We start from the raw sequence: 57671 nt of genomic DNA on the forward strand, positions 1-57671 counted from the left end.
GATGGATCTGTTCTCCCGTCGGATTATCAGCTACCGGATCGATGATCACATGGAAGCCGGGCTGTCGTTAAATGCCCTCCGGGAGGCGATCGCCCAACGTCGCCCGGAGGAAGGATTTGTACACCATTCCGACCGCGGCTCTCAATATACTTCAAATGCGTACGTGAAGACGCTTGAGGAAGCCGGAGCCGTGATCAGTATGGGCCGGAAGGGCGACCCGTATGACAATGCCTGTATGGAAAGCTTTTTTGCGTCGCTTAAGAAAGAGTTTTTACACAAACGGACCTTTGCCACAAAAGAGGAAGCCTATGCGGCGGTTGACTTCTACATCCGCTTTTATAACCAGCATCGTATGCACTCCTCTCTGAATTACGTTAGTCCAATGGAGGCTGAAATGGCGTATACAAAGGCACATTCAGCGTACGCCAAAACCAAAGAAGCACACTCGGTATCGTAAGATCAGGGAGAAAGCGAAGAGCCCGGAGAGAGCCCCGTTTTTTGAGAAAATTAAGCAGCAGATTGCAATTATAAATGTGCCAATCTGTGGCATATAGTGTCCACTTTATTGACAGGAGTCCAGCGCGTTCCACCGCGTTTGGATTTGCTCCACTTTTGCACGTGGCCGCTCCATTTTCAGGAGAGCGCGCTCCACACGCGCGGGCGGCGGTAAAGTTGAAGAAACCGGCGGCAGCCGGTTTCTTTCCTTCAAATTTGAGTTGGGCAAAGCCGGCTGTGGGCCGGCTTTGATCCACTTAGGGAAGTGCGCGCTCCACTTTTGCTCGATGCCGCTTCATTTTCGGGGGTGCGCGCTCCATCGCGTTTGGATTTGCTCCACTTTTCCACGTGGCCGCTCCATTTTCAGGGAAGCGCGCTCCATAGACGCGGGCGGGCAGTCCAGAGATAGAAAAAGCCGGCGCTCGGCCGGCTTTTTCGGGGCGGGGGTCAGGCACCTGATATGATGCGGATGAGGTCGTATTGGTAGAAGCGGCGGTTTCGTTTTCGGTCGTCGCCAAAGACCATGTTCAAGTTTTCTAGTTCGCGCAGACTCTTCCGGATGGTAGAAGGCGCAAGGTTGGTGCTGCGCTCGATTTGCTGGACATTGGCAATCGGTTGATCAAACAACGCTTCCCATACCTTTTTGGTAGACGGTTGATCAAGTTTACGGCGTCCTTCTTCATAAAGCTGTTCTGCTTCATCTAGCTTTCTGAACTGTTTGTCTGCCATACGGTCAACAGCATCTAGAAAGAATAGTACCCAACTTTGCCAGTCAGGTGCGGTTTTCCCGATCGAACGTACACCGTTAAGCAGGGCATAATATTTATACCGTTCCCGCTCAAGTTCTTCACTAAGAAAGAAAAAAGGTGAATGGATGATTCCAGTTTGCAGAAGGTAAAGAACGATCAAGATCCGGCCAAGCCGCCCGTTACCATCTAAAAACGGGTGAATGGATTCAAATTGAGCATGAATCACTGCCGTTTTTATAACCGGATGCAACGGGGTGGTTTCCTCTTCTTTATAAGGGTGACCATTCATGTATTGCTCTAAGTTCGACATGTAATCGTTCATGAGCTGTGGCTCAGGGGGGATGTAGGATGCATCTTTCATGTTCTGGGTAGGGCCGATAAAGTTTTGAATTTTGCGGTACTCCCCTGCGCTGCCGCCGGAACCCCGGGCCTCTTCCATTAAGGTGCGGTGCATGTCACGGATCAGGCGCTGCGTTAACGGATAACCGTGCTGCACGGCTTCCACGCCGATCTGCAAAGCTTTCTGGTAGTTCCGGACTTCAACCCGCTCCCAGTCATTTTGTGCTTCAATATTATCCTCAAGCATCTCGCTGAAAGTTACCTGCGTTCCTTCAATTCTTGTAGACTGAACGGATTCCTGCAATGTTAACAGCTGAAGAAACGCTTCATTTACAGGAGAATACTTTATTTTTTGCTTTAATTTTTCAAGTTTTGCTGAAGCATCTACGACTTTTTTGTAAAAGGTGAGTTCCGTTTCTGTATCGAAAGTGATCGGAAGCATCGGTAAATTGTATGGTTGTTTCATCACGCACCTCCACTTACGATGATTTTTATCGTTAATTTACTTTATCATACATGAAAAAGTGTGGTTGTGATATTAATTTCGATATTTTTGTTATGATGTGGAGATTGGTTGAGGGTCCCGCTTTTGCCGGGGCCAGCCCCATTTTGGGCAAAGCCGGCTCGGGCCGGCTTTGATCCACTTAGGGAAGTGCGCGCTCCACTTTTGCACGTGGCCGCTCCATTTTCGGGGGTGCGCGTTCCACACGCGCGCGGAGGTAAAGCGGTAAAGTTGAAGAAACCGGCGGCGGCCGGTTTCTTTCCTCCAAATTTGAGTTGGGCAAAGCCGGCTGCGGGGCCGGCTTTGATCCACTTAGGGAAGTGCGCGCTCCACTTTTGCTCGATGCCGCTCCATTTTCAGGCAAGCGCGCTCCATCGCGTTTGGATTTGCTCCACTTTTGCACGCTACCGCTCCATTCTCGGGGGAACGCACTCCACACGCGCGCGGAGGTAAAGCGGTAAAGTTGAAGAAACCGGCGGCGGCCGGTTTCTTTCCTCCAAATTTGAGTTGGGCAAAGCCGGCTGCGGGGCCGGCTTTGATCCACTTAGGGAAGTGCGCGCTCCACTTTTGCTCGATGCCGCTCCATTTTCGGGGGTGCGCGCTCCATCGCGTTTGCATTTGCTCCACTTTTGCACGTTGTCGCTCCATTTTTGGGGAAGCGCGTTCCACCGCGTTTGGATTTGCTCCACTTTTGCACGTGGCCGCTCCATTTTCGGGGGAACGCACTCCACACGCGCGGGCGGGCAGTCCAGAAATAGAAAAAGCCGGCGCAGGGCCGGCTTTTTTACTTGATTGGGTTTGATGGGATGCCTGACGCCGCTTTCGCGCTGTGACGCATCACCGGGGCGGGGGTCAGGCACGAGAAATTCTAGTTAAAGAAGTCTACGGTGCCGCGGGTGATCGCTTCGGCGGCGCGGCGCTGGGTGCTCGCGCTGTTGAGCTGCTGGGCTTCGCTGTAGTTGGTGACGAAGCCGAGTTCAACGAGTACTGACGGCATCCGCGATTCGCGGGTGACGTGGAAGTTTGCCTGCTTGGCACCGCGGTCGCGCGTATTTAATTCGCGGACGAGTTCGCTGTTAATTTTTTCAGCGAGCTCACGGCTTTCAGCAGCTGAATAATTGGAGCTCCAGTACGTTTCTGTGCCGTGGGCAGCGCTTGAGCCGGCGGCGTTGGCGTGAATGCTGATGAAGGCATCGGCGCCGGCGTTATTCGCCATGTTCGTGCGGCCGCTTAATGAGATAAACCGGTCGGTGGAGCGTGTTTGAATGACGTGCGCACCTTGGGCTTCAAGCATTGGCGCTAAGTAGTTTCCGGTATTTAAAACGACATTCTTTTCAACGACCCCGTATGCTGAAGCGCCTGGGTCATGGCCGCCGTGGCCCGGGTCAACGACAATGGTTTTACCTGCAAGCGAACCGCCTGGTGAACGGAGATAGCTGTTGGACACGTAAGCAAACTCGCCATTGTGCAGGATAAGCGCCCAGCCGCCGTTCACGGTTTCGAGCACATCAACTTCAGTTCCGCTCGCGATTCGGTCGATCGGCGAACCGTCGGTATTCGGCCCCGGGCGTACGTTGAGTCCGCTTGACGCGGTGACAACCCGCGTCTCTCCCGTCATGCCTTCAACTTCCGGACTTCCGTCATTTGAAACGCGCTCTTCCGGATGGAGCACGCGGTCGAGGAAGAGGACCATCTCGTAACGGGTGATGGACTGGTCCGGACGGAAACTGCCGTCAGGATAACCATTGGCAATGCCTGCAGTGGTGATAACTTCGGTACCTGTGGCATGGAGCTTACCAGGGTAAATGTCCCAGAAGTTGGCTTCGCCGTCACGGTTGGTGAATGTAAAGGCACGGGTCAGGAACGTGGCCATTTCACCCCGGGTCACGTCGCGGTGCGGGCGGAACGTGTTGTCTTCGTAGCCGCGGGTGATTTCATCGTGCACGGCGCCTGCAACCATTTGTACGAAGTAGTCGCTGTCGGAAACGTCGCTGAAGTCAGGGGACGTGTAGCCGCTGAATCCGGTAATGCGCCCGATCATGGTGACGGCTTCGGCGCGGCTGACATTCTTATCCGGTCGGAAGGTACCGTCTTCGTAGCCCGCAAGCACGTCTTCGTCAACGAGCCGGTTAACAGCCGCCTCCTGCGATGGCTGAATGTCTGAGAAATGGGGACTTGCGGCGTCCGCTGTACCGCTCTTTTGAAATGGCTCTGCAAAGGGCGCGGCCACGAGGGCTAGAAGAGCAAGCACGAGCGTCAGTCTTTTGATCATGTTGCGAAACCTCCTGAGTATATGTTTTGGCATCATGTGCCTGTCTCATAGATTCTTTGACAGTTTATCACATTATTTTGCTCCTTTTATGGTGCTTAGGTCATATTTCGGCATTACGTTTCTTTTTCAGTTATGTAACAAATATGAAGGTTTATGACGAAGCGATGTCGCCTTGTAGGCGCGGGCCATTTCTAGGGGTTCGCGCTCCATTTTTGCGGGATGTTGCTCCACGCACCAGGGTTGGGAGCGGATGGTGAAACGCTGTTCGCCGGGAGTAAACATGTGCGGGGCAGCGGCTTTACGTTGTGATCCCCTACCTTATTATTGTGAGGGGGCTTTACGCAAAAGAACCCCGGGCGCCTGCGGGGTCCTGTCTAGTTGTGATCCTTGTTCGTGTTTTCGTTGCGAAGGGTTTGTTCGATTTTTTCGTAAAGTTCGGCGCTTTTCTTGCGGTCTTTCGGGCTGGACCAGAAGCGGGCGCGGTCTTTGGCGAGGACTTTGAGGAGATGGCGTTTGTCTTCGCTTGTGAGCAGCATGTTGGGTCCCTCCTGTTGTTTGGTAGTGAACGATGTTTTTTGTTAATGAACATCATCGTGGTGAGCTGTTGTTCAGTTGTGCCGGCGTGCCTAAAATGACGTTTAGGTGATGCAGATGAAACAGCGGACGTTCGGACAGACGGTGTATGAGTTGCGGCTCCGGCATGATTTTTCGCTCCGGGAGCTTAGCAAGGCCTCGGGTGTGAGCTATTCTCATATTCATCAGATTGAAAAAGGTTTGGCGGCGCCGTCGCGGGATACGGTGATGGCGATTGCTGATGCGATGACAGAGGCCGTGCCGGATGATTTGCTTATGCTTGCAGGGTATGTACCCCGTGGGGCGGTTGCGGAAACGCCGGAGGATGCGCCGGTGTTTCAAGGTTCGCTGTTTGCTGAACGGACGGCGGCGTGTCTGCAGGAGAGCGGGGCTTCGTTGGGGGCGTTGGCGGCGGCTACGAATGTTGAGGAATGTATTTGGGAAAGGTGGCTGCGCCCGGCGAGCTATTGGGTGCCGTCGCAGGAACCGGCGCCGGCGCTGATGACGTTGTATAAGGCGGCGCGTTTTTTAGGAGTATCGCCGGATTATCTGGCGGGCTACACGGAAGAACAGAACAGCTATCATCCGTTGGCACCGCGGCCGAAAAATTTGCGTGATGTGTTGTTCAGTGATGATTTCGTGTTTGATCATATGCCGCTGGATGAGGATGATAAGGAGCGGCTGGCGCGGATGGTATATGTGATTTTTGATGAATCTTGATGGGGATGTTGTTTGCGGAGCTGGATCAGCCCGCTTTCGCATGGTGCCGCTCCATTTTCGGGGGCGCGCGCTCCAATAGTTGTTTGCAGAAACCGGCACGCCGCCGGTTTCTTTCCTTATGAAGACTATGATGATGTAAAAAGCCGGCGGCTGCCGGCTTTTTTCTACTAAGTTATGGGATCTTTGCGTGAGCAGGTTACTTTCGTGCATTAACGCGTTCCCGGGCCGGGGGTCAAGCGCCAAAAAATCCCGGGCCGGGGGTCAAGCGCCGGCGTATGTTTTGACGCCGATGTAGCGTTCGCTCCAGTAGCTGTTGTCCATGCTATTAGTTGTGACTCCGCTGGAGGAGCCGGCGTGGACGAATTCGCCGCCGCCGATATAGACACCGGCGTGAGACGGGCCGGGGGCGTATGTTTCAAAGAAAACGATATCGCCGACAGAAGGCTCATCTACTGCGGTGCCGGCGTCATAAATCGCCGCGACGGTGCGTGGCAGCTCAATCCCGATATCTTGAAAAATATGAACGAGAAAACCGCTGCAGTCAAAAGTGTCCGGTCCGTTTCCGCCCCATTCATACGGGGTCCCGATATGTTCAGCAGCGTTGGCAACGAGGTTCGTCATGTCTGCGCCGGTGCCGGCAGATGGCGACGGCTCCGGTTCACTTGTGGTATCCTCCGGGACTTCGCCGTTGATGACTTCTGAAAGGGCTGCCAGTGTGTTCGGACCGGCGATACCGTCTGCTGTTAAGTTATGTTCGCGCTGAAAACGCTCGACGGCGCCGGCGGTAACACTCCCGTAAAAGCCGGTTGGCTCCATGCCGAGATGGCCGAGATTGTGCAGGTGCTCTTGCAGCAGCGTAACGTTTCCGTTTTGTGTACCTGTGGTTAACAATGTGTCTGCGGCAAACAACACATCTTCGTTTGTTTCTTCAGCTTCATCCGGCGCATCCGGTGTTTTTAAGGCGCTTAAAACTGCTTCACCAACCCTGCCGTGGGTTTCGAGACCGCGGCTTGCTTGAAAATCGCGGACGGCGGTTTCAGTGACTGGACCATAAATGCCGGTGATTTCGAAATTATAGTAGCCTTCACTTTTAAGTTGCTGCTGAATCAGGCTTACTGCATTGCCACGATCTCCGGGACTAAGTGTGCGGCTCGCTCCCCCGTCGTTTGGTGAGAGCATGGCGCCGGCTAAGTCTTCGATCGTTTCAAACGTACCGCTGCGCAAGGAACGGGCGCTCGTCTCCGGCTCACTTGTTTCAACGACAATACCATCTGCCTGGCGCACAGTGCGCAGAGCGGCATACGTTTCTGGTCCTGCGATGCCGTCCACAGTTAAGTTGTGCTCGGTTTGAAACGCACGGACGGCACGGCTTGTCCCGCGGCCGTAGTAGCCGTCGGGCTCACCTGAAAAGTGGCCGGTATCCTGAAGCTCGTTTTGCAGCTGTTTCACTTTACGACCATCATCGCCGGCGCGGAGCACACGCGTTGATTCGGTGAGTGAAACTTCGGTGTTTGCTGCCGTTTCGGCGGCGGCTTCAATCGCGCTGTCGTCGTCCTGGGCTGTGAGCAGCGTACCGAGCGTTTCAGGTCCGGCAATGCCGTCGACAGTTAAGTTATGATCCCGCTGAAACTCGCGGACGGCGCGGGTCGTGATGGTGCCGTAGTAGCCAGTGGCGGTGTGATATGTAAAATAGCCTTCGTCTTTTAAGTGGTGCTGCAAGGTTTCGACGTCGCTTGATTCGGTGCCTTCGGTCAAGACTTGATTTTCGAATGCGGCATCAGCGAGGGCCGGGGTGGCGGCAAATGCAGCTGCTGCAGCGGCACCGGCGGTTGTGATGCGCAGCGTCGTGCGTTCGGCAGTCGTCACAGGCATCTACTCCTTCACGTTACATTTTTCTGACATTTTCTATTGTACCGAATACAGTTCATGGTGACCAGCCGTTGTAAGCGGTGCAGGTCGTTTCACTTAAATAGTCTTACATATGAAAAATAAGCTTTCGGTTTTTTACCGAAAGCTGCGTCTATTGTCATGTGATTTACGTATGATTCTCCGGTAAGTCCATTTCTATTAAGCCTGGAAATTGTAAAGCAATCATATTTGCAACGGCCATAAGATCCGGGGTGTAGAGGGTCCCATCAGACTCTGCTGCTGCGTGGATCACAAGCAGGGGGTGGTAGTCTTCGGGGTAAGGTGATCGGTAGGCGATCAAGTAATCAGTGGCAAATAGATGCTGCATTTTAACGATGAGCTGATAATCGTTGCAACGGACTAGTGCGTCAATACGTCTACCTTCACTATTGCGCCACTCGGTTTTTGTTTCAACGTAGGCCATGAGCTCACGAAAACATCGGTTCCATGCCTCAGGTTCGATATCTTCGGGCATGACTTTTACATCTAGGGCGTCAAAAGGGATCATGTGAGCACCGCCTTCATCTTGATAGCTTGTTTTATTATGTTTTCTACCTTGTTTTCTATTTTATAACAATTTACAAAAAAATTAAACACTTTTTATGCATTTGAAGGTTTAATTTTTATCTTTTTCGGATAGGGGGGTCGAGATATATTTAAATGAATTTCAGCATTCATCGTAAGAGGATAAAAACCGGATCATGAACGTGCCCTTCACGCCAGACGGACGCTTTCCCGAGGGCTTGGCTTCAGCTAACTTTTTCGAATGAATACCATTCGAAAAAGTGGATCTTCAGCCTGCGCTTGATCCTCTGGGAGTCGCCGTCTTTCGTTTCGGTCACTTGTCAATTTAACGATCAACAAGCATTTCCAATGGATATGGTTCGATTGATCACTCATAAAGCGTCATAATGAAATGGCTTCATGTAGCAATTGCTTGATCAAAAAGGTCTCTACAATCCATGACCAGCAAATGACGCAAGGCTGACAAGCATCGGCGGCGACGCCACCTGGAACAGCGCGAGCCGAAAATCCCGCACGCAGTGACTTTCTGCTGAGGAAGTTGAGGCCATGAGGGGGGCTAAGAAGACACGGTGACTTTGAGCGTGAGCGCAGATCAAACCGATGTGGCACTTGTACCGTTGGTGAAAGCGAGTATATTTCCCATGCCTATCATTTAAAGTATATCTCATGGCACAGCCCTTTTATTTACAACAAAAAAGCCGAGGAGCTTAAAGGCTCCCCAGCTGTTGTTGTGCGATTATTCGTCTTCTTCTTCGTCCTCTTCTTCGATGTCAAGGTCAAGATCTTCGTCTTCGTCGTCTTCTTCAGCGTCGAGATCTTCATCTTCTTCCTCGTCTTCTTCGATGTCGAGGTCTTCTTCGCCGTCTTCATCCTCAAGATCGTTGTCTTCGTCTTCGATCTCAAGTTCTTCGTCAGCTGGTGCGTCTTCTTCCATGTCGCCTTCCATTTCTTCTGCATCGTCGCCGCAAGCTGCTAGCAGGCTGATGGAAAGTAGACCTGTCAATGTACCGAACAATAGTTTCTTATTCATGAATGGTTCCCCCTCAAATTGAGTATATCTTTATGATTTCAATTGAGCATTTTGCTGCTCAACTGATGCTAATCATAGCAGGGGAGTCCGGTGGCGTCTATACTGTGCGGTGCTTTTTGAAGGTCTTTAACAATTTCTCACAATGACAGAAATCGCTGAATTATCAGTTTATCAGCTGTTGCAAGGTGCGCTGTGAATACTTTAATATTCACTGACTGCATAACTGTTGTGCCCCGTGCGGCTACGCCCACTTTCTGCTTCAATCCAGGTTATTAATTCTCCCGGAGGTTTCGGAGGCAGGTAATAATAGCCTTGCGCCGCCGGGCAGCCTTCACGCTCTAAAAAGCTGAGCTGGGTCTGGTTCTCCAAACCTCCACAGACGACGTGGAAGCCGAGCCGGTAAGCAAGGTGAAGGATAAGTTTAATAATTTCTGCATGTTCATCTGTCCCGTTACTGTCCTGCAAAAAGCTCCGGTCAATTTTTAATGTATCCACCGGGTAATCTTTTAACCGGCTGAGTGAAGAATAGCCGCTGCCAAAGTCATCAAGTGCGAGCCGCACCCCGAGTTTCTGCAATTCACGAAGACGCCCGGCGGCCCACGGGATATCCTCTACTGTATCGTGTTCATTGATTTCAAGGCTTAACACTTCTGGAGGAAGATTATAATGGTTCAGCACCTCCTGCACATAATCAATAAAACTTGAGGCTTCAAACGTCTGCTTTGCAATATTGACTGAAACGGTCCACGCGTAGCCTTGATTCCGCCAAGTACGCAGCTGCCGGCATGCAGCTTTCACGGTAAGTTCGTCAAGCTGGGCTATGTGACCGTTCGTTTCAGCAAGCTTAATAAAGTCGCTTGCCGAAAGCAGGCCGCGCTCCGGGTGGTGCCAGCGGACGAAGGCTTCAAGAGAGGTTGGATCACCGGATTGCACATCAAACTGCGGCTGATAATGGAGAAACAGTTCTTCTCTTTCAATCGCTTTGATTAAGTCGGTTTCAAGTTCTAGCGCATCCACCGTCGTTTTCGCGTCCTCTGGTGTATAAACGTGAAAGTTGTTGCGGCCTTCGTCTTTTGTTTGATACATTGCCTGATCGGCATTTTGCATTAAACTTTGAAAATCGCGGCCATGGTCCGGGAAGAAGCTGATCCCGATCGACACTGTGATGGACACTTCCCTGCCGGCGAGCGTAATCGGCGTCTGAAAAGCTTCGAAAATATCATCAACCACCGCTTTCACTTCACGTTTGTCGTCGAAGTGCTCAAGCAGCACTGTAAACTCGTCTCCGCCAAATCTGCTGATGAGGCCATTCTGCGGGGCAACCACGCTTTGCAGCCGTCGGGCCACTTCTGTTAAAAGGGTATCGCCTGCTTGATGACCAAAGGAATCGTTTACTTTTTTGAAACGATCTAAATCGAGAAACAGCAATGCAAGTGATGAGCGGCCCTGTTCCGCTTCCTTTAATGACGCTTCAACTTTTTCCTCAAACATCATTCGGTTAGGCATTTTTGTTAAGTCGTCGTGATACGCCATGTAGCGCACCCGGCGTTCAGCTTCTTTACGTTCCGTAATATCACGGATTAACCCGATATAATAAGAGTCTTCTTTATTTGTGCCCGGGATATAAGTAATGGTTAGATAAGACCAGAAAAGCTCGCCATTTTTACGGCGGTTAATCACTTCACCCGTCCATGTGCCTTCGTTCTCAAGGCTTTTCCACATATCTTCATAAACGGACTGCTTCGTTTGATTCGAAGCGATATGATTCGGATTTTTACCGTGCATCTCCGCAAAGGTGTAGCCGGTGATTTTTTCATACGACGGGTTAATCATCACAATACGCAAGGCTTGATCGGTCACAATCAATCCGTCGTTCATATGTGTAAACAACTGCCAGACATGTTCCGGTTTTGATGCAAACTGGCGGAACAAACGCTGCATTGTTGTATCTTTGTTTGATTGAGCCGGCACGGCAATCCCTCCTTGTGTCCAGAGACACTTCGTTACATACCCTACATCGCTGGAATCTTTCTAATAATATACTACTAAATATTTCTACGATTGGATAGGTATATGTTGCAATTTGCCATGTGAAAAATTTCAAATTTTAAGATGTTAGATATAGATGAGGAGGGAGGGGAGGTTCATCTTTGATGGGGCTTTGGAAATTGGCTCCCCATGTCTCACGATGCGCTGGGCTGCATGCGTGAGCGTCTACATATAAAAGGAGGATGTTTCCTTTCATCACAAGAGTTTAAAAAAGCACAGGAAATATACGAGACTCCTGCAGGAAAAACAACGTTTGAAGACCCCGCAATGAGCGTTTTTTGCTCATGAGGAGACTGAATCGTTGCCTGCGGAAAACGAGTATATTTCCCATGCTATCATTTCAAATATACCTTATTGGGACAGTTCCTTTTAGGCGTTATTGTTATCCTGCAGGGCGAACATGAGCTCAGCTTCGGCGACGATTTCACCGTCGACGTAAGCGGTGCCCTTCCCTTTCCCGATTTTGCCGCGAAGGCGGGTGAGTTCCACTTCAAGGGTGAGGACATCCCCCGGGCGGACCTGGCCTTTGAAGCGGCAGCTCTCGATACCGGCAAAAAAGGCGAGTTTGCCGGCGTGTTCATCTTTACTTAAGATCGCCACTGCTCCGGTTTGGGCCATGGCTTCAACAATGAGCACACCCGGCATCACTGGATATTCCGGAAAGTGGCCGTTGAAAAACTCTTCATTGTTACTCACATTTTTAACAGCTTGTGCCCGCGCTCCTTCTTCAAGGTCGGCGACACGGTCGATGAGTAAAAATGGGTAGCGGTGCGGGATAATCGCTTTAATTTGATCCGTATTCAACATCCGTGGTCTTCCCTTCTTCGTTAATCGTTCGCCTGGATAAAGTCGAGCAGCTGCTGCCACGTGCTTGGCTGCAGCACATCATAGCCTTCAGCATCACCAAACCATGAATAACCGGCGATTAAACCAATCACCAAACTTACAGCAAATAAAATGGTTACAATGATTAAGCGCAGCCAGATCGGGAGAATCCGCCGGCGTCCACGCTTTTGCTTCGCTTTTTTCTTCGGCTCTTCATCCGCTTCAGCTGCTGCATCTTCCTGGTAACGCCGGCCGGTACGCGGCGAAGCCTCATCCGCTTCAGCCGGTGGATGCTGTTCATTTGTATCTTTCATGCCAAGCTCTCCTTCAATCCTGGTTAACGCACATTGTTAATCAACTGCATCATTTGATCCGAGTTCTGCATCGCGCGGGCATTCATGGAATAAAGCCGCTGCGCGTTCATTAACTCCGTCATTTCACTGCCCATATCCACGTTTGAACCTTCAAGCCCCTGCTGCATCACAAGGTCGTCTGTGGCAGCAACAGGTTCTTCTAGAATCTCTTCACCTTCAAGCCCAAGCTCCTCTAAATCCGGGAGCTGAAAATTATTATTTCCGATCGCCTCAAGCACCTGCGGGCGGTTTGCATACGTTAATTCGAGCTCCGCAATATCTTCGGTCTCCTCATCATCGTCGTCATAAACTGCCTGCAGCGTACCATCCGGCGCCAGATTTACCGTTTGCGTATCACCTGGGACAACAATCCGGTCCCCATCTGCATCAAGCACAAAATCACCGGTGCTCGTTACAATATTCCAGCCGTCATCCAGTTGATCTTCAGACAGATGAAACGAACCGTCACGCGTATACGCAATTTCTGTTTCTCCGGCTTCAACTTCTGTTTCAACTTCGAACAGATAGCCGGGCTGGGTAATCGCAAAGTCCAGGTTACGCCCGGTACTCTGCAGCTCACCTTGATCCATCCGCAAAGCTGTCTGCGCCACCGCAGCCCCGGAGCCACGGCGTAGCCCCTCTGGCGTGAGACGGCCGCCGTCTTCGGCCGGACCGTACTGCTGATTATCAATTTGTTGAAACAACAAATCAGAAAAGGAGCTCTCACGGCGGCGGAATCCGGTCTGATCCATATTTGCCATATTGTTAGAGACGGTATCGATTTTTTCCTGCAGCTGTCCCATCATCGTCGATGGAGGTACCATTGAGCTGTACATCTTGTTTCACGCCTTTCGCGGTCCTGCCTCTACCGGATGCGGCTCGTCAGTTAACGTCCTTGTGCCGGCGGCAGGTCTCATAGTTTCAGCCAGAAGGTTATTGAAGGCGTCCGACGTCGTTGACGGCGCGTTCCATACTTTGGTCATAGGCTTGGAGGACGGTTTGGTTGGCTTCGAAAATGCGCATGGATTCCATCATGTCGCTCATCGTGCGCATGAGGTCGACGTTGGATTCTTCGACGAAGCCTTGGTTAATGTCATAGTTAATATCGTCGTCGCCGATGGCTGTCGGCAGGGCGTCTTCGTCTTCAGGTACAGCGAGCAGACCGTCTCCTTCTTTAACGAGGTCTTCCGGCGCTGCGGCAAAGGAGATGTCGATGGTTGCGAGTTCTTCACCGTCATCATCAAATACGTTGCCGCCGGCATCTACGGTGAATTCTTCATTGTTTACAAAGATTTCGTCACCCGCATCATCGAGGACGTAGTTGCCTTGTGCGGTGGTGAGAAAGCCTTCACCATCAACGGCGAAGCTGCCGTTTCTCGTGTAACGGAGGTCACCGTCTTCATTCGCTACGTTGAAAAAGAGGGCGCCCGAATTGCCTTCCTCGTTGACTGGAACGTCACCTTGTACAATCGCCATATCGGTGTTGTTCTCGGTTTGACGCGTATCTCCTTGGGCAAAGTTCGGTGTGCGCTCCTGCATATAGGTGCCGGTATTCATGGAGCCGATCAGCTCGTTGCGCCCGCCGGGGGCGGCGCCTACGTTTTCTGCCTGCATGAGCATTTCCGGAAACGACCGGATGGAAGCATTATCTCCTTTATAGCCCGGGGTTTGTGCGTTGGCGAGGTTGTTGTTCAACATTTCGGAGTGCCGCTGCTGGGTGATCATCCCGGCACCGGCGCCGTAAAATCCTCGTAGCATGCGCGTTCTCCTCCTTAAATTTTCACCTTTTTACTTGACATTTTATCCAAGTTTTCAAGAATGATGCCGGTACCGTTGGCGACACAATGCATCGGTTCTTCAGCGATAAAGACCGGGACTTTCAACTCTTCTGAAAGCAGGTCATCCATGCCGTGCAGCAGTGCACCGCCGCCGGTCACAATAACGCCGCGGTCGATAATGTCTGCGGAAAGTTCAGGCGGTGTACGCTCAAGGACACCTTTGGCCGCATGCACAATATGGCCGACGGATTCTGTTAAGGTATGATAAATCTCACTCGATGTAATGGTAATGGTGCGCGGCAGGCCGCTTACCATATCGCGGCCACGAATCTCCATTTCATTGCTGGAGCCTTCTGGAGAAACGGTAGCTACTTCTTTTTTAATATCTTCTGCCGTCCGTTCACCGATCAACAGCTTGTACTCTTTTTTAATGTAACTTAAAATATCAAGGTCGAACTGATCCCCTGCGGTTTTAATGGAAGTTGCTGTTACAACATCACCCATGGAAAGCACCGCTACGTCGGTTGTGCCGCCGCCGATATCGACGACCATATTGCCGCTCGGCTGAAAAATATCCATGCCGGCGCCAACTGCTGCAACTTTCGGCTCTTCTTCGAGGAAAATATTTTTGCCGCCGCTTTTTTCAGCTGCTTCACGGATTGCTTTTTGTTCGACGGATGTAATGTTTGTCGGACAGCAGATGAGAATGCGCGGCTTTGAGAACATGCCTTTGACGTTGACTTTTGATAAAAAGTGTTTCAGCATAGCTTCAGTTAAATCAAAATCTGCGATCACGCCGTCTTTCATGGGACGGAGTGCTACAATGTTGCCCGGGGTACGCCCGACCATGCGGAAAGCTTCTTCACCAACGGCGAGCGCTTTGCCGGATTGGCTGTCGACGGCTACCACCGATGGTTCATTTAATACAATTCCGCGCCCTTTAACGTGAATCAATACGTTTGCTGTCCCTAAATCAATTCCGATATCTCTGCCAAACATCCAGGGTCCTCCTCTTATAATCTCGCCAGCTCCGCCCATACCATTTATGTTAGGTAAACTTTTAACGTACTACGCGCGATATTACTTATTGTCATCTAATTGTATATTTTATCACAATTTATGATGAACAAAAATAACAAATGTATGGGATATGGGGCGAGAGAACTGCGCAGCCGGTCGGAGGAGGCGGGGGCGCTGCGTGAAAAAACCCAGGCAGGTCCGCCCGGGCTGCTTCGTTATACAGTTTCTTTTGTATCCCCTGCCGGCGTCTTATTGTACTTCACTTTTGTTGCTTCACCGCCGCGCAGGTGCCGGATGGATTTATGATATTCAAGGATCATTTTCACTTCGCCGGCTAGTTCCGGATGAATGTCCGGAAGCCGTTCGGTTAAATCTTTATGCACCGTACTTTTTGAGACACCGAACTCTTTGGCAATGGTCCGGACCGTTTTCCGGGTTTCTACGAGGTACCTGCCGATCTTGATGGTTCGCTCTTTGATGTAGTCATGCACACCCCTCGCCTCCTCAGCTGCTGATCTGGCTTTGCCACATTTTATGAGCTGAAAAAGGCCGGTATACCAAGATTTCTGAATTTATCGACAGGACAGGCTGAAAATATGTGTGTGAGGGCGCGCCCCAGTTTTGGGTGACCGCGCTCCAGCGGGCGTTCTTCTGCTTCATTTTTCCATATCGGCGCTCCACTTTCGCGCTACCCTGGCCCACGCGCTGGGGATCAAGAGGACGAGGAAACCAGGCGCTGCCGGTTTCTTCCTCTTTTCTTTTGGGCAAAGAAGAACCATTATAGCTTAAGGCAATTCATGCGCGATGGGACTCTCTTTTTAAGATGCCCGTATTACGGTCGTCATAACGGTTTAACAACACCATATCGTCGTTAAAAAATGAGTTTACAACATTCACCTATGTAGATAAATCTTGATAGCGGACTCTATAATGTTTCATGACGATGTCATCATTTAAGGATGACAAGCATCGGCGGCGACGCCTACTCAGAACAACGAGTGAGAAAATCCCGCAGGCAGCGGTTTTCTGACGAGGAATTTGAGGAGGTACAAGAGGCTAAGAAGACACGGTGAGGTCAAGCGTTAGCGCAGATCAAACCGATGTCGCACTTGTGCCCTCCGGGTGCAAGCGTCCGCCGAAATGCAAAGTCAGCCTTCGCTTTTCCTAAAACTTTATCAAACAGTAAAAAGCCAGCTCGCGGCCGACTTTTTTTTCCTGTTTAATAGGGATTTGCATCAATTACGGCGGCTACTGCAGTGCTTTTGTGCTGCCTTCGGTGCGGACGGCATCAAGAATGTCGCCCAGGGTGGTTTTGCCGCGGGCTTCAAGATAGCGTAAGAGTTCGACAAATAAATGCGCCGTTGTTAGCGCGTCACCCAGGGCGCTGTGGCGGTCATAAATGTTGGTGCCAAAGTTAAGTGCATAGTGCTGTAAATCGCGCATATCCCAGGAAGGGGCGATGCAGCCGATTAAATCCAACGTATCGATCGCAAGCGGTTCGCGGAAGCTGTGTTTATGCCGCTGCAATTCTTTTTTTAAAACAAGCATATCAAAAGCCATATAATGCGCGGCCCAAGCGGTATTGTCATTGTCAGCGGCAAACGCGTGAAATTGATCAATCGCTTCAAGCGCATCCGGCGCGCCGGCGACATCTTTTTCGGTGATGCCGGTTAATTCAGTGATTCGTGCCGGAATATCGCGGCCAGGGTCGACAAAAGTTTGAAATGTTCGATCGGTGACGTTGAACCCTTCAATATGAACAGCGCCTATCTCAATTAAACGATCGTGACCACCTACAGCAAACCCGGTCGCTTCGGTATCAAATACTGTAAAACGCAGATCGGCAAGCGGCGTGTTTAATGGCTGATCGCGGTATGTTTCATACGGCAGCTGCCGCTTCTTCCAAAACATCATAACAGCAACGCTCCTTTACAAATGCCTTATCTTCAGCTGCTGGCCGTTTTGTTTTCAAGAGCGCTGCAACGCTCTTTATGCGCGCACATATCATACGCTAAGTTTATTATCACACAACAAAGAATTTTCCGAATTTTTATTCTTTATTTATTATAACGGCCGCCGGCGCATTTGTCACTTGAAAAGCCGGCGGACGTTCTTTAACCGCTGATACCAAAGGCGGTCAGCATCTCATTTTGCAGGCTGCGGATCGATTTCAGCGCAATCATTAACTCTTCTTTCTCCCGCGTCTTCATTTCGGAAAAATGAACTTCGCTCGTTGTTGCCTCGCCCCGTTGATAACGGCTCCATGATTGGGAGATCCGTACCCATAGCGCAGTTTCATAAGCAAATAACAGCTCATCTGCAAAATCTGCCGTGACAACTCCAGCCGCCTGCAATGCTGCAATCCGCTCACGGGGTGTGCCTTCCACAATGTTGTGGCGCACACTTAACAACTGCAGGCTGTGATACAGCGGAAACAGCGCCTGCTTTTTAATATCAATACTTTCCCGCTTTTTGCGAAACAGCGCCCGGATCGGGTGATCAAGCGTCGGCACAGGCGTCTGCTTTTCTAGATCCGCCGCCCGGTACAAAAAGATGCGCGCCTGCTCGAGCTGATCTTCCACCGTCTGCACAAACTGATCATGCAGCGCTTCATCTCCGTACATAAATCGAAATGATAAAAAGTTGTGTGCAAGCAGAATATTGTCGTTTGTTGCCCTGAGCGCCCAGCCGCGCAGCCGTTCCTCCCAGCGCGACAACGAGCCCCGCCAAGCCGGAAAGCTCGCCATCATATCTCCATCGCACCGCTTGTACCCGGCTTTCTCCAGCATGTCCACGATGGCTCCTCCCAGTTCGGCAAAATACGCCTCGCCTGCTTCATCCACCGGTTCATAGACAAGGAAATGGTCCTGGTCACTTAACATAAACTGTTCGGCTCTCGCACCGCTGCCCATCACGTAAAATCCGAAAGCTGCAGGCGGATCGCCGTGCCCGGCGTCATGAAGACGATCAAGCGCCAAGGTGACCGCCCGGCGGACGAGCCGGTCAAAGAGGTTCGTCACGACTTCAAGCAGGTGCAAGGTCGGAATGTCATCAGCGATGAGTTTTGTGAGCACGCCGTAAATCGCATGCTTTACTTCGGGCAGGCTCTCGGTGTCGGCGGTTTCAATTTCCTGCAGAATATCAAAGGTGCCCCGGTTTTTCTTGCGGAGCAGATCACTTAGTGTGAGCATACCTGCCGGCGCGCCGTCATCTGTAACAGGCAGGTGCTTGACGCCTTTTGTTAAAAAGGTTGAAAGCGCCTCGTAATAGTAGGTCGCCCGGTGCACCGTATGTGGTTCAGGCGTCATCACATCCCCTGCCGTTAAAGCAGTACTTGCGGTGGAAACCACGCGGGCAACGAGGTCTTTTTCTGTAATAATACCGGTAATCTGGCCCGCTTCGTTAATGACGAGCATCGAGCTTGCACCAGCATCGACCATGTCAGCGGCTGCCTCTTGTACAGGTGTTTCCTCTGTACACATCACCGGCGGCGCGTTCATTAAATCCTGCACCCGTCGGATGAATGCATCACTTTCACCCCACTGATTTGCAAGCTTAACCTGCTCGGCAAGGGAGGCATAAATTTCGCGCAGACGCACAGCAACCTGCCGCAGCATATAAGCACGTACCGTATCATCGACCCAGCGGGCTTCTAGTACTTCAAATGGGATATGAAGACAGACGACCGGTTTGACGGCTTTCACTTCCACCGTATGCGTTGTTTCGTGCATGTTCGGCTCACCGAGAAAGTCTGCGAGGCTTGAAAACCCGATCATTTCCCCGGATTCAAGCACTTCGAGCACTTCTTCGCCGCCGGAAGTTTCTCCAACCTGTACACAGACTTCGGCCACGCCTTGAAGTAAAAGAAGCAGGCCGTCGCGCTCTGCCTGGGCGTACAGCATTTTTGCATTTGATTTGTAATGGGTGAGCGTGCACAAATCATACAAACGCCGAAATTCAGCGGCAGAAGCGCCGCTGAACATCGGGTGGTTTTGGATCATTTCTTCATAAGCACTATTTATCGGAGCCATCGTTCATCCAAACCTCACCATCTTTATACGTCATCTGCTCCGGATAACGGAGATCGTGAACTTCTTCCTGCAGCTTCTGCGATGGTGGCGGTGTCATGAGTGATACGACGATGACAAGGATCACGTTAACAATCACACCGAACACACCAGCACCGGTATCGGCAATACCAAAGAGCTGTACGCCGCTCATCGCAAGGAAGATATAGCTTAGTGTCGCAATAAGTCCACCTAGCATACCTGCAATCGCACCTTGAGCGTTCATCCGTTTCCACCATACCCCGAGGAAGAGTACCGGGAAGAACGTTCCTCCAGCTAAGGCGAAGGCCCAGGCGATAATTTGGGTAATCACCCCTGGCGGATCAAGGGCAATAACACCTGCGGCGATCGTTGCAGCAAAGATGGCAATTCGGCCGGCTAAAAGTCGTTTCGCATCGCTTGCATCCGGACGGAGAAGTCGATAGTAAATATCGTGTGCAAAGGATGATGATATCGTAATTAATAGACCCCCGGCTGTTGAAAGCGCAGCAGCCATCGCACCAGCAGCAACGAGACCGACAACGAACAAGCCGAGATTGGCAATCTCCGGTGTCGCCATGACGACAATGTCTTCATCGATATATAACTCTTCCCAGCTGACCGTACCGTCTCCGGCGGTATCGGCAAACTCGAGCAGCCCGGTGTTAATCCACGGCTCGGTCCAGGCTGGTAATTCATCGAGCGGCTGTCCAACCACTTCGTTCATAATGACAAAGCGGGCAAACGCTGCATAAGCAGGGGCTGACAGGTATAACAACGCGATGAAAAGAAGCGCCCAAGCACCGCTCCAGCGGGCGGCTTTCATCGTCGTTACCGTGTAGAAGCGGACGATAACGTGCGGCAAGGATGCGGTACCGACCATTAAGGTAAATAAGAGTGCTAAAAACTGTGCTTGTGATCCTTGGTCAAACGGCGCGAAATATTCGGACAAACCAAGCTCGCGGTCAATCGCACCGAGTTCATTCACGACATTCCCGTATGTGAGCCACGGCAGCGGGTTGCCGAAAAACTGCAGCGACATAAATACGATTGGAATAATATAAGCCGTAATTAAAATGAGATATTGCGCCACCTGTGTCCAGGTAACACCTTTCATACCGCCGAGCGTGGCATAAATAGCGATAATAAATACACCAATCATAACGCCCCATGCGGATGGGATGTTTAACAAGCGGCCAATAACAACCCCAGAACCGGAGAGCTGGCCGATAATATAAGTAAAGCTGATAATAATTGTTGCAATCGCACCGATCAGGCGCGCCTTGTTGCTGTCAAAACGGTCACCGATGAATTCCGGTACAGTGAAACGACCATATTTACGCAGCTGCGGTGCAAGTAAAAAGGTTAAAAGGAGATAACCGCCGGTCCACCCCATAATGTAGGCAAGACCGTCGTAACCGAGCATCATAACAGTCCCGGCCATACCGATAAACGAGGCGGCACTCATCCAGTCGCCGCCGATCGCCATACCGTTCCAGAATGGCGGGATCCCCCGGCTTGCTACGTAAAAGTCAGATGTTTTTTTCGCACGGTTGTAAATAGAAATCCAAATGTAGAGCGCGAACGTGAGTAAAATGAGTAAAAGAGACACTAACGATTGTTGGTCCATTTGTGTAACCTCCCTATCGCAAATCGGAATCGAAATCTTTTAGCATATTCGTTAGTCAAAGTTAGTGATCGGATGCTCCACCGCTGATTTGTTCGTTCTGCTTCTCATCAATGCCAAACTTCTTATCAACGCGGTCACTAATGATAGCGTTTGCAAATAACAAAATAACAAAGGTTACAACAGAGCCTTGTGCGCCCATGTAATAGTGCGCCGGCATGCCCATAATTGTTACGCCGCTTTGATGGATCGGCTCAGCAAAGATTGCCACACCAAACGAAACCGCAAACCCAATCAACAAACAAACAGCAACAATCGTCGTTCGAATCTTAAAATACTTGTCTGCAACTGCTTTTTCGACTTTTCTCACAAACATTCCCCTCCTTAAACATGATGCAGTTTATATTTTAGGCCTTTAATTGATGAAAGAAGGCCAAAATACCACGCGACCCTTAAAGAATTTTAAACCTTTTCATGATTCTGAAATTTTTTCTGCGAAAATCGCCGGATGCTTATACAGCTCCGGCAGCTTCTTCTGCGTCTTTACCTTTCGTTACTGCACGGCATTTTTGACAAATAATCATCGGCGTATTTTTCTTCGCGATATAATAATTCGTTAAAATGACCGCCGGAATAAACAAGATGATCGCCGTGTACCACATGTAGGCAGCAGCCAGCATAACAACGACCGGTAAAAAAGACATCATAATTACGTACCGCCCGCGAAAAAGGGTAAGTATATGCGAGCTCTCACATGATGGACAGTAGATTCCGTAATCGGGTGGGGATTTCTTTGCCATCTTCATCGACTCCTTCATTGATTAGCGCAAATTAAAAATAAACTCTACCGTATCCCAAAATGGCATCGGCACCATCGCAATCTGAACGAGGAGCATCCCGAATAATAAACCGAACGGCACGAGCAGAAAAACCGGCTTTTTATATTTAATTGTAACAACAATCATCACTAACGTAATCACCCAAAACGTGATTAACATCCACATATATGTGCCTCCTCGTTGTGCAGTCATGCAGTTCAGCTTTTGTTGGTGCATCACTTGAGTTGAGCTCGTCTTTTCATCCATTATATGTACAAGTTGCTGTATCAATTATTTCAAAATTTTGAACAGACCGTCAAGTCTTTTCCGTAATTTTTGAAAACGAATATAAAAAATGGAACAGCCCCTGTACTTGTCCACCGCGATTTAGCGGTAAACAGCCGGACTGTTCCATTTCATTTTATCCTTCTTCGTCTTCTTCGTCTTCGTCGTCCTCAAGCCGCTCGCTGTCTTCTTCAGGGAAAGGAGGAAGCTCGTTTTCGTCAACTTCAGTTGATGGCTCGTCTGACTCTGCGTATTTCGCCTGTACCGCAATGTCCTCTACGCTTTCACCAAAAATATCCTCTGGGTTGTGCGGTGTGCCGCCGGCGCGAATTTCAAAATGAGCGTGAACCCCGGCGTCGCTGTTAAATAAGTTGCGGCCGGCACTGCCGATTACTGCACTTTTTTCAACAACATCACCCTCTTCAACTTGTGGGTCTTCTAAACTGTTATACAAGGTCGTTACTTCATCTTCATGTTCAATCTCAATTACATGGCCTAACAGCGGATCCTGTTCGCTCCGGATGACCTCACCGCTTGCAGCTGCTGTCACATCGAAGGCTTCTCCATCTTCCTTCGCCAGATCAATTCCGGTGTTACGATAGTACATTTGGTTGTAGTAAACGAGTGACTGCTCTTGTTCTTCAGCGGAAGCGTCGTCTTGATAGAAAGTACCAATGATGTCCACGTTACTGTCGCTGATGACCGGCATTTCAAATGCTTCAGTTTCAGAGCCTACTGGCACAGCTTCTTCTTCTTCATCCATGCCACCATCGCCGTCATCGTCCGCATCTTCTTGTTCACCTTGATCATCGAACGGTTCTGCTACTTCATCCGGTCCGCCACCTTGTACAAGGAAAAACGAACCTAACAGTACAGCACATAAGGAGAGGTAGGCCGCCGGCCAGAACCAAGTCTGTTTTGACCATTGTTTTAACTGACCGCGTACACTTAATTTTTCTCCCTGCTGCTTCTGCTTTTCTTCATCTCGCATATGATCACCACCTCACGAACCATTCTGATCCGCAAGATGGAAACTTATACCTTTTATTTTGAAAATTTGTCCATAGATACTTAGTGCACTACTTATTTTATCTAAAAACCCCCACTTCAAAACAGCTTGCAAGAGCGTTAAGTGGGGGGATCGTTCAAATTTCTTCGATTACGACATCAGCATAGTAATGGTGAATAATATCTTCAAAGCTGTAGCCGTTTTCGGCCATCCCGTTCGCACCGTATTGACTCATGCCAACACCGTGTCCCCAGCCGCGGGTTTCTACTGTAATTGTATCACCGGTTCGGTGCCAGTTGAAATCGCTCGAGTCGAGTGCGAGCGCTTCACGAATTTCACGACCGTGAAACACATCTCCGTTGATATCTGCCTTAATTACACGCCCACCGTCTGACCTTTGTTGGATGGCCCCGATATCTTCAGGCGGAAGCTCAACACCTAGGGCAGTCTCGACAGCTTCTACATCGAAAGTCGTCTGATTCGCATAGCGTGGTGATTCTTCGTCCCACGGACTCTCTACACTTTGTAAATACGGAAGGTCTTCTTCCCAATAGTCACTTGCGTTTTCTGTGGATCCGTTGCTTGTGGAGAAGAATGCAGCTGTAATCGGTGATCCATCATGGGTAATGATTTTACCGGAGGTTTCCTGGACCGCTTCATCGATCCGCGGCATTTTCCAGTGGAAATCACTCCCCCATTCAGCTTCAAGCTCATCACGGCTTTGATACACTTGATGCATCTCGTTATCCGTCACATCAGCTCCGTCGGGTACATTGATTGTGTCTTCAGCTTTCAACTGACGCATAATGTATGTCCGGGCGGTCAAAGCTTGAGCCTTCAAAGCTTCCTTTTCAAAGTCAGCGGGCATTTCTGAAGCAACAACGCCGGCAACATACGTTTCAAGGGCGACTTCTTCTACATGACCGCTGTCTGTGCGATACACTGATATGGCCGTTTCTTCAGCTGCTTCTTCAGCGGCAGGCTTTGTGGCAGCAGCCGGTGTAGAAGACTCCGCCGGCTGGGTTCCCGGCGTTCCCGCCCAGATCGTTACGAGCAGTGATGGTAAAAATAAAAGCACTGCGGCAGACACGAGCCCGAGCAGCAAGCTTTTTTTGAGCATGCAAAATTCCCCCTTCGCAGCCTGTAATGGCGGGACGCCGGCCGAACAGCGTCGCAGGGTGTACTGCCTCTGCGCGCCGGCCGGGGTTGCAGGGGTGGTCGTTCGTGATGCCGTCCCATGTGCATGTCTATGCCGGCAGGCGCAAGGTTATGCCGAGCACTTTGTTTTATAAGCTGGCGAGATTTGGGCTGTCAAATCTGACAATCCTAAAAATCCCCGCTGCAAGAGCGAGGGGTTTCAGCGTATAGACAAACTTTCAAGAAAAGCGAAGGCTGAGCGGATGCTTGCCTCGGACCTCAAATTGCTCGGCAGAAGATCATTGTTCTGTGTAGGTGTCGCCGCCGATGCTTGTCAGCGTTGCGTCATTTGCTGGTCATCAATTGTAAAGGTCCTTTTGATCAAGCGATGTCTACATTCGTCAATTTCATCATGACGTTTTATGCGCAATAAAAAGAAGATGATCCATTAATATAAAAGTGACCGAAACGAAAGACGGCGACTCCCAGAGGATCAAGCGCAGGCTGAAGATCCACTTGTTCGAATGGTTTCTATTCGAACAAGTTAGCTGAAGCCAAGCCCTTGGGAAAGCGTCCATCTGGCGTGAAGGTTACGTTCATGATTCGGTTTTTATCCTCTTAATAAGGCAACCCCCGGAGCCCGGAGCAGTAAGCTGTGCGTGAATCTTGGGTTTTGTACTTTGTCGATAGCCTAAAAACCCCCCGCTGCAAGAGCGAGGGGTTTTTGTCGTGATTTAGTTTGCCGCTTCGTGGTCGTGTGTATCTTCGCCTGAGGCTGCTTCAATACGCTCGACGTCGGCACCAAGCGCCTGCAGCTTCTCATGAAAGTCCACATAACCACGGTCAATATGGCGCAGTTCTGTCACGGTTGTTTCACCTTCAGCCACAAGACCAGCAATGACCAGCGCTGCTCCGGCACGGAGGTCGGTTGCAGCAACTTCAGCCCCTTGCAGGCGGCTCGGGCCGGAAATCACAGCCGAACGGTCTTCAATCTTAATTGAAGCATTCAGGCGCTGAAATTCTTCAACGTGCATGAAGCGATTTTCAAACACGGTTTCGGTCAGCATACCTGTGCCGGTCGCCTGCGTTAAGAGCGCCATCATTTGTGCCTGCATATCGGTTGGAAAGCCTGGGTGCGGCATCGTTTTGATATCAACCGGACGTAAAATATCCGGTCCGATGACGCGCATCCCTTCTTCTTCCTCTTCGATCACAACACCCATCTCACGCATCTTCGCAACGAGCGGGCGGAGGTGTTCCGACCAAGCGCCATCAACGTACACATCGCCGGCAGTCATTGCTGCAGCCACCATAAACGTGCCAGCTTCAATCCGGTCCGGAATGATCGTGTGTTCAGCAGCGTGCAAGCGCTCCACGCCTTCAATCCGGATCGTACCTGTACCAGCGCCGCGTACCTTTGCTCCCATCGCATTCAAGTAGTTCGCAAGACAAACAATTTCCGGCTCTTCAGCGACGTTTTCCAGCGTCGTTGTGCCTTCAGCGAGCGCGGCAGCCATCATAATATTTTCAGTCGCACCGACACTTGGGAAATCGAGATAAATTTTGGCGCCCTGGAGACGGCCGTTCACTTTTGCCTCAATATACCCTTGACCAACTTCAACTTCAGCACCCATCGCTTCAAAGCCTTTTAAGTGCTGATCAATCGGACGGGAGCCGATCGCACAGCCGCCTGGCAGCGCAATGTGTGCACGACCAATCCGAGCAAGAAGCGGCCCCATAACGAGAAAGGACGCCCGCATTTTCCGTACATATTCGAATGGTGCATCAGGGCGCAGTGTATTTTCAGCGTTCGCTTGAAACACACCATCTTGATAAGAAACATCCATATTCATATGCGCTAAAACATTCTGCATTGTATAAACGTCAGCGAGCGGCGGTACATCATAAAGTGTGCTCGTTCCTTCATCAGCGAGCAAAGATGCCGCCATCACCGGAAGAACCGCGTTTTTCGCGCCTTCCGCTTTCACCGTGCCTTGTAAACGTTGTCCTCCTCGAACCAATATCTTTTCCAACGTATTCCCCTCCGCGTGGTCGTTCTTGCCTGCCGTGCCCCAAAGTGCCGGCACGAAACGGGCAGGAATTCCGACGTACTTTATTCGTATTCACTTTGTACAATAGGTGTGCCGTGTCATCCGCAAGATGCGGGCCTATATTCGTCAATCCGTGTCAAATTGTACGATTTTCTTCATACATCCATTTGTCTGTAAGCCAGCTGTTCCGGTGTATGTACGCTTTTTGATACCGCCTGTCCATACCGTTTCAGCGGCTTCGCTGAACTCTTCCCGATTCTTCATCCGTATAAACTCATCTGCACTTAGCATGAAACAGGAATTCCTGAGTCATGCACATTCTTTTTCATTGACCTTGGTTTGCATTAAAATAAATACTGAAGCATAAGCGACCAATTCACATAATCAAGCAGAAATTGACTGACGGCATAAGTCAGGGCGACAACCACCAGAACGTATAACACCCTTCCTTGAGGGCTGGCAGGATCCCGAACAAACAATTCAAACTTAAATGACTGCAGGCTCCACCATACAAGGACAAGCACAAACAGCGTCACAAAAATGTGCACAACCGCCTGCTGTCCAACTTCACCAACCATCATGACAAATCCTCCAGTAAACTTAAGCCGTCTTCCATCATAATGACATACGTCACCATTTGAAAGGGTCCAACTTCTCAATTATGCGATTATAACGCATACAACCTCTTCCATGATACACCAAAAATCGAATTTTTGCGAGACTTTAAAGAAAATTGATTCTGAAAGCAGGGGAACCCAATGGAGAAACTTACGAATGAACGTGCCGTACGAAAAGCTTTGGAGCCATTCTGGGCTTCCTACAAATATGAGGTGATGGCGCGGGGATACCGACATTACAAACAGCTATCTGTACGTTTGAATGAAACGCCGCTTTCGGTTCGGTTATTTTATAATGACCTTCGAACTATTCTCGGGCAGCCTTACAGTACAAAAGGGATGCATACAACGTGGGAACATATTTGGGGATACTTTAAAAAAGAAACATCCCATGATGAAAAGGCGTATTTCTTTCAATTACTTGAGCGCGGTCTGCAGGAATCTCCACCAAGATTTTATGTGTGGCCGCCTGCCCTATGCGACCTACGGCACTTTACTTACAACACCTTGCTCGTACGCTACCCGCGCCCGTATTTAGAAGCAACGCGCCTGTTTGCGCCAACTGAAAAGTGGAACGAATGGGAGTGGAAAGGCAAATTGCTCGCGCTGACGCCAACCGGCGTTTATTCCCTGGGAAATGAATCTTGAGAGGGGCGTGCCCCATCCCGCTTAAATTTGCTCCATTCTTCCTGAATCGAGTTCCATACGTGTTATAAGCTAACCTCCCCGTACCTCGTTCAAGGGGGGATGCAGATTGTCGACAAAGTACAAAACCAAACATTCCAGCTTACTGCTCTGAGCCGCGGGCTGCCGCACAAGAGAATAAAAACCGAATCATGAACGTAACCTTCACGCCAGACGGACGCTTTCCCGAGGGGTTGGCTGAAGATCCTCTGGGAGTCGCCGTCTTTCGTTTCGGTCACTTTTACATTTGTATATGGCTAGCTTGATCACTCATAAAGCGTCATGATGAAATGGCTTCATGTAGCTATTGCTTGATCAAAAAGATTTCTAACATTCATGACCATTAAATGACGCAAAGCTGACGAGCATCGGTGGCGACGCCTACTCAGAACAACGAATGAGAAAATCCCGCAGGCAGCGATTTGTCTGCCGAGGAAGTTGAGGAGATACAAGAGACTAAGAAGACACGGTGAGATCAAGCGGTAGCGCAGATCAAACCGATGTCGCACTTGTGCCCTCCGGGTGCAAGCATCCGCCGAAAAGCGACGTCAGGCCCTGCTTTTCTAAAAAGTTTGTCTACATGCTAAAAACCCCCTGCACGAGGTGCAGGGGGTTGGCGTCGTTTTGTTTATTTGTCTCCCTCGGCCACTTCGAGGCGGGTGAGGGCCCGCTTCAAGGCAAGCTGGGCGCGCTTGAAGTCGACCTCTTCCTGACTTGCTGCAACGCGGCGTTCTGCGCGCTCTTTGGCAGCGCGGGCGCGGGCGACATCAATGTCGCTCGGCATTTCCGCTGCTTCGGCAAGGATGGTTACGCGGTCAGATCGCACTTCAATAAAGCCGCCGCTCACTGCAACCAGCTTCACGTTGCTGCCATCTTTCAGGCGAACAGAGCCGACCGACAGCGGAGCCACCATTGGGATGTGGCGCGGCAGAATCCCGAGCTCGCCGCTTTGGGCGCGGGCGCTGACCATGTTCACGTCCCCATTATAGACGTGGCCGTCAGGAGTGACGACGTCGACGATCATAGTCTCCATGATCATTCCTCCTTACCGGACCGTTTAGGTATTCGCGGACTCCGCTTTTTCAAGCACATCCTCGATTGGGCCGACAAGGCGGAACATATCTTCCGGCACATCGTCATGCTCACCGTCGAGGATTTGTTTAAACCCTTTGATTGTTTCTTTCAGTGGTACATATGAGCCCTGTTGTCCTGTGAACTGTTCAGCCACGTGGAAGTTCTGGCTCAAGAAGAACTGCAGACGACGCGCGCGGTGTACAACGAGCTTATCATCTTCGGACAATTCGTCCATACCGAGGATCGCAATGATATCCTGCAGCTCATTGTACTTTTGCAGCGTCTGCTGCACACGGCGGGCTACATCATAATGCTCATCACCAACAACGTCCGGCTCAAGCGCACGGGATGTGGAAGCGAGTGGATCCACCGCGGGGTAAATTCCCATTTCAGTTAATTTACGTTCAAGGTTTGTTGTTGAGTCCAAGTGAGCGAAAGCTGTCGCCGGTGCCGGGGTCCGTATAGTCATCGGCAGGAACATAGATCGCCTGAATGGATGTAACGGAACCTGTTTTTGTGGATGTGATCCGCTCCTGAAGCTGACCCATCTCGGTTGCAAGCGTCGGCTGGTAACCTACCGCAGAAGGCATACGACCGAGCAGGGCGGAAACTTCCTGACCTGCCTGCGTGAAACGGAAGATGTTGTCTACGAACAAAAGAACGTCAGCGCTGTCTTCATCACGGAAGTGTTCAGCCATTGTAAGACCCGTCAAGGCAACGCGCATACGCGCTCCAGGCGGTTCGTTCATCTGACCGAATACCATCGCTGTTTTGTTAATAACGCCGGATTCGCTCATTTCAAAGTACAAGTCGTTTCCTTCACGGGTACGCTCACCAACGCCTGCAAATACAGAGATACCTCCGTGTTCCTGCGCAACGTTGTTAATAAGCTCCTGAATTAAAACGGTTTTACCTACACCTGCACCACCAAAGAGGCCAACCTTACCACCTTTTACGTACGGGGCGAGCAGGTCAACAACTTTAATGCCGGTTTCAAGAATTTCTGTCTGCGTAGACAATTCATCAAACTGCGGCGGTGTCCGGTGGATCGGTTCATGATGAACATCATTTGCAATTGGGTCATCAAGGTCAATGGTTTCACCAAGGACGTTAAATACACGGCCGAGGGTCGCCTCTCCGACAGGTACAGAAATCGGCGCTCCTGTATTCGCAGCTTCAGCGCCGCGGATGAGTCCATCGGTAGAACCCATGGCAACGGTACGTACGACGTTATCGCCAAGGTGCAGAGCTACTTCAAGTGTAACCTGAACCGAGACGCCGTCAGTCTCCGACGCTTGTTGATCAATGGTTAGGGCGTTGTTAACTTCCGGTAGCTCGCCTTCATCAAAGCGAACGTCAACAACTGGTCCCATAACCTGTGTGACGCGTCCTTTACTCATCGTGTTCCCTCCTAACTAGCTGATGCGGACCCGTAATTGCGGGTCACTATTCCAGTGCCGAAGCGCCGCCGACAATTTCGTTGATTTCTTGAGTGATTGCTGCCTGGCGGGCACGGTTGTATTTTAAAGTTAAGTCATCAATCATTTGGTTCGCGTTATCGGTTGCCGCACTCATCGCCGTCATCCGGGCACCGAACTCACTGGCTTTTGCGTCGAGCAGTGCACCGTAAATTAAACTCTCGGCATACTGCGGCAAAAGCTGTTCAAGAATCGCTTCTTCCGACGGTTCATATTCGTACGACTGATTGATCGATTCTTCGGCAAGGTCTGTTAACGGAAGCAGCTTCTGCTCCGTTACGTCCTGCCTGATCGGGCTCATAAAGTGGTTGTACCATAAGTACAGTTCGTCCACTTCTTCGCTTTCAAACATCTGTACCGATTCACGCGTTACTTCTTTAATTTCACTAAACGATGGGCTGTCTGCAATGCCTGTTACCTGCTTACGGACTTCTAACCCTTTTCGTTTTAAAAGGTCACTTCCGATCCGCCCCAACACAAACAGCTCATACTCATCTGAGCTATTGTGCCGTGCGTTAATCGTATCAATCAGCGACCGGATAAGACCGGCGTTATACGCACCAGCGAGACCGCGGTCGGACGTGATAATCACGTAACCGGTCTTTTTTACTTCCCGCTCCTCAAGCATCGGGTGGGATGCATCCGAATGGCTCGAGGCAATACTCGCTACGACGTCGCGGATTTTCTGCGTATACGGCTCGTACGACTGGGCGTTTGTCTGGGCCCGGTTTAACTTGGCAGCAGAGACCATTTGCATTGCCTTTGTAATCTGCCGCGTTTTTTTCGTCGAGCCGATCCGGTTTTTAATTTCGCGCAAGGAAGCCACGTTCGTTTCACCACCTTTTCCACCAGCGGCTGCTCCGCCTTAAGCTGAAGCAGGGGCCCCTGCTCTTTCAGCCTTTAGGCGGAACGTTCCGTTGAGATGCCGTTATTCGTTACTGGAGACGTGAAATGTCTTTTTAAATTCTGCAATTGCGCCCTTAAATTCGTCTTTATCCGGCAGGTTGCCTGTTTCGCGGATGCCGTTTAAGAGTGCTTTATGTTCGCTGTCGAGATGACCGAACATTTCGCTTTCGAAGCGTTGAACGTCAGCGATTGGAACATCATCAAGGAAACCTTCAGTCAGTGCGAAGATGATCGCCACCTGCTTTTCAACCGGAAGCGGCTTGTTTAAGCCCTGCTTCAAGACTTCGACGGTACGCTCACCGCGGGCTAGCTTCGCCTGGGTGGATGCATCAAGGTCGGAGCCGAACTGAGCAAATGCTTCAAGTTCACGGAAGGCTGCCAAGTCAAGGCGCAGCGTACCTGCAACCTTTTTCATCGCTTTAATTTGTGCGGAACCGCCGACACGGGATACCGAAATACCGGCGTTAACGGCAGGACGGACACCTGAGTGGAACAAGTCCGACTGCAAAAAGATCTGACCGTCGGTAATCGAGATGACGTTGGTCGGAATATAAGCGGAAACGTCGCCTGCCTGTGTTTCAATAAACGGCAGTGCGGTTAATGAACCAGCACCAAGGTCGTCGTTTAACTTTGCTGCACGCTCAAGAAGACGAGAATGCAGGAAGAAAACGTCGCCTGGGAATGCTTCACGACCCGGCGGACGGCGCAGGAGCAAAGAAAGCTCACGGTAAGCTGCCGCCTGCTTTGTTAAGTCATCATACACAACGAGGACGTGCTTGCCGTTGTACATGAACTCTTCACCCATGGACACTCCGGCATACGGTGCGAGATAAAGCAATGGTGCCGGGTCAGATGCACCAGCAGAAACGACGATCGTGTAATCGAGCGCGCCTTTTTGACGAAGCGTTTCAACAAGGCCGGAAACTGTGGATTCTTTCTGACCGATTGCAACGTAAATACAAAGCACGTCTTCGTCTTTTTGGTTAATGATCGTATCAACTGCGATGGATGTTTTACCTGTCTGGCGGTCACCAATGACAAGCTCACGCTGGCCGCGGCCGACTGGAATCATTGAGTCAACAGACTTAATCCCGGTTTGAAGCGGCTCGTGTACAGATTTACGATCCATGACACCAGGAGCTTCGCTTTCAATCGGGCGGGATTTTGTCGTACCAATCTCACCTTTTCCGTCAAGTGGCTGACCGAGCGGGTTTACGACGCGGCCGAGTAGTTCCTCACCGACTGGTACTTCCATGATCCGTCCGGTACGGCGAACTTCATCGCCTTCGCGGATGTCAGTATATTCACCAAGAATGACAATACCAACGTTGTTTTCTTCAAGGTTCTGCGCCATACCCATAACACCATTGGAAAACTCGAGGAGCTCTCCTGCCATGGCGTTTTCGAGGCCGTGCGCGCGGGCGATACCGTCACCGATTGTCGTTACGGTACCGACTTCTGTCGCTTCAACTTCAGATTGAAAACCTTCAATCTGTTGTTTGATTAACGAACTAATCTCATCAGGTTTGATGCTCACTTACGTTCACCCCTTACTTCTATCGTTTCCCGGACGTTAGCTGATTTTCCAGGCGCTTTAAGTGACCCTGTACACTGCCGTCAAAGATTTGATTTCCAATACGGACATATATGCCGCCGATCAAATCCTCGTCCACCCGGTTGTCGACAATAAGTTCCGATTTACCGAGACGGCCGGCAAACTGTGTAGATACTTTTGCAAGTTCCGCTTCAGCGAGCGTTTTTGCGCTGTAAACCGTGGCACGGGCAACACCGCGTGCTTTGTCGGCTTTTTCTTGAAACAATTCGATCATCGGCTCGACAACATCGATCCGGTTGCGCTCAAGCAGAAGCAGCAGCGTGCGTTGGACCGTTTCACCGGCGGCAGCAAAGCTGTTCTGCAAGAGCTCCTCTTTTGCCGACTGCGATACTTTCGGATGCTTAAGGATCCGCTTAAGCTCCGGTGTCTGTTGAAAGACGCTAAGCACTTGGCCGAGCTCTTCATTCAGCTGGGCAAGCTCGTTTTTCTCCTGCGCCAACTCAAAAAGAGCAACAGCGTAACGATTCGCTACCGCATAGTTGCTCATAGCTCTTCGCCTACCTCTTTAAGATAATTTTCAATGAGCTGCTCCTGCTCTTGTTCATCAAGCTGCTGGTCGATCACTTTGGAAGCGATCAATACAGAAAGGGTTGCAACTTGGTCGCGTACTTCGTTTATTGCTTGATCTTTTTCGCGCTTAATCTCCAAACGAGCGTCTTCTTTTAGACGGTTGGCTTCTTCATGCGCCTGTTTCACAATATCTTCTCGCTGATTTTCACCGGATTTGCGGGAGTTCTCCACAATTTCCCGGGCTTCAGCACGTGCATTTTCTACTTCCTGGCGCTGCTGCTCCAGGTACGTTTCAGCTTCTTGACGGTTCTTTTCAGCGGTTTCGATTTCGTTTGCAATATGTTCTTCACGTTCTTTCATCATGTTGAAGACCGGTCCCCACGCATACTTGCGCAGGAGCGCGAGCAGGATGGCAAACGTTAATATCGCAAATATTGTATCGCCCCACGTAATTACTTCAGGCACAGAACTCACTCCTTTCACAGGTCATACAAAAGGAATGGCGAAGCTGCAAATGAAAGCGGACTCCGCCATTGTAGGGTTGGGTTTGCTTTAGAATATGGACAAGAATGCAATAACAACGGCGATGATTGGGATCGCCTCAACAAGGGCAACACCGATAAACATAACAGTTTGAAGGCTGCTGCGCAGCTCCGGCTGACGTGCGATACCTTCGATTGTGCTCTTAACAATGATTGCGTTACCAATACCTGCACCAAGTGCAGCAAGACCTACTGCAATAGCTGCAGCTAAAGCTCCGAGTTCCATAGTGAAAATCCTCCCTTTAAATAGTAAAGATGTATTAATGATGGTGCTTATATTGAAGTCTTATCCAAAGATAAGATCGACTTCACAAAAATTCATAGTTTAATGGTCGTCCGACACTTTGTGGGCCATATAAACCATCGTCAACATTAAGAAAATGAAGGCCTGAATGGTGGCAAGGAAAATACTAAATGCCTGCCAGGCAACCATCGGCGCGGTTGCAAACAATGTAGAAAGCCCCCAGGCACCTCCGGCACCCGCTAGAAGCGCGAGCAAAATCTCCTTGGCGTAAAGGTTACCGAACAAACGCATGCCGAGCGTCAACGTGTTTGCAAATTCCTCAATAATGTTGAGCGGCAGAAGGAACGCCTTCGGACGTAGAAAACCTTTTCCGTATTCTTTCGGACCTTTCATTGTCATGCCGTAGTAGTGTGTAAGTACAATAACCATTACAGCAAATGTCATCGTAATGATCGGGTCAGCTGTTGGTGATTTCCACCACACATCATGTGCCGGCTCAGACACGATCATAAACGGAATACCAATTAAGTTTGCCACAAGGATAAATAAGAAAATCGTTATCCCGAGGCCGAAAAAGCGCTCACCGGTTTTCCAGTCCATCGTGCTGTTGATAATTCCTTTAATAAAATCAACAAGCCATTCGAAGACGTTCTGCATCCCGGTCGGCTTCATCGAAATTTTTCTTGCGCTGAAATAGCACAATGAAAAGACAATCACAGCTGAAATTGTGAGCATCATAATGTTCGACAAGTTCACATGAAGCCATGAAATCCCGAACAATTCATAGTATATCGGATCTCCGTGGTCCACTGCATCTCACCTCGCTTTTTAAAATGTAACCGGCATTCTTGCTACAAACGGCGCACTTCAAGAAGCGACCGAAAGAAAATGAGTACATACGGGGTCATTAACCCGCCGACCACACCGGCCGGGTGAAACTCGTCCGGAAACTGGATGATCACAACCGCTGCTAGCGCACCGACGGCAAGCCGTGACAGTGTTCCAAGCGTCATAAACCGGCCTCCGCTGGCAGCTGCTTCACCAAGTTTGCGAATCTTTTGGTACATACTCCAGACGTTGTACAAACTGAAAGCACCGCCGAGAAGCAGCCCGGCGAATACCGGCGTATACGGGGTAAACCCCCAGCCGAGCGCGTACAGTGCCATCGCATACATCGTCCACTGCGCGATGCGCCGAATTTCCACTCCGTAGTCTGTCATCGATCTTCATCGTCTCCTAAGTAATGGGACAGCACTTGAAACAAACCGAACACGCCAGCAGCAACACCGCCGACAACGCCGATGAGCAGAAAAAGCGGCGACAACCCTGTCACCTCGTCCAGCCAGCGTCCACCGAAAATTCCGACTAAAAGTGGCCCAACGAGATAAGACAATACAAGGGATGTCAACGCCATCCGCTGGAAAAGGTGGGAATTTTGTCGACCGCCTTTACCCATGCGCGCCCCCTTTCCCTTCGCCGGACAACACTGTAAAACATCTTCCGACAAGAAGGGATCAGCTCCTAACTTTTGGAGCTGACGGATATTTATGTAGAGAATGATTATATCCTTTGCAATCGTACTACTAAATGTGAACACTGTCAACGGTTTCATAAGTAGAAAATCCTGCTGTGTCAAGGCTTCTGCACGGATGATGCAATGTGTCAATTACGTGACAATTTTTGAGATGCTCATTTTGGGAAGGTTTGTTCGAGTGTAATTAGAGATGGAGTTGGGTCATTACATTTTACACGAATGACTTTCATCATTCGTCATAAGAGGAGAAAATTGAACAATGAACGTAACCTTTACTTCAGACGGGCGCTTTCCCGAGGGCTTGGCTTCAGCTAACTTGTTCGAACGAAAACCATTCGAACATGTGAATCTTCAGCCTGCGCTTGACCCTCCGGGAGTCGCCGTCTTTCGTTTCGTTCACTTTTACATTTACGGATCAGAATCATATCCAATGTATTGTATTATTTGGAGCTGTCTCAAAAGGTTATAAACATACGATTTAAGAAAAAACACAAGAAATATATGAGACTCCTGCAGGAAATCAGGCAGCTGAAGATTCCGTAATGAGCGGTTTTTTCACGCGCAAGCTGGATCATTGCCCGGCGGCAAAGCAGACACGACGAAATCAAGCGTAAGCGCAGGTTAAGTCGATGCCGCACTCGTGCCATTGGTAAAAGTGAGTATATTTCCGATGCCTATCACTTAAAGTGTACCTTATGAGACTGCCCCGGAGCTGCGATCAGTAAACTGTGTGTGAATTTAAGTTTTTACTTTATCGACAAGATATCATTTCACTATTTCTTATTCAATCACAATGTACGTTTCGATCGTGTCTTCTCGGTCTTTGTAAGCAGCTTTAGCCAGGGCTTTGTATACGCCGGGCGCTTCCGGCAGTGCGCCGCGGGGTATTATACCTTCATTTAACCCTTCTTCAGCATCTTTTAATTGAAACGTTTCACCAACTGGCGTATACGTATCCGGTTCATAAATCGAAATTTCCACCTCTTCAGCACCACCGGGCACATACAGCTCGAATCCGTAATCAGGTGACGTCTTTAACTGTTCCACGTGAAACATGGTCAGCCGCGGATAGTCCGGCTCTCCACCAAACAGCAGGAAGGGAATCTCCACGCGCTCCCGGCCCCCTGTGACTGTTAATGTGCCATCCAAGTGTTCAACGTCAATAATATGTGGTTGAATATCAACGGCGATATCGACTTCTTTTGTCTCACCTGGAGCAAGCACCTGCGGCGGCGGGACGTGCCATGTTAAGCCGGTACCGGGTAATGACGGCGGCTCAAATGCATAAGTTCGTTTGACGGTGTCGTGGTTTTCAATCGTCACCGTTTCAGAAAGCTTTTTGGCGCCTGCACGTTCGTTAAAAACGCCGAAGGATAAACTTCCGGGATAAATCAAGGTGGTGGCTTCAACGGCTTTTGCAATGTCAACCCGGCCGGCACCTTGTACGAAGTTTGGATAATGGCTTTCCTCTTCAGAAAGTGGTTCAGCTGTGTTCATAAGTGCTGCTTTCACTTGATCGGGCGTCCAGTCCGGGCGGGCCTGTTTCAAGAGTGCCGCGGCACCTGCTACATGCGGAGCCGCCATACTTGTACCGTTTAATGCGAGATAACCGTCCGGTACGGTACTGTCAATATCTACGCCTGGCGCCACCACATCCGGCTTAATTTCAAAAGACTGCGCGACCGGGCCGCGGGATGAAAACCCGGCCATATGATCGGTCGCTTCCACATATGACGTATCAAGAATGAAACGCTCACCTGCCGCCCCTGCTTCTGCAAGTGCTTCAGTCAATTCCGCCCCATCTTCTTTCGTAATTGTAACAACCGGCAGCGCCTCCGCCGGTTCTACAGCCGCTGCAAACTCTCCCGGCATATTATTGGCGAGCACCACCGCAGCCGCCCCTGCCTCGCGCGCTGCCTGCACCTTATCTTTAAGCGCAACCCCGCCCCGTTCGATCAGCACCGCTTTGCCACGCACCCCGTCCATATCCCCGGGAAGGCCGAGGGCGCCGTCTACAAGTTCAAGCGGACGCTGGAACCGCCAAGGCATCGCACCTTGTACCGGCTGAATTTCAATGGTTTCCTCACGTTTTGGCAGCTTGAGCTCCGGCTGTTTGAGCGGAGGGACGGAAGCACCAACAGATATGGTTTTTTCTGATGTTCCCGGTGAGCCGACACTCCACATGTCCGGACCGCTGTTGCCACTTGAAGTGACGGTGATTACACCGTTTTCAGCAGCTTGATCAAGCGCCCGGCTCGTTGGCCAGTCCGGGCCATTCACAGGGCTCCCGAGCGAAAGGTTTAACACGTCCACCTCATCTTCCACGGCTTGCTCAATGGCTGCGAGAATCGTTTCTGTTGATCCTTGACCGCCTGGACCGAGGGCGCGGTACATGTAAAGGTCTGCATCCGGCGCTACACCGCGGACGGTGCCATTAGCGGCAATGATGCCGGCAACGTGCGTGCCGTGGAATGTCTCCGCACCTTTTTTCCCTTTTGTCTCCATCGGGTCATCATCACCATCGACAAGATCAGCGCCGCCTTTATAATTTTTCATCAAATCCGGATGATTGTAATCAATACCTGTATCAATAATACCGACTTTAATGCCTTCCCCGGTTAAGCCGATCCCATTTTCATCTAAAATACTGCGTACATCTTCTGCCCCGATAAACGGCACACTGTCTTTGAGCTCATGTTCGTACGGCCGGTCTTCGCTCACCCTTGTTACAGACGCTAAGGCTTCTAGCTCTGAAGCTTTTGAAGCAGAAATCTGCACAGCAGCGCCGTTAAACGCATGCTCATACACCGTTTCAACAGAAGCTTGAGGCACAGCTTGGGAAAGCTCTTCTGCAAAGACCGCTGAACTTGTGCCTTCAGCAAGTTCAGCAATCATCGTCACATCTGCTGCATCTGAAGGCATCGACGACGCACCGGTTTGGCCGAGGGCGAGCGTAAGCATTAAGAAGGCAACGCGCAAACGCCCCGGCCGGCGCGGGGTATGCCCTTTATGAAAGAGATGCAAAAGCAACCGAACCATACGAACAACTCCTTTTGCTCGTAGGGTGCACACGGTGCGATAGAATATACGCATTTTGCTAACACACGCAGCGGAGCGAAACATAAAAAACCAGCCGCTCGGGCTGGTCACACTGTCAACAAAGTAGAAAACATAACATTTACGTACAGATTACTGCTCCGAACTCCGCAGACTCCCGTATTAAGAAGTTAAAAACGGAACAATGACGGAACAATGACGGAACAATGAACGTAACCTTCACTTCAGACGAACGCTTTCCCGAGGGCTTGGCTTCAGCTAACTTGTTCGAATCAAAACCATTCGAACAAGTGGATCTTCAGCCTGCGCTTGAACCTCTGGGAGTCGCCGTCTTTCGTTTCGGTCACTTTCCAATGTAAATGGTTCGTTTTATCGTTCGTAAAGCGTCATTATGAAATTGGCTCATGTAGATATTGCTTGATCAAAAGGATCTTTACATTTGATGACCTTTAAAACTACACAAGGCTGACGAGCACCGGCGGCGACGCCACCAGTAACAGCGCGAGCGAAAATCCCGCAGGCAGCGACCTTCTGCCGAGAAAGTTGAGTCGGTGACGGGGGCTAAGAAGACACGGTGAGATCAAGCGACAGCGTAGATCAAACCGATGTCGCACTTGTGCCCTCCGGGTGCAAACGTCCGCCGAAAAGCGACGTCAGCCTTCGTTAATCTAAAAAGTTTGTCTACACGCTGAAACTAGCAGCTCAGGCTGGTTTTTACGGCAATTTATGTTGTACTAAGCGGGCGGAAGACGTCGGGCTTATTGCTGCGCTGGCCGAAGAAGTGCTCGATCGCCTCAACGATGCGGCGGGAGGCTTCACCATCGCCATATGGATTGGATGCCTGCGCCATTGCTTCATAAGCTGCTGCGTCAGTAAGGAGCTTATGCGCTTGGTTGTAAACATCCGCCTCATTCGTGCCGGCAAGCTTTAATGTGCCGGCTTCAATGCCTTCCGGGCGCTCCGTCGTATCGCGTAGGACGAGCACCGGCGTACCGAGCGACGGCGCTTCTTCTTGAATACCGCCGGAATCTGTTAAGATCAGCTCAGCGTGCGCGGCAAAGTTGTGGAAGTCTTTTGCACCGAGCGGATCAACAAGATAAATCCGTTCATGTCCGCCAAGAATGCGGTGGGCCGCTTCCTGTACTTTCGGATTTAAATGCACAGGATAAACAACAGCAGCATCCGGGTGTTCATCAGCCAGCCTTCGGATCGCGCGGAAAATGTTTTCCATCGGATCGCCTAAGTTTTCCCGGCGGTGAGCAGTTACAACAATCAGCCGCTTGCCGGCGGTTTTTGCGAGCACCTCATGGGTATAGTCATCACGTACCGTCGTCTTGAGCGCATCGATGGCGGTGTTGCCCGTCACGTAAACGTGCTCCCCGGATTTAGCCTCCTGCAGCAAGTTTTGTTCAGAAGCTTCCGTCGGTGTGAAGTGCAAGTCTGCGATCACACCGGTAAGCTGGCGGTTGAGCTCTTCAGGAAACGGAGAATACTTGTTGTATGTACGAAGTCCCGCTTCCACGTGACCGACGGCGACTTGATTGTAATAAGCGGCAAGCCCGGCGACAAAGCTCGTCGTCGTATCGCCGTGCACGAGTACGATGTCCGGAGCAGTTTCTTTCATTACCTCATCGAGCCCTTCAAGTGCCCGGGTTGTGATCGTGGCGAGCGTCTGCTTTTCCTTCATAATATTTAAGTCAAAATCCGGTGTTACACCAAACATATCAAGCACTTGATCGAGCATTTCCCGGTGCTGACCTGTCACAGCAACAACCGGTTCGATTGTTTCTGAATACTTTTCAAGCTCAAGGCAGAGCGGCGCCATCTTAATCGCTTCCGGCCGCGTGCCAAACACCGTCAGTACCTTCGTTTTCGCCATCATACTCCCTCGTTTCCTGTAAATTCACTTAGCTGTCATGATACCATATCCTGCTAGCGTTGTTGAATATCAGTTGAGCTGTGTCTGCTGTGAGAGCCCTACAGCACGACAGATACACAAAGCCCCTGTCTGAGCAAGTTTCAGGCAGGGGTGCAGTGCGTTATTTTGTGCCGAAAAGACGGTCGCCCGCGTCGCCGAGACCCGGTACAATGTAGCCTTTTTCGTCTAGTTTTTCATCAAGGGAAGCAAGATAGATGTCAACGTCAGGGTGCGCTTCCTGCACAACTTCAACGCCTTCCGGAGCACCGATTAAGCACATGAGCTTAATGTTGTTTGCGCCGCGCTTTTTGATGGAAGTGATCGCTTCCGCTGCCGAACCACCGGTCGCAAGCATCGGATCAATCACGATAAATTCACGATCCTGCACATCGCTTGGGAGCTTCACGTAATATTCTACCGGCTCAAGCGTTGCTGGGTCACGGTACAAGCCGACGTGACCAACTTTTGCAGCCGGCATGAGCTGCAAAATGCCGTCAACCATGCCAAGGCCGGCACGTAGAATCGGCACAAGGCCGAGTTTTTTACCTGCGATCGCTTTTGAAGTGGACTCGCCTACAGGTGTATTAATGGTCACGTCCTGCAGCGTCAGGTCGCGGGTGATTTCAAACGCCATGAGCGCCGCAACTTCATCCACTAATTCGCGGAATTCCTTCGTTCCGGTTTCAGTGTCCCGGATGAACGTAAGTTTGTGTTGAATCAACGGATGGTCAAATACATGTACTTTTCCCATAACAGTAAGCGCGCTCCTTTATGTTGGCTCTTTGCCAAAAGATTTGATGATCACGAGCATGTGTCTCATTCTTTCAAGATTCTACAAAAAACTGCGCCCGCATTCAAGCCTTAATAAAAAACAGCACGATTCTGACATCTTCAATATCGGGTTTTCGTACAGCGAAACGTGCTTCGCTAACCCGAGAACGTGCTTCACCCTCCCGAGAACGTGCTTCGCCCTCCCGAGAACGTGCCTCGCCCTCCCGAGAACGTGCCTCGCCCTCCCGAGAACGTGCCTCGCCCTCCCGAGAACGTGCCTCGCCCTCCCGAGAACGTGCCTCGCCGCTTCAAACGCGGGCTGCCGATTGCAGCATACACTTGCAAAAAAAGCCGGCCCCGCTGCGGGAGCCGGCTTTAACTAAGCATTTAGCCGAGTTCGGTGTACATCGGGAACTGTGCGGTCAAGGCTGCGACGCGTTCGCGGGCTTCGTTTAATACCGCTTCATCTTCTGGATTTTTAATCGTCATTGCCATTACAGCTGCGATTTCATCCATTTCATCTGCACCAAAGCCGCGGGACGTTACCGCTGCAGTGCCGATACGGATTCCGCTCGTAACAAACGGCCCTTCTTGATCGAATGGAATGCCGTTTTTGTTCGTCGTCAAACCGACTTCATCGAGAGCTTTTTCCGCTACTTTACCGGTGATGCCGAGCTTCGTTAAGTTCAACAGCAGCAGGTGGTTATCCGTCCCGCCGGAAACGAGATCGATACCGTTTGCCTGTAGGGATTCGCCGAGGCGCTTAGCGTTTGCTACAATATTTTTCGCATATGTCTTAAATTCATCTTCAAGCGCTTCACCAAAAGCTATAGCTTTCGCAGCGATAACGTGCATGAGCGGACCGCCCTGCAATCCTGGGAAGACTGCCTTATCGATCTTTTTGCCGAAGGATTCATCACACAAAATCAAACCGCCGCGTGGACCACGGAGTGTTTTGTGCGTTGTTGATGTGACAAAATGTGCGTGCGGCACCGGGTCCGTGTGCTCGCCTGCCGCGACAAGACCGGCAATGTGGGCCATATCGACCATCAAGTACGCACCAACTTCATCAGCGATTTCACGGAATTTCGCGAAATCGATGTCGCGTGGATACGCACTTGCGCCGGCTACAATCATTTTCGGCTGATGCGCCTGCGCCTGTGCGCGCACGGCTTCGTAATCGAGGCGCTCATCGTTTTCAGTCACACCGTATTCAACAAAATTGTACTGCACACCGCTGAAGTTAACCGGGCTGCCGTGGGTTAAGTGGCCGCCGTGGGACAAATTCATGCCGAGGACCGTATCACCATGTTCAAGCACAGTGTAGTAGACAGCCATATTAGCTTGTGCACCGGAGTGCGGCTGGACGTTTACGTATTCTGCGCCGAACAATTCTTTTAAACGGTCACGAGCGATGTCTTCAACAACATCGACGTGTTCACAACCGCCGTAATAGCGGCGGCCTGGGTAGCCTTCGGCGTATTTATTTGTGAGTACAGATCCTTGTGCTTCCATAACTGCACGGCTCACAAAGTTTTCTGAAGCAATCAGTTCAATTTTATCGCGCTGGCGGGCGACTTCGTCTTTCATCGCCGCATGTACTTTCGGATCCTGCTGTTTAATCGTTTCCATTCTCGGCAATCCCCTTTCTTTTCGCACCGGCACTTACGGTTGCAAAGGGCTGAAGCACCGGTCTTTAAAATTCCTGTTTCATTGTAACATGGTTTTTTCAGCGTGTGGACTTGTTTTCTGACAATAAGCGAACAAGTTGGATTGAGGCTGCCATAAGGGAGGGTCAGCTCGCGATTGGGCGTTCGCCTCCTCCGATTGGGCCTTCGCCTATAAAAAGCCGCTGCGCTCAGTGGCAGCGGCCAGAATCTCTATTCATAAATAGCGCGGGCGCCGCCGATCAGCTTTGGCCGGGTGCGCGCCATCGTCACGTGAGCATCGCCAATGTTGGTGTGCGGGCCGCGGACTGGTACGGCGACAGGCTTTATATGCATACCGATGAGCGTGTCACCAATATCAATCCCGGCTTCAGCCTGGATGTGCTCGACGACGACCGGTGCCGCCATATGCTTGTAAGCATACGTGCTCATGGCGCCACCTGCTTTTCCTTGCGGAACGACCGTGACAGGTTCATAACCACGGGCAACGGCTGTCTGCTTATCAAGCACAAGCGCCCGGTTAATGTGCTCACAGCCTTGAAAAGCTAAAGCGGCTCCGGTTTGCGCGCTGAATGTTGTAAATACCTCAAACAAAGCCGCGGCTACCTCATCCGAGCCGGCAGAGCCGATATGGCGGCCGGCCACTTCACTTGTGCTCGTCCCGATCACGAGCAGATCACCGCTTGTGAGACCAGCTTGTTCCTGCAAGGTATCGAGGTTTTCTTTCAGGTGCGTTTTTAATACAGCCACATCCATCGTTAACCCCTCCTTATCGTGGTAAAAAAGCGGCCATCCCTCGCGCAGAGATAGCCGCTGTCTTAACGCCGTTCCTTTATGAACCGTTTCTGTCAACGCCGGAAACAAAGAAGATTATTGTTCAAGGTTCATCATTTTTTCCACGCGGCGTGCGTGGCGGCCGCCTTCGTAGTCCGTCTGCAGCCAGACGGAGGCGATTTCACGGGCAAGACCCGGTCCGACAATACGCTCACCCATGGCAAGAATATTGGAATCATTGTGCTCACGTGTGGCTTTTGCGCTGAAGATGTCGTGCACAAGCGCACAGCGGATGCCGGAAACTTTATTCGCGCTGATCGACATGCCGATGCCTGTGCCACAAACTAAGATGCCTCGATCCACTTCACCAGCAGCAACTTTTTCCGCAACCGGCTGGGCAAAGTCTGGATAATCTACCGAACTCTCGCCATCTGTTCCTACATCTTCATAAGCAATGCCGGCCTCATCCATCATCGCAGTAATTTCTTTTTTTAACGCATAACCTGCGTGGTCCGATCCGATTAATACTTTCATGCGGCATACTCCTTTTTATAAGTTTGAAAACGTTGGTTTATTTTATCATACAAATACCTTTGCTTACGCTGTCCGGAAAGTTTCAATCGTTTCTTTTAAACGGTTCGCTTCTTGAGACAATTCACGTGCTTTACGTTCCGTATCACGGATAAAGGCGGTCTGATCATCTGTAGCTGCTGTCACTTCTTCAGCACCGGCTGAAGTTTCTTCAGCAATGGCGGCAACTTCCTGCGATTCGCGTGAGGTGCGTTCAATTGCGGCAAGCTGTTGTTCCGTTAAGGAAGCAATCTGCTTAACTGCCTCATCCACATTATGAATGGAGGTTTCCATTTCCGAAATGGCTTCATTTGTTTCTGAGCCTTTTTGCGCTTCGCGACTTGCTGCACTCACTTGGGCTTCGATGCGGCTGACGACATTTTTCACTTCACGCTGAATGTTTTGAATGACGCTGGAGACGTTTTGGACAGCACTTTGGCTTTCATCAGCGAGTTTGCGCACTTCTTCAGCAACAACAGCGAATCCTTTCCCCTGCTCTCCAGCGCGCGCCGCTTCAATTGATGCATTTAAAGCAAGCAAGTTCGTCTGTTCGGCAATATCTCCAACCATCGAGATGATTTCCTCAACTTTTTTGGCTTCAGCGTCTAAGGCTTCAACAGCCTGTCGGGATTCTTTATTTTCGCCTTCAATGAATTGAATACCTTCCACTAACGAATAAACGACATTTCGGCTTTCGTTTAACGTTTCTACCATTTCTTTGGAAGAGTCCTGGGAGGCATGAGCCCGGTGTTGTACTTCGCTGGCAAGCTGGGTAACTTCTTCCATGGATTCAGCCGTTTTTTGAATGGAAGTTGCTGAACTTTCTGCACCTTGTGAGATTTCAGTTACAGTGGCAGATATGTTTTCTGCCTGCTCGGTGGCCGTTTCAGCGTCGCTTGTGATTTCATCTACCCGCTTGTTCGTCTGCTCGAAGTTAGTTTCAACATCTTCAACCATACCGCGCAAGTTGTTGGACATGTTGTTGAATGCCAGACCGAGCGCGCGCAGCTCATCATCTGATTTCGACACTTCGATTTCTTCACGCAAGTCGCCGGCAGCAGCGCGGCGGGCGGCCTGTTCAACGTTGGCAATTGGCTTTGTGATAAGCGGTGCGGCAAGAAAGGCTAGAAATCCACTCCAGCCGAAACCGAGAATGAGCGTAATAATGATGAAGGCGTCTTCACTAATCGCCCAGCCTGCAGGAATCATGTCTGCTAGTACAAAAATGAAGAAAGCGCTCGTTGCGTATGTAATCCCGGACACAACGCAGATCCCAAGCACCAACTTTTTACGCAAGCTGAATTGGTACGATTCTTTCCCTGTCATTTGTTTCACCCTTTACATTTACATTTCCTTTCCAATTCGTTCTGCTGCACGTGCAAGTCGTTCCTCAAGCATTTGTGCAGTTCGGCGGTAATCTTCTTTTGTGCCGCCGATCGGATCCGCTACATCACCTTCAGCACCGGCAAACTCCGCCAATGTATAGGCTTTGTCTGCAGCTGCCGGGTAACGGGTCGCAAGCAGAGTTTGATGGCTTGCAGTCATGGTTAAAATTAAGTCCGCCCAGGCAACAACCGTTTCGTCCACCGGAACAGAAGCCCCGGACAAATGAATGCCATGCTCTTGTAACACATCAACAGCTTCCGCTGCCGGCGGCATCCCTGCTGCTGCACCGATCCCGGCGGAGCGCACTTCAAGCTCCGGCATTTTCTCCTTTAATAAGGCGGCTGCCATTGGACTCCGGCACGTATTACCTGTGCAAATCATTAAAACCCGCTCCATCCCCATCACACCTTTCTGCTTGTCCGTTTTTCGTTCATACCATAGCATCTTGAGTTTTCATCGGCGGCTGAAATCCTAATGCCGCCCCTCTCTTAAATCAATATATAAAAAATACTGCACTTCTATTGTAAAAGAAAATGCAGCAGATGAGTAGGTGAACAGGAGTTTTTTCCTAGAATTTTTTTATGAACATCAAGGTCAAATGATTGTTCATTCTACCAAAATTGCCCGGTCATATGCAGGGCAAAAAAGATGAGCACAGCGCCGCCAACCCGCTCGCTCCAGACGCCGAGACGGTGCTTAGCCAAATGCGCAAACCCGAAGCCGACTGCTGTTAAACAACCACTTGCTAAGCCGAAACTAATGAGCACAGGTAAAAGCGGAGTATCCACCGCACCTAAGCTAATACCGATGGAGAAGCTGTCTAAGCTTACGATAAATGCAAACATGAAGACCGCCGCCCCTGCTAAAGGACGTACCGGCTCGTCCGATTCACCAGCATTTTTAATCATCATTACACCGAGCACAAATAAAAGCAGCGCTCCGATCCAGCCGGCTGCATCACTGAAGGCGGCAGCCATCCAGCTGCCGCCAGCCATGCCCAAAAGCGGCATCGCCATATGAAAGCTGCCTACAAGTAGTGAGGCGCGCAGGCGGGCGGACCACATCGTCAAGCTCGCACCGAAAGCGAGCGCCATCGAAAACGCATCCATCCCGAGTGCCGAAGCGAGCATGAATAAACTAAACCATGAATCCATGACCGTCCCCTCCTTCTGCCTTACATGTATGCAGAAAAACAGAAGTGTAGGACAACCGATCTTTAATGCTTCAGCCTCATAGCCTCCTCAAATGATGGAAGGCCCTGACGTTCCGGTAAAAATCCGGACTTGGCTGCACCATCTGCATGCTCATCATCTGCCTCTTCAGAGGACTGAAACGCAGCAACCTCTCCACGCATAAGTGGAAGCTGTATTTTCGAAGGGTGAAGCGCATCATGATGCACAGCCGTTGTGACCGACGTGTCGTTTAATCCCGGACCTTCTGCAATATACATGCCGGTTTCAGGGACGGTGCCGCCGGCGATGCTGAGACGAAGACGACTGCCGGCAGAAAGCTCTACGGACATTGGCGCAAAATCAACTGTATATTCTCTCGGTTGATGCGGGTCTGCTAAAGTATCATAAGGTGCCTCGGCCGCAGGGGCATGTTGATAGCCCGATGTTAAAAGTGTCGATGTGCCGTCTTCGGCAACGACTGAAAGCTGAACGGCGATGTCAGCGTCCGCTTTGGAAAAGGCGGCGTATACGTTAAGTACCGGCGTTCCGATAAGAGCTGCAGTTTCTTTAAGCGGCGGCGTCGTCCAGGTAGCGACACGTTCTTCTACAGGCGTTTGATCTTCTGTCGTCCGTCCGACGAACTGTTCGAAAAACGTGTTCAAATAAGGACCGTGTGCTTTTGTGAATTCATATAAAGCTGGCTCCTTGGCTTCAGTCGGTGGCTTCGGACGCAGCGAATAATCTCCATCGCTCTCTAAACTTTCGCTTGACTGCGCTCGTAAGTAGAAAGGTTTTTTCGGAACTGCCGGCCAGTTTTCGTAGGCGAACCACGCTTCTGTTTCGTACTGATAGAGTAAGGCTGCAGCTTCTCCTAAAGGCGGTTCATCACGTGACTGCTTAACGTAAGCGTCCATAAAACGCTTCTCAAGCTCATCAAACGGATAAGGTGCTACATCCTCAAAGCCTCCATGTGCCTCCGGGCCTACAACGAGCAGGCCTTTGCCGCCGGCGTTATGAAACTGTGTATACGCATCGACAGTACCATCTGTTAAGTAATCCTGCCAGCCGCCGGAAGCAAGCACAGCAATCCCGGCATCGGACATAGCTTGAAAGTCTTCCGCGGTTACCGTCCGATTCTCCCACCAGTCATCGTATGTTCGATGCTTGGAGGCACCTTGAAAACCGTAACCCCCAAACAGAGAACGGCCCGGCCCCATCTCCATACCGCCGGGATACCAGAGGTGCTCGTAACAATCGGCACATGAAACTTCCGGGCTGATCGCTTTCAGCGCCGGCGGCGCCTCTGCTGCTGTCAGCCACTGCGCCGTTCCTTGTAAGGAGCGGCCGAGCATACCGACGTCTCCAGTACTCCATGACTGGGAAGCTGCCCACTCCACCGCGTCATGACCGTCTGTACCAAAGCCTTTGTACAGCCCGCCTTCACCTTCTGAATCACCAAGGCCGCGGGCGCTGATATGCAGTACCGCATAACCACTTTCAGCATAACGCTTTAAGTCTTCTTCATAACTTTCAGCGGCACTGCCATCAATACCATAACCATTCAACAGAATCACGGTAGGGCGCTCTCCTTCAGCTTCCGGCTTCAACAACCGGGCATCGAGCTTGACCCCGTCGCATGCCGGCACTTTCACCTCATCGATCACGTCTACATTATAATCTGAAGTAAATGCACTCTCTGTAACTTTAGGTGTTATGCGATCAACACCGAGGAGAAAAAGTAAACATACAAGCAATATTGGTAAAAACCAGAACCGTGTCATCTTAGCTGCTCAACCTTCCCGTAAATATTTACCTCCGGCTGCTTTTTCGAGCCGGTTCATTAAAGCACCGCCGATCCCATCTGAAGCGTACGAGCGGGCAAAAATAATTTCTGCCTCTGCTTCATCAGCTTCGCGCAAAGCGGCATACAACCGCCGGGCGGCCTCGTTTGTATCGGCAGCAGCACCAAGTGAAACAGCAGTATCCGGTTTCAGTTCAGAAAGCTCTTTATCATCCGCAAGCGCTGCCACCTGCCGCCCTGCTTTCTGAGCAGAGGTGATGTTTTTCTGGAAAAATGCTGTTGAGCCTTCAATAATATAAAGGTCTCCGTCCGGCGCATAGTGGGTATATTTCATCCCGGGTGACTGTGGATGAGCTTCGTTGTCTTCTTTTTCAGCAACCTCCACTGAGCCGCAAACCTTTTGGATCGCTTCAGAAGTAATTCCGCCGGGACGAAGGATGACAGGCGTTGTTCCTGTGGCATCAACGACAGTCGATTCCAGGCCGAAACCGGTCGCTCCGCCATCGACAATCCCGTCAACACGGCCGGACAAGTCTTTTTCAACGTGCGCAGCAGTCGTCGGGCTTGGGCGGCCGGAACGGTTCGCACTTGGTGCCGCCACGGGGACACCTGATGCCTGCAGAAGCTCACGAGCGAGTTTGTGCCCCGGCAGACGCACCGCGACAGTATTTAAGCCGCCGGTCACACGTTCAGGAACTTCCGGGCGCTTTGGGAGAATGAGTGTGAGCGGTCCCGGCCAAAATGCATCCATTAAAGTTTCAGCAAGTTTAGGCACTTGTAACACAAGCTCATCAAGTTGATTTTTTGATCCGATATGCAAAATGAGCGGGTTATCATTCGGCCGGCCTTTGGCAGAAAAAATCCGATCAATGGCATCTGGCTTCCAGGCACTGCCGCCGAGGCCGTACACCGTCTCGGTTGGAAACGCGATCGTTTTACCATCCTGCAGTGCTTTCGCCGCTTCCTGAATGCGCTGGTTGCGCAAGTCCGCTGGAAGTGTTTGATGAATTGTCCACAGGCGGGTGTTGACGTTCCCCATTTTGTTCCCTTCTTTCTTCGTGTGGATAACTGTTCCCCTTGATTTGGCAGGGGTTAAAACCTAAGCGAAAAAGTTACCCACATATGTGGATAACTTGTGCACAACCTTGTGTACGTCATATTTCTTCATTTTCCGCTGTTCCGGCAAACCATTCCTGAAATTTATCCACAATCCATAATCGATATTCCGTTTCTTCTTGTTCTCCTTTTTCTTCAGAAACGGTTTCACTATCATTCAACTCGGCAAAACAAAGTGGCGGAAACAACACGCACCACCAGTTCTCGCCTTCGCCATCCCCAATTGTTATTACTAAAGCTTCATATAAACCAGCAGGATACATGATTGAGCCGTAACGACGGTTTGGAAATTCAGCTTCGTCTTTCACTTCTGCTTCAACATCGAGCGAAAGACTGCGGGCTTCTAGCTCTTCCTGCACGAGCTCCTCAATCGCCTCAAGTTCATCCTCCACATTGTGCCGGGCTTCTGTATGATGTTTGCTTGCATCCATTTCGCCGCGTAGGTAGGTATTTACCCGGTCACGCACCGCCCCTTTTGTATGCTGCTGAAGCAGGCTGTCGCTATGGGCGACGACCTGAAGGCGCAGCGCTTCTTCTGACGCTTCTTGTTCAACAGCCTGGGATTGAAGATCGTACTCCCAAGCGTAAATAAAAACGACCAATGTAAATAAAAGCGTATAAAAGCTCAATGATTTTAACAATTGCTCCCCCACCTTTCACAGTTACATTGTGGGTGGGGAAAAGCTTAATTAAACGTTGAATCGTTCGTCATTTTTCAGCGCAGGTCGGCAAATACCATGCGATCTTTGCCGTTGATGTCGTAGCGTACAGAAACGTGGGCGTTTGGTAGCGCCTGCTGTAACAGGCCGGCTACATCATCACTCTGCCCGGCACCGACTTCAAACGCAGCAAGGCCGTCTGGAGCCAGAACGTCTGGCAGCTGAGCGGCGAGTTCTTCGTAAATGAGCAGTCCGCTCGCACCACCATCAAGGGCGAGGTGCGGTTCGTGATCACGCACGGTGTCATCTAGGGCGGCTAAATCTTCTGTCGGAATGTAAGGTGGGTTGGAGATAATAATGTCTGCTTTACGTCCGTCTGCACGCAAGGTCGTTAGTAAGTCTCCTGCTTCAAACACTGCCGGTGCGCCATGGCGGGAGGCGTTCTCGCGGGCAGTTGCGAGTGCTTCATCATGCAGGTCGATCCCAGTCACCTTTGCGCCGGGCCACTCAAGCGCAAGCGTTACGGCGATTATGCCGCTTCCCGTCCCGACATCGACAATGAGCGGTGGTTCACCTTCTTTTCCTTTTGGGACACGGCGGTCAAGTACGTTTAAAACCAGCTCCTCCGTTTCCGGACGGGGGATTAAAACGTGCTCATTCACTTGAAAGTCGCGGCCGTAAAAGGAAGCTACGCCAGTAATATGCTGCACAGGTTCGCCTTCTGCATGTCGTTCAACCATCGCTTTGAAACGTTCCCACGACTCAGCGCTCATCTTTTCGCGCATCGCCAAATGAAACTCTGCACCATCAACGTTTAGTTCATGCCGCAGCAGCCATTCCGCCGCTCGTTCCTCCCGGCCGCAGGACCGCAAAAAAGACGAAGCCTGTCGCAAGGCTTCGTACACAAATGTTGGCTGCTCCATGGGCTATTCCGCCTTTTCGAGCAGCTTCGCCTGTTCTTCTACGACAAGCGGCTCAATGATTTGATCAAGCTCTCCTTGCATAATTTGGTCGAGCTTCTGCAAAGTGAGACCGATCCGGTGGTCAGTAACGCGGCTCTGCGGATAATTATACGTGCGAATGCGCTCAGAACGGTCACCGCTTCCGACAGCCTGCTTACGGTTTTCGGCGTACTCGTCTTCAGCTTCCTGCCGATACATATCATACAGACGGGCCCGGAGCACTTTCATCGCTTTATCTTTGTTTTTAATTTGTGATTTTTCATCCTGACAGGAAACGACAAGCCCTGTCGGCTCGTGGGTAAGACGAACGGCAGACATGGTCGTGTTTACGCTCTGTCCACCCGGTCCGCTTGCGGCAAACGTATCGACACGAATATCTTTTTCGTTGACTTCGACTTCCACTTCTTCAGCCTCTGGAAGTACAGCTACAGTTGCCGTTGAAGTGTGGATCCGGCCGCCGGATTCAGTTTCCGGCACGCGCTGGACGCGGTGGGCGCCGTTTTCATATTTCATGCGCGAGAAAGCACCCTCGCCATTGACCATAAAAATGATTTCTTTAAAGCCGCCGAGTTCAGCCGGGCTTGCTTCAATCACTTCGGTTTTCCAACCGCGGCTTTCTGCGTAGCGGGAGTACATCCGATACAAGTCACCGGCAAATAAGTTCGCTTCGTCACCGCCGGCTGCACCGCGAATTTCAAAAATTACGTTTTTATCGTCGTTTGGATCTTTCGGGATGAGCAGAACGCGGAGCTCTTCTTCAAGCTCTTCTTTACGCTGTTCAAGTTCTGCAATTTCCGACTTCACCATTTCGTTCATTTCCTCATCAAGGTTATCTTTTAACATTTCTTTAGAATCGGCCAGCTGCTCTTCGACATCTTTGTATTCTTGGTAGGCCTTTACGGTTTTTTCCAGATCCGCTTGTTCTTTTGAGTAATCGCGAAGTTTCTTGGTATCATTCACAACTTCCGGATCACTCAACAGTTCATTCAATTCGTGGTAGCGGTCTTCTACAGACTGCAATCGGTCGAGCAATACATTCACCTCGTTTATGCGTGCTTAGTTTTCACGTACAGGATAACATTACAATTATAGTACAAGGGACATAAGCCGTCAAAACGCTCACCATTTTTGAAGGAACCATCTTGGATGTGGTGTAACGTGCATGTTGTGATCTGTTTTCTCAAGGTTCATACTGAGGTTCAGCAAAATCTATAAACCTCCGGGGGCATATTAACTGCTTATTTCGGGTATGCCGGAAAGTGGAGGATCTATTACTTAAGTGGAGGCTGAAATGATGACAAAGTATGTGATTATTGGCGGGGAAGCTGCTGGTATGAGTGCGGCGATGCAAATTGTACGCAACGATTCTGATGCAGAGATCACCACCCTTGAAGCGGGCGGTATTTACTCTTACGCCCAGTGCGGTCTGCCGTATGTGATTGGCGGCGCGGTGGAAAAGACGGACCACCTCATCGCCCGGGATGTGGAGACGTTTCGCGATCGTTACGGGATTGATGCGCGGACGTATCATACCGTGACAAACGTTGACGCCAAAGCGAAAGAAGTTCACGGCACATGCGGAGATGAACAAACACCGTTTACCGTTTCCTACGACCGGCTCCTTATTGCAAGCGGGGTACGGCCGCGCATTCCAAACTGGCCGGGAACTGAACTTACCGGCGTGCATAAAGTGAAGACCATCCCTGATATTCACGAGATTACTGATGACTTAAGCGGCGTGACGGACGCGGCAGTGATCGGCGGCGGTTACGTCGGACTTGAGATGGCGGAGAACCTGCGCGAGATCGGCGTTAACGTGCATATGATTGAGCGCAACAACCGCCTTGCCAAAATGTTTGATGAAGATATGTCCGCTCACATTCATGAAGAAGCAAAAGCGCACGGGATCGGACTTAGACTGAATGAACAAGTGGAGTCGCTTACTGATGACGGCAGCGGCCGGGTACAGAGTGTGCAGACAAATCAAGGTGAGGTGCCGGCACAGCTTGTGATTGTGGCGACCGGAGCCGTTCCGAACACCGAGTTTCTTGAAGGAACAGGCGTGACGATGACAGACCGGGGCGCCGTTCGGGTGAATGCTTATATGGAAACGAATGTTGATGGCATTTATGCGGCCGGTGACTGTGCGACGCAGTATCACCGCATTAAAGAAAAGGACGATCACATTCCGCTTGGCACGCACGCCAATAAGCAGGGCCGGATCGCCGGCTTAAATATGATCGGTTCGCCTGCAACATTTAAAGGCATTGTCGGAACGGCGATTTTACGGTTTCACAATTTGACCCTTGCCCGCACCGGTTTATCTGAAGCTGAAGCAAGGCAGCTTAATTTTCCGTTTGAAACGGTAGTGAACAAATCCACAGATATTGCGGGTTATTTTGAAGACAGCCACCCACTCCACGTGAAACTTGTATATCACAGCGGAAACGGGATGCTGCTCGGCGGACAGGTGATCGGTGAAAAAGGCGCAGATAAACGTATTGATGTACTTGCGACTGCCCTGTTCCACCGGATGGATATTGATGATTTAAAAGACCTCGATTTAGCGTATGCCCCGCCATTTAACGGTGTGTGGGACCCTATCCAGCAGACCGCCCGCCGGCGTAAATAAGGCGCAAATGTGCCGTTAATAAAACCTTGAGAAGCCTGCGATGCCGTTCATCGCAGGCTTTTCACTGTCGACAACGTGCAAAATCTAACATTCACGGACAGTTTACTGCTTCAATCTCCGTGGACTGCCGAAGAGGAAAAAAGCCGAATCATAAACGTAACCGAAACGAAAGACGAACGCTTTAAAATTTACGGGTCATACCTTATTTCCAATGGATATGGTTTGTTTCACCGTTCATAAAGTGTCGTTATGAAATTGATTCATGTAAATACTGCTTGACCAAAAGAATCTCTACCATTCATGACCATCAAATGAAACAAAGGCTGACGTCACTTTTCGGCGGACGCTTGCCCCTATCTATCATTTCAACTATACCTTATGAAACAGCCCTTTTTTTACTCTAATTTTCATACGACTTCCATTTATCATCAGGCACGTACCAAGGTTTAAGTGCATATACTCAACATTAGTTTTTATCGTAACGCACAGGAAATCCGGGTTGCCTTTTCCCATTTCATGTATTACGATGTCCTAAAGCAGACTAAACAGGTATGCATTGTAAAAAATGGAGGTGTGATCAATTTGGGAGAGCCTTTAGTACAAATAGAACATGTACATAAAACTTTTCATAAAAACAATGAAAACATCAACGTTTTAAAAGATATTAATCTTTCGATTGCAGATGGCGAAACAATTGCCATCCTCGGAAAAAGCGGGTGCGGCAAAAGCACACTGCTGAACTTGATCGGAGGCTTCCACCTCCCTTCAGACGGGCAGGTTCTCTTTGATGGCGAGAAAGTAACCGGACCGTCACGCCGGGCGATTATGTTGTTTCAGCATTACGCGCTGCTTCCTTGGAAAACGGTGCTTGCAAATGTGGAACTTGCTTTAGAGCCTGAACAAATCAGTGCTGAAAAGCGTCGGGAGCGAGCCGAGCGTTACTTACATCTCGTTGGGTTATCAAACAACCTTCAGCAGTTTCCTTCTGAGCTTTCCGGAGGGATGCAGCAGCGCGTTGCGATTGCCAGAGCACTTGCAACGAGGCCGGAAATGGTATTGATGGATGAACCGTTTGCCGCCCTTGATACGTTCACCCGCTATTACCTGCAAGATGAGCTGTTAAAAATCCAAGCGCAGGAATCGACAAACATTGTACTCGTTACCCACGACATTGATGAAGCAGTGTACTTAGCCGACCGGATTATCGTGATGGATGCCAATCCAGGTCGGATCCGCCGCACAGTTACGATTAATCTCCCAAAACCACGAGACCGGAGCCACAGCAACTTTCAACATTACCGGAAGCTGATCTTAGACGAATTTAACTTCAGCCGTCAAAACGACGACATCGAATACAACATTTAACGAAAGGAGCGATGTAAGTGAGCACAAAACGATATTCTTCACTCCTCACCGCAGGGCTTGCTTCTTCGCTTGCGCTGTCTGGATGCGCAGAACCTGGCGGTGGTGAATCCGAATCCGGCGATCAGGTTATCCAAATCGGTCACCTGCCGATCACCCACGCCGCTCCAGCCTATTTTCTCGATCATTATCAAGACGAACTGCTTGATGATGTCGAACTCGAACTCATTCAATTCAACAGCTGGATCGAGTTGATGGATGCCTTAAACACCGGCCGGATCGATGGTGCATCCGTGTTGTTTGAACTCGCTATGAAAGCTAGGTCTCAAGGGATCGAGATCGAGACAACCGCACTTGGCCACCGGGAAGGCAACCCGATTATCGTTGACCCGGAAGTAGACAGTGTCGAAGATTTAAAAGGGGAGACTGTTGCCATCCCGCACACCTTATCTGCACACAACCTGCTGCTTGAAGAGATGCTCACAGGGGCTGGCTTGGATTATGAAGACGTTGAGATTTCCGAAATGCCCCCGCCGGAAATGCCGGCAGCACTTTCTGAAGGCCGGGTAGCAAGCTACGTCGTTGCCGAACCGTTTGGCGCGCTTGGTGTTGAAAATGAGATCGGCAAAGTGATGCATCAATCCAGCGAATTCTGCCCGGATAACTGCCTTTGCTGTGCATTTGTACTCCGCGAAGATACGATGGAAGCTTTTCCAGAAGCGACTGACGAATTGATGGAAGGCTACTTAAAAGCAAGTGAACGTGCCGGCGACGGCTCCGAGGAATCTATGCAGGTCCATGCCGATTACCTCCCTGTGGATGAAGGAGCGCTGGAACTGTCGCTCGACTGGATTTCTTATGACGATTTAGATATTCGCGAAGATGAATACGCGTATTTAAGGGAAAAGCTCGTTGAAATGGAGTTAGTGGACGGACCGCCGTCATTTGATGCACTCGTTAACCGGACACATGTTCAAGGCGGTGATGACTAAATGGACTTACTCAAATCACTAGGTTATGCTGCGATTGCTTTTGTCATTGTGATCACCGCTTGGCAGGTTGTCATCTGGCTTGGCGATTACCCTGAAGCACTGCTTCCTTCACCCCTTGCCGTTTTCTGGGGTGCCGTTTCCATCATCCAGGACGGAACCCTTGCTGAGCACGTACAAATTAGTTTATTTCGCTTTTTTGCCGGCTACTTAAGTGCGGTGTTTGCAGCCGTTGTACTCGGCCTGCTTCTATCGCAGACGAAACATATTTGGCGCATTGTTGACCCGATCGTGCAGGTACTCCGCCCGGTAGCCCCTGTCGCCTGGTCGCCATTTATCGTGCTTTGGTTCGGTATCGGGAATATGCCAGCGATTGTCGTCATTTTTATCGCTGCCTTTTTTCCGGTGCTTTTATCAACCGTTTCAGCGGTCAATAAGATTGACGCAACGTATTTAAAGCTGGCGCAAAACTTAGAATTAAGCAAAACATCGCTGCTATGGAAAATTATCTTTCCAGCCTCATTCCCTTACATTGCAAGCGGATTGCACATCGCTGTCGGTACGGCTTGGATATTTCTCGTTGCCGGAGAGATGATCGGCGCGCAGTCCGGCCTCGGCTACTTAATTGTTGATGCACGAAACGCCTTGGATCTAGACCTTGTACTTGCAGGCATTTTCTTTATTGGTTTACTCGGTTTACTGCTTGATAAGTCACTCGGCTTACTTGAAAAGTGGATCGGCAAACAATGGGGCGCAGGCACTTCCTCTTAAAAATTAGTACACAACATGGCAAAACTGCATAAAATAAATTCAAAGGTTGAATTTTCCGAAACATCACGTTATAATTCTTACTAAATTCATATGAATTACATCCATAAGGAGGATTTATGTATGGCACTCTACCTCGTAGAATCAACGTTAAATAACGACATCCAAACGAAAGCTGCTTTTGAGGAAAAAGTTGAAACACTACAGTCCGAGCTTGCAGCGGAGCTGATTGAAGTTCAAGTAGCTGCTGACTTCAACCGTGCATTCTTTATTTTTGAAACGGAAGATGAAGCAACCCTTGCATCAAGTTTAAGCGAACAAGATGTGCCGGTCGATTTGAAAAAAGAAGTTCGCCTCGTTGGTCAGGAGCTCGAGGAAGCGAAAAAGCAGACCGATAAGATCAACTATCTCGTCGAGTGGAACTTGCCGGAAGATTTAACAATGGACGCTTATTTAGAACGTAAAAAGAAAAACTCTGTACATTATGCAGAAGTTCCGGAAGTCGAATTCTCCCGGACTTATGTATGTGAAGATATGACAAAGTGCCTATGCTTTTATGATGCACCAGATGACGATGCGGTCGTACGGGCCCGCGAAGCTGTAAAAGCCCCGATTGATAGTATAACCCAGTTATCCAATAAGGAATAAAAGTTTCCGGTTTTTTTGAAAGGAGGAGCTACCGTGCAGACGTTACAAGAACTGCTGCAACAATCGTTAAAGCCGCTCGTTCGTGCCGTTGATGAAAAAGCGTA

56 protein-coding genes and 1 pseudogene (1 of these 57 running past the window's edge) are annotated in these 57671 nt (G+C 50.3%); 9 read left to right on the forward strand and 48 right to left on the reverse strand.

Annotation, left to right across the window (positions count from 1 at the left end):
• A partial coding sequence (locus B0H94_RS06365) for an IS3 family transposase (RefSeq protein ID WP_106588431.1) occupies positions 1-457 on the forward strand: 457 nt, incomplete at its 5' end.
• 485 nt (positions 458-942) lie between these two features.
• Here the strand turns inward: B0H94_RS06365 and B0H94_RS06370 are convergent.
• From B0H94_RS06370 to B0H94_RS15140, 3 genes are all read right to left on the reverse strand, one after another.
• Entirely contained in the window at positions 943-2049 is a 1107-nt protein-coding gene (locus B0H94_RS06370; RefSeq protein ID WP_106588432.1) for a Fic family protein, read from the reverse strand.
• Between the two features lie 904 nt (positions 2050-2953).
• Entirely contained in the window at positions 2954-4357 is a 1404-nt protein-coding gene (locus B0H94_RS06380; protein ID WP_181315290.1) for an N-acetylmuramoyl-L-alanine amidase, read from the reverse strand.
• A gap of 374 nt (positions 4358-4731) precedes the next feature.
• On the reverse strand, positions 4732-4893 hold the full coding sequence (locus tag B0H94_RS15140; protein ID WP_181315291.1) for a hypothetical protein: 162 nt from the start codon (positions 4891-4893) through the stop codon (positions 4732-4734).
• A 115-nt stretch (positions 4894-5008) separates the two neighbouring features.
• Between B0H94_RS15140 and B0H94_RS06385 the strand changes: the two genes are divergently transcribed.
• Positions 5009-5650 carry a helix-turn-helix domain-containing protein gene (locus B0H94_RS06385; RefSeq protein ID WP_181315292.1) on the forward strand — a complete coding sequence of 214 codons (642 nt, stop codon included), beginning with the start codon at positions 5009-5011 and terminating at the stop codon, positions 5648-5650.
• 261 nt (positions 5651-5911) lie between these two features.
• Here the strand turns inward: B0H94_RS06385 and B0H94_RS06390 are convergent, their stop codons facing one another.
• From B0H94_RS06390 to B0H94_RS06485, 21 genes are all read right to left on the reverse strand, one after another.
• Complete coding sequence (locus tag B0H94_RS06390; RefSeq protein WP_181315293.1) at positions 5912-7516, reverse strand: C40 family peptidase; 1605 nt, start codon at positions 7514-7516, stop codon at positions 5912-5914.
• Positions 7517-7685: 169 nt separating this feature from the next.
• Complete coding sequence (locus B0H94_RS06395; protein WP_106588437.1) at positions 7686-8066, reverse strand: hypothetical protein; 381 nt, start codon at positions 8064-8066, stop codon at positions 7686-7688.
• A gap of 753 nt (positions 8067-8819) precedes the next feature.
• Complete coding sequence (locus B0H94_RS15145) at positions 8820-9113, reverse strand: DNA primase (RefSeq protein WP_181315294.1); 294 nt, start codon at positions 9111-9113, stop codon at positions 8820-8822.
• 201 nt (positions 9114-9314) lie between these two features.
• The gene (locus tag B0H94_RS06405; protein ID WP_106588438.1) at positions 9315-11084 is read right to left on the reverse strand and encodes a putative bifunctional diguanylate cyclase/phosphodiesterase; all 1770 of its coding nucleotides are present in this window, start codon (positions 11082-11084) and stop codon (positions 9315-9317) included.
• Between the two features lie 447 nt (positions 11085-11531).
• On the reverse strand, positions 11532-11969 hold the full coding sequence (gene fabZ, locus B0H94_RS06410; RefSeq protein WP_106588439.1) for a 3-hydroxyacyl-ACP dehydratase FabZ: 438 nt from the start codon (positions 11967-11969) through the stop codon (positions 11532-11534).
• A gap of 20 nt (positions 11970-11989) precedes the next feature.
• Entirely contained in the window at positions 11990-12301 is a 312-nt protein-coding gene (locus B0H94_RS06415; protein WP_106588440.1) for a DNA-directed RNA polymerase subunit beta, read from the reverse strand.
• Between the two features lie 23 nt (positions 12302-12324).
• Positions 12325-13176 carry a flagellar hook-basal body protein gene (locus tag B0H94_RS06420; protein WP_106588441.1) on the reverse strand — a complete coding sequence of 284 codons (852 nt, stop codon included), beginning with the start codon at positions 13174-13176 and terminating at the stop codon, positions 12325-12327.
• A 97-nt stretch (positions 13177-13273) separates the two neighbouring features.
• Entirely contained in the window at positions 13274-14098 is an 825-nt protein-coding gene (locus B0H94_RS06425) for a flagellar hook-basal body protein (RefSeq protein WP_106588442.1), read from the reverse strand.
• 14 nt (positions 14099-14112) lie between these two features.
• On the reverse strand, positions 14113-15117 hold the full coding sequence (mreB, locus tag B0H94_RS06430) for a rod shape-determining protein (protein WP_106588443.1): 1005 nt from the start codon (positions 15115-15117) through the stop codon (positions 14113-14115).
• A 236-nt stretch (positions 15118-15353) separates the two neighbouring features.
• Positions 15354-15629 (reverse strand): sporulation transcriptional regulator SpoIIID, encoded by a 276-nt coding sequence (gene spoIIID / locus B0H94_RS06435; protein ID WP_106588444.1) that lies wholly within the window; start codon positions 15627-15629, stop codon positions 15354-15356.
• A 757-nt stretch (positions 15630-16386) separates the two neighbouring features.
• The gene (locus B0H94_RS06440; protein ID WP_427909933.1) at positions 16387-17049 is read right to left on the reverse strand and encodes a 3'-5' exonuclease; all 663 of its coding nucleotides are present in this window, start codon (positions 17047-17049) and stop codon (positions 16387-16389) included.
• Between the two features lie 203 nt (positions 17050-17252).
• Positions 17253-19169 carry a DUF294 nucleotidyltransferase-like domain-containing protein gene (locus tag B0H94_RS06445; protein WP_106588446.1) on the reverse strand — a complete coding sequence of 639 codons (1917 nt, stop codon included), beginning with the start codon at positions 19167-19169 and terminating at the stop codon, positions 17253-17255.
• The gene (locus tag B0H94_RS06450) at positions 19153-20814 is read right to left on the reverse strand and encodes a sodium:solute symporter family protein (protein ID WP_106588447.1); all 1662 of its coding nucleotides are present in this window, start codon (positions 20812-20814) and stop codon (positions 19153-19155) included. Before B0H94_RS06450 ends, B0H94_RS06445 begins: the two co-directional genes overlap by 17 nt.
• 61 nt (positions 20815-20875) lie before the next feature.
• A complete protein-coding gene (locus B0H94_RS06455; protein WP_106588448.1) occupies positions 20876-21181 on the reverse strand; it encodes a DUF4212 domain-containing protein in 306 nt (101 codons plus the stop codon).
• Between the two features lie 142 nt (positions 21182-21323).
• Entirely contained in the window at positions 21324-21518 is a 195-nt protein-coding gene (locus B0H94_RS06460) for a hypothetical protein (RefSeq protein ID WP_106588449.1), read from the reverse strand.
• Between the two features lie 114 nt (positions 21519-21632).
• Complete coding sequence (locus tag B0H94_RS06465) at positions 21633-21815, reverse strand: hypothetical protein (protein WP_106588450.1); 183 nt, start codon at positions 21813-21815, stop codon at positions 21633-21635.
• Positions 21816-22050: 235 nt separating this feature from the next.
• The gene (locus tag B0H94_RS06470; RefSeq protein WP_106588451.1) at positions 22051-22905 is read right to left on the reverse strand and encodes a M23 family metallopeptidase; all 855 of its coding nucleotides are present in this window, start codon (positions 22903-22905) and stop codon (positions 22051-22053) included.
• A gap of 154 nt (positions 22906-23059) precedes the next feature.
• Positions 23060-24043 (reverse strand): stage II sporulation protein D, encoded by a 984-nt coding sequence (gene spoIID / locus B0H94_RS06475; RefSeq protein ID WP_106588452.1) that lies wholly within the window; start codon positions 24041-24043, stop codon positions 23060-23062.
• A gap of 751 nt (positions 24044-24794) precedes the next feature.
• On the reverse strand, positions 24795-26093 hold the full coding sequence (gene murA / locus B0H94_RS06480; RefSeq protein WP_106588453.1) for a UDP-N-acetylglucosamine 1-carboxyvinyltransferase: 1299 nt from the start codon (positions 26091-26093) through the stop codon (positions 24795-24797).
• Positions 26094-26237: 144 nt separating this feature from the next.
• The gene (locus tag B0H94_RS15150; RefSeq protein WP_181315295.1) at positions 26238-26375 is read right to left on the reverse strand and encodes a hypothetical protein; all 138 of its coding nucleotides are present in this window, start codon (positions 26373-26375) and stop codon (positions 26238-26240) included.
• Positions 26376-26455: 80 nt separating this feature from the next.
• Positions 26456-26692 carry a DUF1146 family protein gene (locus B0H94_RS06485; protein ID WP_245893922.1) on the reverse strand — a complete coding sequence of 79 codons (237 nt, stop codon included), beginning with the start codon at positions 26690-26692 and terminating at the stop codon, positions 26456-26458.
• A 177-nt stretch (positions 26693-26869) separates the two neighbouring features.
• On the opposite strand from B0H94_RS06485, the gene B0H94_RS06490 reads away from it, so the two are divergent.
• Positions 26870-27376, forward strand: a complete 507-nt coding sequence (locus tag B0H94_RS06490; protein ID WP_106588454.1) for a DUF1722 domain-containing protein — start codon at positions 26870-26872, stop codon at positions 27374-27376.
• A gap of 664 nt (positions 27377-28040) precedes the next feature.
• Here the strand turns inward: B0H94_RS06490 and B0H94_RS06495 are convergent.
• From B0H94_RS06495 to prfA, 24 genes and pseudogenes are all read right to left on the reverse strand, one after another.
• The gene (locus B0H94_RS06495; protein ID WP_106588455.1) at positions 28041-28445 is read right to left on the reverse strand and encodes a F0F1 ATP synthase subunit epsilon; all 405 of its coding nucleotides are present in this window, start codon (positions 28443-28445) and stop codon (positions 28041-28043) included.
• Positions 28446-28469: 24 nt separating this feature from the next.
• Positions 28470-29886, reverse strand: a pseudogene (gene atpD / locus B0H94_RS06500) (F0F1 ATP synthase subunit beta).
• A gap of 46 nt (positions 29887-29932) precedes the next feature.
• Entirely contained in the window at positions 29933-30790 is an 858-nt protein-coding gene (gene atpG / locus B0H94_RS06505; RefSeq protein WP_106588456.1) for an ATP synthase F1 subunit gamma, read from the reverse strand.
• Positions 30791-30892: 102 nt separating this feature from the next.
• On the reverse strand, positions 30893-32407 hold the full coding sequence (atpA, locus tag B0H94_RS06510; protein WP_106588457.1) for a F0F1 ATP synthase subunit alpha: 1515 nt from the start codon (positions 32405-32407) through the stop codon (positions 30893-30895).
• Between the two features lie 19 nt (positions 32408-32426).
• On the reverse strand, positions 32427-32972 hold the full coding sequence (locus B0H94_RS06515; protein WP_106588458.1) for a F0F1 ATP synthase subunit delta: 546 nt from the start codon (positions 32970-32972) through the stop codon (positions 32427-32429).
• Positions 32969-33460: a F0F1 ATP synthase subunit B gene (gene atpF, locus B0H94_RS06520; RefSeq protein WP_106588459.1), complete on the reverse strand. Its 492-nt coding sequence runs from the start codon at positions 33458-33460 to the stop codon at positions 32969-32971. Before atpF ends, B0H94_RS06515 begins: the two co-directional genes overlap by 4 nt.
• 87 nt (positions 33461-33547) lie before the next feature.
• A complete protein-coding gene (atpE, locus tag B0H94_RS06525; RefSeq protein ID WP_106588460.1) occupies positions 33548-33763 on the reverse strand; it encodes a F0F1 ATP synthase subunit C in 216 nt (71 codons plus the stop codon).
• A gap of 99 nt (positions 33764-33862) precedes the next feature.
• Entirely contained in the window at positions 33863-34591 is a 729-nt protein-coding gene (gene atpB / locus B0H94_RS06530) for a F0F1 ATP synthase subunit A (protein ID WP_106588461.1), read from the reverse strand.
• A gap of 41 nt (positions 34592-34632) precedes the next feature.
• Complete coding sequence (locus B0H94_RS06535; RefSeq protein WP_106588462.1) at positions 34633-35001, reverse strand: ATP synthase subunit I; 369 nt, start codon at positions 34999-35001, stop codon at positions 34633-34635.
• Positions 34998-35237, reverse strand: coding sequence for an AtpZ/AtpI family protein (locus tag B0H94_RS06540; RefSeq protein ID WP_106588463.1), 240 nt, complete (start codon positions 35235-35237; stop codon positions 34998-35000). Before B0H94_RS06540 ends, B0H94_RS06535 begins: the two co-directional genes overlap by 4 nt.
• An 858-nt stretch (positions 35238-36095) precedes the next feature.
• Positions 36096-38354, reverse strand: coding sequence for a S8 family serine peptidase (locus tag B0H94_RS15410; RefSeq protein WP_282432531.1), 2259 nt, complete (start codon positions 38352-38354; stop codon positions 36096-36098).
• A gap of 742 nt (positions 38355-39096) precedes the next feature.
• On the reverse strand, positions 39097-40251 hold the full coding sequence (wecB, locus tag B0H94_RS06550; protein ID WP_106588465.1) for a non-hydrolyzing UDP-N-acetylglucosamine 2-epimerase: 1155 nt from the start codon (positions 40249-40251) through the stop codon (positions 39097-39099).
• A gap of 160 nt (positions 40252-40411) precedes the next feature.
• Positions 40412-41041 (reverse strand): uracil phosphoribosyltransferase, encoded by a 630-nt coding sequence (upp, locus tag B0H94_RS06555; protein ID WP_106588466.1) that lies wholly within the window; start codon positions 41039-41041, stop codon positions 40412-40414.
• A 407-nt stretch (positions 41042-41448) separates the two neighbouring features.
• Positions 41449-42693 carry a serine hydroxymethyltransferase gene (locus B0H94_RS06560; protein ID WP_106588467.1) on the reverse strand — a complete coding sequence of 415 codons (1245 nt, stop codon included), beginning with the start codon at positions 42691-42693 and terminating at the stop codon, positions 41449-41451.
• Positions 42694-42941: 248 nt separating this feature from the next.
• Positions 42942-43484 carry a TIGR01440 family protein gene (locus B0H94_RS06565; RefSeq protein WP_106588468.1) on the reverse strand — a complete coding sequence of 181 codons (543 nt, stop codon included), beginning with the start codon at positions 43482-43484 and terminating at the stop codon, positions 42942-42944.
• Between the two features lie 114 nt (positions 43485-43598).
• The gene (gene rpiB / locus B0H94_RS06570; protein WP_106588469.1) at positions 43599-44036 is read right to left on the reverse strand and encodes a ribose 5-phosphate isomerase B; all 438 of its coding nucleotides are present in this window, start codon (positions 44034-44036) and stop codon (positions 43599-43601) included.
• Positions 44037-44099: 63 nt separating this feature from the next.
• The gene (locus B0H94_RS06575; RefSeq protein WP_106588470.1) at positions 44100-45398 is read right to left on the reverse strand and encodes a methyl-accepting chemotaxis protein; all 1299 of its coding nucleotides are present in this window, start codon (positions 45396-45398) and stop codon (positions 44100-44102) included.
• An 18-nt stretch (positions 45399-45416) separates the two neighbouring features.
• Positions 45417-45902, reverse strand: a complete 486-nt coding sequence (locus B0H94_RS06580) for a low molecular weight protein arginine phosphatase (RefSeq protein WP_245893923.1) — start codon at positions 45900-45902, stop codon at positions 45417-45419.
• 167 nt (positions 45903-46069) lie between these two features.
• Positions 46070-46612, reverse strand: a complete 543-nt coding sequence (locus tag B0H94_RS06585; RefSeq protein WP_106588472.1) for a manganese efflux pump MntP — start codon at positions 46610-46612, stop codon at positions 46070-46072.
• Positions 46613-46674: 62 nt separating this feature from the next.
• Positions 46675-48411, reverse strand: a complete 1737-nt coding sequence (locus tag B0H94_RS06590; RefSeq protein ID WP_106588473.1) for a CocE/NonD family hydrolase — start codon at positions 48409-48411, stop codon at positions 46675-46677.
• Positions 48412-48420: 9 nt separating this feature from the next.
• Positions 48421-49470, reverse strand: coding sequence for an L-threonylcarbamoyladenylate synthase (locus tag B0H94_RS06595; protein ID WP_106588474.1), 1050 nt, complete (start codon positions 49468-49470; stop codon positions 48421-48423).
• A gap of 115 nt (positions 49471-49585) precedes the next feature.
• Entirely contained in the window at positions 49586-50188 is a 603-nt protein-coding gene (locus B0H94_RS06600) for a stage II sporulation protein R (protein ID WP_181315296.1), read from the reverse strand.
• 74 nt (positions 50189-50262) lie between these two features.
• Positions 50263-51129: a peptide chain release factor N(5)-glutamine methyltransferase gene (prmC, locus tag B0H94_RS06605; RefSeq protein ID WP_106588476.1), complete on the reverse strand. Its 867-nt coding sequence runs from the start codon at positions 51127-51129 to the stop codon at positions 50263-50265.
• Between the two features lie 3 nt (positions 51130-51132).
• Complete coding sequence (prfA, locus tag B0H94_RS06610) at positions 51133-52200, reverse strand: peptide chain release factor 1 (protein ID WP_146139931.1); 1068 nt, start codon at positions 52198-52200, stop codon at positions 51133-51135.
• A 262-nt stretch (positions 52201-52462) separates the two neighbouring features.
• Between prfA and B0H94_RS06615 the strand changes: the two genes are divergently transcribed.
• From B0H94_RS06615 to B0H94_RS06640, 6 genes are all read left to right on the forward strand, one after another.
• Positions 52463-53800: an FAD-dependent oxidoreductase gene (locus B0H94_RS06615; protein ID WP_106588478.1), complete on the forward strand. Its 1338-nt coding sequence runs from the start codon at positions 52463-52465 to the stop codon at positions 53798-53800.
• 582 nt (positions 53801-54382) lie between these two features.
• Positions 54383-55165 (forward strand): ABC transporter ATP-binding protein, encoded by a 783-nt coding sequence (locus B0H94_RS06620; protein WP_106588479.1) that lies wholly within the window; start codon positions 54383-54385, stop codon positions 55163-55165.
• Positions 55166-55182: 17 nt separating this feature from the next.
• Complete coding sequence (locus B0H94_RS06625) at positions 55183-56154, forward strand: ABC transporter substrate-binding protein (protein ID WP_245893924.1); 972 nt, start codon at positions 55183-55185, stop codon at positions 56152-56154.
• Positions 56155-56922, forward strand: a complete 768-nt coding sequence (locus tag B0H94_RS06630) for an ABC transporter permease (protein ID WP_106588480.1) — start codon at positions 56155-56157, stop codon at positions 56920-56922.
• A 120-nt stretch (positions 56923-57042) separates the two neighbouring features.
• Positions 57043-57567 carry a DUF4242 domain-containing protein gene (locus tag B0H94_RS06635; protein WP_106588481.1) on the forward strand — a complete coding sequence of 175 codons (525 nt, stop codon included), beginning with the start codon at positions 57043-57045 and terminating at the stop codon, positions 57565-57567.
• Between the two features lie 33 nt (positions 57568-57600).
• Positions 57601-57671: the beginning of an acyl-CoA dehydrogenase family protein gene (locus B0H94_RS06640; protein ID WP_245893925.1), read on the forward strand. 970 nt of this gene lie beyond the right edge of the window; only the first 71 of its 1041 coding nucleotides appear in the window; the start codon lies at positions 57601-57603; its stop codon lies beyond the right edge, outside the window.

The organism is Salsuginibacillus halophilus (assembly GCF_003014715.1).
Classification (GTDB): Bacteria; Bacillota; Bacilli; order Bacillales; family Marinococcaceae; genus Salsuginibacillus; species Salsuginibacillus halophilus.

Coding starts and splice junctions, on each gene's coding strand:
- B0H94_RS06425 (WP_106588442.1), bottom strand. CDS start 14,098: ATGCTACGAGGATTTTACGGCGCCGGTGCCGGGATGATCACCCAGCAG.
- B0H94_RS06395 (WP_106588437.1), bottom strand. CDS start 8,066: ATGATCCCTTTTGACGCCCTAGATGTAAAAGTCATGCCCGAAGATATC.
- prmC (WP_106588476.1), bottom strand. CDS start 51,129: ATGGAGCAGCCAACATTTGTGTACGAAGCCTTGCGACAGGCTTCGTCT.
- B0H94_RS06470 (WP_106588451.1), bottom strand. CDS start 22,905: ATGCGAGATGAAGAAAAGCAGAAGCAGCAGGGAGAAAAATTAAGTGTA.
- B0H94_RS06420 (WP_106588441.1), bottom strand. CDS start 13,176: ATGTACAGCTCAATGGTACCTCCATCGACGATGATGGGACAGCTGCAG.
- rpiB (WP_106588469.1), bottom strand. CDS start 44,036: ATGAAAGTATTAATCGGATCGGACCACGCAGGTTATGCGTTAAAAAAA.
- B0H94_RS06385 (WP_181315292.1), top strand. CDS start 5,009: ATGAAACAGCGGACGTTCGGACAGACGGTGTATGAGTTGCGGCTCCGG.
- fabZ (WP_106588439.1), bottom strand. CDS start 11,969: ATGTTGAATACGGATCAAATTAAAGCGATTATCCCGCACCGCTACCCA.
- B0H94_RS15410 (WP_282432531.1), bottom strand. CDS start 38,354: ATGGTTCGGTTGCTTTTGCATCTCTTTCATAAAGGGCATACCCCGCGC.
- B0H94_RS06635 (WP_106588481.1), top strand. CDS start 57,043: ATGGCACTCTACCTCGTAGAATCAACGTTAAATAACGACATCCAAACG.
- upp (WP_106588466.1), bottom strand. CDS start 41,041: ATGGGAAAAGTACATGTATTTGACCATCCGTTGATTCAACACAAACTT.
- B0H94_RS06415 (WP_106588440.1), bottom strand. CDS start 12,301: ATGAAAGATACAAATGAACAGCATCCACCGGCTGAAGCGGATGAGGCT.
- B0H94_RS06590 (WP_106588473.1), bottom strand. CDS start 48,411: ATGACACGGTTCTGGTTTTTACCAATATTGCTTGTATGTTTACTTTTT.
- B0H94_RS15140 (WP_181315291.1), bottom strand. CDS start 4,893: ATGCTGCTCACAAGCGAAGACAAACGCCATCTCCTCAAAGTCCTCGCC.
- B0H94_RS06535 (WP_106588462.1), bottom strand. CDS start 35,001: ATGACAGACTACGGAGTGGAAATTCGGCGCATCGCGCAGTGGACGATG.
- spoIID (WP_106588452.1), bottom strand. CDS start 24,043: ATGCTCAAAAAAAGCTTGCTGCTCGGGCTCGTGTCTGCCGCAGTGCTT.
- B0H94_RS06540 (WP_106588463.1), bottom strand. CDS start 35,237: ATGGGTAAAGGCGGTCGACAAAATTCCCACCTTTTCCAGCGGATGGCG.
- B0H94_RS06445 (WP_106588446.1), bottom strand. CDS start 19,169: ATGGCTCCGATAAATAGTGCTTATGAAGAAATGATCCAAAACCACCCG.
- B0H94_RS06515 (WP_106588458.1), bottom strand. CDS start 32,972: ATGAGCAACTATGCGGTAGCGAATCGTTACGCTGTTGCTCTTTTTGAG.
- B0H94_RS06380 (WP_181315290.1), bottom strand. CDS start 4,357: ATGATCAAAAGACTGACGCTCGTGCTTGCTCTTCTAGCCCTCGTGGCC.
- B0H94_RS06460 (WP_106588449.1), bottom strand. CDS start 21,518: ATGATGTCTTTTTTACCGGTCGTTGTTATGCTGGCTGCTGCCTACATG.
- wecB (WP_106588465.1), bottom strand. CDS start 40,251: ATGGCGAAAACGAAGGTACTGACGGTGTTTGGCACGCGGCCGGAAGCG.
- B0H94_RS06630 (WP_106588480.1), top strand. CDS start 56,155: ATGGACTTACTCAAATCACTAGGTTATGCTGCGATTGCTTTTGTCATT.
- B0H94_RS06490 (WP_106588454.1), top strand. CDS start 26,870: ATGGAGAAACTTACGAATGAACGTGCCGTACGAAAAGCTTTGGAGCCA.
- B0H94_RS06370 (WP_106588432.1), bottom strand. CDS start 2,049: ATGAAACAACCATACAATTTACCGATGCTTCCGATCACTTTCGATACA.
- B0H94_RS15150 (WP_181315295.1), bottom strand. CDS start 26,375: ATGAAGAATCGGGAAGAGTTCAGCGAAGCCGCTGAAACGGTATGGACA.
- atpE (WP_106588460.1), bottom strand. CDS start 33,763: ATGGAACTCGGAGCTTTAGCTGCAGCTATTGCAGTAGGTCTTGCTGCA.
- B0H94_RS06595 (WP_106588474.1), bottom strand. CDS start 49,470: ATGGGGAACGTCAACACCCGCCTGTGGACAATTCATCAAACACTTCCA.
- B0H94_RS06580 (WP_245893923.1), bottom strand. CDS start 45,902: ATGCTATGGTATGAACGAAAAACGGACAAGCAGAAAGGTGTGATGGGG.
- B0H94_RS06575 (WP_106588470.1), bottom strand. CDS start 45,398: ATGACAGGGAAAGAATCGTACCAATTCAGCTTGCGTAAAAAGTTGGTG.
- mreB (WP_106588443.1), bottom strand. CDS start 15,117: ATGTTTGGCAGAGATATCGGAATTGATTTAGGGACAGCAAACGTATTG.
- B0H94_RS06615 (WP_106588478.1), top strand. CDS start 52,463: ATGACAAAGTATGTGATTATTGGCGGGGAAGCTGCTGGTATGAGTGCG.
- B0H94_RS06440 (WP_427909933.1), bottom strand. CDS start 17,049: ATGTTTTGGAAGAAGCGGCAGCTGCCGTATGAAACATACCGCGATCAG.
- B0H94_RS06485 (WP_245893922.1), bottom strand. CDS start 26,692: ATGATGGTTGGTGAAGTTGGACAGCAGGCGGTTGTGCACATTTTTGTG.
- B0H94_RS06585 (WP_106588472.1), bottom strand. CDS start 46,612: ATGGATTCATGGTTTAGTTTATTCATGCTCGCTTCGGCACTCGGGATG.
- B0H94_RS15145 (WP_181315294.1), bottom strand. CDS start 9,113: ATGAATAAGAAACTATTGTTCGGTACATTGACAGGTCTACTTTCCATC.
- B0H94_RS06450 (WP_106588447.1), bottom strand. CDS start 20,814: ATGGACCAACAATCGTTAGTGTCTCTTTTACTCATTTTACTCACGTTC.
- B0H94_RS06565 (WP_106588468.1), bottom strand. CDS start 43,484: ATGGATGTGGCTGTATTAAAAACGCACCTGAAAGAAAACCTCGATACC.
- B0H94_RS06560 (WP_106588467.1), bottom strand. CDS start 42,693: ATGGAAACGATTAAACAGCAGGATCCGAAAGTACATGCGGCGATGAAA.
- B0H94_RS06495 (WP_106588455.1), bottom strand. CDS start 28,445: ATGGAGACTATGATCGTCGACGTCGTCACTCCTGACGGCCACGTCTAT.
- B0H94_RS06465 (WP_106588450.1), bottom strand. CDS start 21,815: ATGTGGATGTTAATCACGTTTTGGGTGATTACGTTAGTGATGATTGTT.